The organism is Dictyoglomus sp. (assembly GCA_025060475.1).
Classification (GTDB): domain Bacteria; phylum Dictyoglomota; class Dictyoglomia; order Dictyoglomales; family Dictyoglomaceae; genus NZ13-RE01.
In genome coordinates this window covers 173014-214365 of record JANXBZ010000001.1, presented here as the reverse complement: position 1 = coordinate 214365, position 41352 = coordinate 173014, and the positions used below count along the sequence as shown (strand labels likewise).

The following is a 41352-nucleotide window of genomic DNA, read 5'->3' as shown; positions in this document are numbered from 1 at the left end:
TAAATGATTCTTTAGAAGCCTTTGTTAAAAGAGATGTGGATTTCATATTAAAAGTTGTAGAAGAAGACGAAGAAATAGATCATACTTATAGAAGAATATATGATGAAATTGTTGAAGAACTTGAGAATGCTCCTCAAACTGCGCCTCAAAATATTAAGTTATTAATGATAGCAAGATATTTAGAAAGAATTGCTGACCACGTAACTAATGTTGCAGAAAGAATTTATTATATGGAAACAGGAGAATTAAAAGAACTTCATCCCTAATTATCCAAATCTTCCGGTAATATAATCTTCTGTAAGTTTTTTCTTCGGATTTGTAAATATTTCCGATGTTTTTCCATGTTCAATAATTTCTCCTAGGTACATGAAAATAGTCTCATCAGAAATTCTTGCCGCTTGTTGCATATTGTGGGTTACGATAATAATAGTAACATGTTCTTTTAAAGATTTTATAGTATCCTCAATCTTATAGGTGGATATAGGATCTAATGCAGATGTAGGTTCATCCATTAACAAAACTTCAGGTTCTACTGCTAGAGCTCTTGCAATACAGACTCTTTGTTGTTGTCCACCAGAAAGTTCTGAGGGATGGTCTTTTAATCTATGCTTTATTTCGTCCCATATTCCTGCAAGTCTTAAACTTTTTTCTACGATATTATCTAACTCTTCTTTAGAAACGCGCCTTCGATTTAGGATATATCCTGAGATTACATTTTCATATATATTCATGCTATAAAAAAGATTAGGTCTTTGAAATACCATTCCAATTTTTCTTCTAATTAAAACAGGATCTACATGGTTGTCGTAAATATTTAAATTATCTAGAAATATTTTTCCTTCAATTTTAGTTCCCGGAGTTAATTCATGAAGACGATTAAAACATCTAAGTAAAGTTGTTTTTCCACAACCAGAAGGTCCAATAATTGCTGTTAAAGTATTTTTCTTTATTGATATATTTATATTTTTTAAAACATGAATAGGACCAAACCAGGCATTAAAATTTTCTGTTCTAATTTTTTCCAATGTTTTTTCCTCTTCTTTAAGAATAAGTTTTCCTTCTTGCATAATATTTAGCAAAAATATTTAAAATTAAAACAATCATAGCCAATACAAATGAAGACGCCCAAGCTATACTTTTCCATTCTTTATAGGGAGATGTAGCATAATTATATATGGTTACCGTCAAACTGGCAATAGGTTGATCTAATCTTAAACTCCAAAAGGAATTATTAAGAGAAGTGAATAAAAGGGGAGCAGTTTCTCCCATAGCTCTTGCTAGTGCGGCCATGATTCCTGTTATTATACCACTACTTCCTGAGGGTATAACTACCTTTATTATTGTTCTCCATTTTGGAGCTCCTAAAGCATAGGCTGCTTCTCTTACCGAATTTGGGACCATTTTTAAGGACTCCTCTGTAGCTTTTGTAATAATTGGTATCATAATAATACTTAAAGCTACTCCTCCTGCTAATGCAGAGAATCTTTTCATGGGAACTACTATTAATATGTATATAAAAACACCAATAATTATAGTAGGAATTCCACTCAATACTTCGGATATAAATCTTGTCCACCATGCTAACTTATTATTTCCATATTCCACTATATATACTCCTGCCAAAACTCCAATGGGAATTCCAATTATTCCTGCTATTATTGCTAAAATTAAAGATCCAACAATTGCATTGGCAACTCCACCTCCAGGAACACCAGGAGGTTTTGGTAATTCGATAAATAAACTTAAATTTATAGAGGAAAGTCCTTTAATAAATAAATCTCCTAAAATCCAAAAAAGAAAGAAAGCTCCTACGAGAAAGGAAAAAAAACATATACTAATCATTATTTTATTTATAAGCTTTCTTATCTTATAATTCATCTTCTCTCTATCCTTTTAATTATAAAATATCGAGTAAAGGCAATGGTAAAGAAAGTTATAAAGAAAAGTATTAATGCTAATTCTATTAAAGTAGACAAATGAAGTTTTCCCACCGCTTCTGTAAATTCATTGGCAATGGTGCTTGAGATAGTATATCCAGGGCTAAAAAGAGATAAAGAAATTTGAGGAGAATTTCCAATAACCATTGTTACCGCCATGGTTTCTCCTAAGGCCCTTCCTAATCCTAAGATTCCTGCAGCTAAAATTCCTGATTTTGCATTTCCTAATACTATTTTCCATATCATTTCCCATTGAGTCATTCCAAGAGCTAAAGCTCCTTCTCTTTGTTCTCTTGGGACTGCAAGGAGAATTTCTCTTGATATAGAAGATATAGTAGGAATAATCATAATAGCAAGAACTATTCCAGCTGTTAAAAAGCCTACTCCCATAGGATAGCCTTGAAAGAGAGGAGTAAAGCCTAAATACTTATTTAAAAAGGGACCTACTTTTAATTGTAATATAGGAGCGAGAGTAAATAGTCCCCACATGCCATATATAATACTCGGTATTGCTCCTAAAAGTTCAATTATAAAGGATAAAGGTCGTTTTAAATAATAGGGACAAATTTCCGCAAGAAATATTGCAATTCCTACGCTTATGGGAAAACCTAAAATAAGAGCGATGAGAGATGTAATTAAAGTTCCATAAATGGATGGCAGAGCACCAAAGTGCTCTGCCACAGGATCCCATATGGTCTCTATCAAAAATTTCCATCCAAACTTATTAATGCTGGGAATACTTGCTATTATTAGTTCATAGAATATTGCTCCTACTGTTATAATTATCAGTAAACTGCAAATAAGACTTAAATTTTTAAATATAATTTCTCCTATATTTTTTCTCCTCATTCAATAGGTTTCCCCATATATGTTAAATATTTAAGTCTCTTTAAGGCTTCTTTTTTAACTCTTTCTGGTAATGGTACATATAATAATTCTTCTGCAGATTTATCTCCTTTTTCATAGGCCCATTTAATAAACTTTATTAAAGCTTTTGCTTTTTCTAGATCCTTTTGCTCCTTTCTTATAAGTAAGAAAGTATATCCTGCTATAGGATAACTATTTCTTCCTGGTGCGTCAACTATGTAAACATAAAAATCCTCTGGAATTTTGTAAAAACTTGCAGCAGATTTTACAGTTTCTATTGTAGGATAAACATAATTATTTAGTTTATTTCTAATCTGAGCATAAGGTATATTATTTTGCTCTGCATAAGCTAATTCCACGTATCCTATAGCTCCTACCGTATTTTGAACATATCCTGCAACTCCTGCGTTTCCTCTTCCTCCTATTCCCACAGGCCAATTAACAGAGGTTCCTGAACCAACTTTTTCTTTCCATTCTTGACTTACTTTAGATAGAAATTCTGTAAATATTGCAGTGGTTCCACTGGCATCCGCTCTTCTTACAACTACTATAGGAAGATCAGGAATTTTTAAATCTTTATTTATCACTGTAATTTTAGGATCACTCCATTTTTTTACCTTTCCTAGATAGATATCCGCTATTAATTCTCTTGTTAATTTTAATCCCTTTCCTATTCCTGGAAGATTATAAATTATTGCTACTGCTCCTGCTACAGTTGGTATCATAATTAGTCCTGACTCTTCCTGTTCCTTTCCAGTAAGAAGAGCATCGGTTGCTCCAAAGTCTACAGTGCCTGCTTTTATTTGTTGAATTCCTGCACCACTTCCTACCGCTTGATAGTTTATTTTTATTCCTGTTTCTTTTTCAAAATCATAAAACCAACGGGAATATAGAGGATATGGAAAGGTGGCACCTGCACCTGTAAGAGTAACCTGAGCAAAAACTGGAATCAAAATCAAACTTAGAATTAAAAATATTTTCTTAAGCATTTTATACCCTCCCTGAAGAAATATTTTTATTATGAAGATTGTAAAATTTTTTCTTTTGTCACCTCCTTTCCTTATTTTTCATTTTATATTTTAGAATTTAAATGTTAAATAACAATTAAAAAAAGATTAAATTTTTTTAAAATTCATCCTTTGATATAATCTTTATTGAGAATTTATAAGGAGGAGCGAGATAAATAATGGAGGATAGAATAAAAGCAAGATTGAGAGAACATAAAAGGGTCATAGAGCTTGTAGAAGAAACCCTTATAGAAGAAATCGAAAAATCTGCAAAAACTATAGTTTCCGCTTATGAGAATAAAAGAAAGGTTATTCTCTTTGGAAATGGAGGAAGTGCTGGAGATGCACAGCATATTGCAGGAGAATTAGTGGGTAGATTTTTAAAAGAAAGAAAATCTCTTCCTGCTATCTCTTTAACCACTAATTCATCAATCATTACCGCAATATCCAATGATTATGGCTATGATATGGTCTTTGAAAGACAAGTGGAATCAATGGTTCAGGAAAAAGATGTGGTTATAGGAATAAGCACTTCTGGAAGTTCTCCAAGTGTAGTTAGAGCTCTGAAAAAAGCAAAGGAATTAGGTGCCATAGTAATTTCTCTTTCAGGAAGAGATGGAGGGGAGATGGCGAGAATTTCTGATATAAATATAACGGTTCCCTTTCATATGACACCTCATATTCAAGAAGCTCATATTACTATCGGTCATATACTATGTGATTTAGTTGAGGAATATTTATTTAGTTCTAAAAAGAAAGCAGTTTTTTTAGATAGAGATGGAACTTTAAATGAAGATAAAGGATATACGTATAAAATAGAAGATCTGGTTATATTACCAAAAGTTGTAGATGGTTTAAAACTTTTACAAGGTAAATTTTTACTTATTGTAGTAACAAATCAGTCCGGAGTAGAAAGGGGATATTATACAGAAAAAGATGTAGAAAAATTTAATAATTATCTTTATTTAGCTTTAGCAAGGGAAGGAATATACATTGATGATTTCTATTATTGTCCTTATATCGAAGGAGATTGCAGAAAACCTAACACTGGCATGCTTTTACAAGCTCAAAAAGACTGGAACATTGATTTAAGTAAATCTTATATCATAGGTGATAAAGAATCAGACGTTTTAGCAGGTAAAAGGGTAGGATGCAAAACTATTTTAATTGGAAAAACCTTTTCTAATGTTATTCCTGATTTTTATGCTAAAGATCTCTTAGAAAGTGCGGAATGGATTCTTTCAAAGGAGAAAGAGAATGAATAGAGAATATCTTTTAAAAATTATTGACAATTGGAAAGGAAAAAGGGTAGGAATTTTAGGAGATATAATGTTAGATGAGTATATTATAGGAAGAGTATCAAGAATATCTCCTGAAGCTCCTGTTCCTATTGTGGAAGTGGAAGAAGAATATTCTCTTTTAGGGGGAGCAAGTAATGTAGCAAATAATATAAAAAGTCTTTTAGGGGAACCAATTCTTTTCGGAGTAATTGGAAAAGACAGTGGAGGGGAAAAGATAATAAGCCTTCTTAGAGAAAAGGGAATTTTTAGCAAACTTTATTTAGATAGAAATAGACCTACAACTCAAAAAACAAGGATTATAGCCTTAAATCAACAAGTGGTAAGAGTGGATAGAGAGGTAAAGGATTTTATATCTGAAGAGATAGAAGAGATTATTTTTCAAAATATAGAAGATTGTATTAACGAGATAGATATATTTGTGCTTTCAGATTACGCTAAGGGTGTTTTAACTCCCAAATTAACCTCTGAAGTTATAACTTTAATAAAAAGTAAAGGAAAAAAAGTAATAATAGATCCTAAAGGAAGGGATTATAAAAAATATAAAGGAGCAAATCTTATTACACCTAATGAAAAAGAGGCCCAGATTGCGGTTAATATGGAAGATAGTTTTGACATATTTTCTTGTGCCAAGAAATTATGGGATATTACTGAGGGGGAAGGGATTTTAATTACCCGAGGAGAGAAAGGAATGTTTCTTTTCGAACCTAAATCTCAAATATTTATACCTGCTCTCTCTTCTCAGGTGAGAGATGTTACTGGTGCAGGAGACACTGTTGTGGCAACTCTTTCCTTGGCTCTAGCAGGAGGAGGAAGTTTATTAGAGTCTGCGCTTTTATCCAACTTTTCTGCTAGTATAACAGTTAGAAAGTTAGGGACTGCTACTGTAACCCCTAAGGAACTTATTTCTATAATTCCTGAAAGTATAGAACTTAGAGATGGATGGATATTCTTTAAGAAAGATAAAGAATAAAATAGAGCTTAAGAAAATAATAGAAAACTTAAAAAAGCAGGGGAAAATAATAGTTTTTACTAATGGATGCTTTGAACTTCTCCATCCTGGTCATATTGAGATTTTGGAAAAAGCAAAGAGCTTAGGTGACATTCTTATTGTAGGAATAAATAGTGATAATTCAGTAAAAGAAATTAAGGGAGAAAAGAAGTTAATTCTTGACGAGAAATCTCGTTTAAGAATAATTTCTTCTTTAGAAGTTGTAGACTATGTAGTTCTCTTTGATGAGAAGACTCCAGAAAATTTAATTTCTGAACTAAAGCCAGATATCCATGTAAAAGGCGGAGATTACAAAATAGAGGATCTTCCTGAAGCAAAAATTGTTGAAGATTATGGAGGGAAAGTTTTTATTTTTCCTCTTCTCGAAGGATTTTCAACAACAAAAATTATTGAAAAAATATTAAAATTATATAAGTAATTTAACTTTTTTCCATACATCATCTACTGTAAGATGTTTCATACAGTCCAAAGTATCACAAACTTTTTTTCTTTTTTCCCAAAGGCAAGGTTGACAAGAAAGATTTGTCTTTACTACTTGAAAAAGATCATTTTCAGGAACTATTTCTTTAGGATTTGTAGGACCAAAGAGGGCAATTAAGGGTTTATTCAAGATAACTCCTAAATGTAATGGTGCAGAATCTAGGCAAATCATAATTTTACAAAAGTATATTAAAGAAAGAAATTCTTGAAGAGATTTTGGAGTTATAAATATTCCATCAAAAATTAAATTCTTTAAAGAATTTTCTATCTCTTTCTCATCGGGCCCAATAGTTATTATAAAGGGAATATTCTCTTCTTTAAGCCTTTCACAAAGTTCCTTCCATTTTTTATTTTCCCACCTTCTATCAATTCCTCTCTTTATGCTCATTTCACTGATTCCCGGATGTATTAGAACATAATTAAAGGGACTTAATCCCAATTTATTTAGTTTTTTTTCTACAAGCTTTTTATTTTCCTCAGTTGGAGAGATCTTGGGAAGAGAAAAATCTTCGTCTATACCCAGAGCTTTTATTAGTCTATAATGAACCTTTCCCATATATTCATTTCTTTTTGAAGATGCCTTGTGGGTATATAAAAAACTTAAAGGATTTTCTTTATATCCTACTCTTTCTTCTGCGCCCGTCAGATACATAAATATCGGTATAAAAGGGGATTTTCCTGAAGAAACAGTAATACTATATTTTTCTTTTCTTAATTTAGTCAAAAGCTTAAAAGTTTCCCAAAGGTTTAACTTATTTTTAGGATTAAATTCTTCAACTTCGTATCCTGCTATTTCTAAAATATCTTTACCCCTTGATTCAGTTATGATTTTTACTCTTTTAAACTTCTCCTTTAATCTTTTGAGAACAGGTAAAAACAATACTTGATCTCCTAATCCTCCTAAATTAAAAGCAAGAACCTTTTTATCCTTGTCTGGATTGTTTAAATTTAGAAGAAAAGCACAAGCAAGCCAAAAAATTATTTGGGGGTAAGGTCTATACCATATAGTATCTACAAGCCCATGAAATAAAGGTGCAATTATAGAGGATAAAGAAGAAATTCCTATTATCTTTCTTGTAAAATCCCAATTGGAAAAAGAAGTAATAAAGATTCTAATTAAAGTGTATATCATTATTAAAAATACTATCAAAGAAAAAATGCTTCCTTCTATAGCTAATTCTAAAAATAAGTTATAAGAAGCTAAGGCTGTATATTTTGGCTCCATATAGAAGGCATAAACTTGACGAAAAACATCGTTTCCTAAGCCAATTCCTGTTAAGAAAAAGTCTTTAAATATTTTAAAAGAACTCTTCCAAATCATAACTCTTGTGGCATTAGAGGTATGTCCCCAAAGGGTGAACATTGAAAAAACTCTTGCTCTAAAATAATCCGATGAAAAGAATAGTCCGATTGCCATAGAAATAATGATTAAATATATAAAGACAAGCTTTTTTCTTATATTTTTGTTTTTTTGCCAGAAGTATAAGAAGATTCCACTAAATAGAATTCCAAGAGATCCTAAAAATCCCAAATATGCACCACGAGAATATGTCCATATTATTGAAAGAGCAGAAATAATTATTGTTAAGGATATAAAGGATTTAAAGTTATAAAATATTAACGCAGAAAAAAGGAAGGGAAAAACTGAAATTAAATATCCACCTAAAAGATTCGGATTTTGGAGAGTTCCATATACTCTTGTTACTCCTTCTGCTATTAACTCTGGATCTTCCCATCCTGCTAACTGGGGAACTTTAATAATCCATTGATATAAGCAATATATGGAAAGTATAAAGGTAGATAAAAGTAAAAAGATAATTGCTTTTTTTTGTCTTGAAACATCAAAGACATCTTTAAATATAAAGAAGATTGCAAAATAAACTAATAATTTTGTTAATCCCTTTATAGCAGAGTAAAGATATGGAGAAAAAGCAGTTGCATAAATATTTATTCCTAAAAAGATAAAAAATAAAAGGGAAAATCTATCTAAATTTTTAAAAAATCTTTTTTCAGGAGATAAAAAAGTAATTATAAACCATAAGATAAAGGCAATAAAACTCAAAAGAGCAATTTTCTCGGTTGATAAAAAGGGAAGCAAAAACAGAAAAATATATAAAAAATGTTCCAAAACAAAATCTAGCCAAGGAAATATAAAGGACGAAGATATAATGGGTTCAAAAAATCTTTTTATTTTAGTTTCAATATTATCTAAGATTTTGAATATTAGACTTTCTTGCCAAAGAGATTCAATGTTTTTCATTTCATTTCACCCTTATTGCAGATATGACTCCTGTAACATCCGCTTTATAACTCTCAATAGTAATAGACATACCAACTTTTACCTTTGTCCCCAAAACTATAGAATCTGAGGTTACATATCCTTTTGCAGTAAAGGTAATAAGACAATCCACATTAAAGGGATTGTTTATATCATCAATGGTTTTATATCCTCCTTTGAAGTCGGGAAGTATTTGTTTTTTTTGGTATATTTTTATATCTTTCACTGTTACCCACGCAAAGGGCTGATTTTTAATCCTGATAAATGCTTTTTCTCCTGGGATAATAAAGTTTTGATCCACTAAGGGTAGATTTCTCACTATAAAGTCTACTTCAATCTCTTTTTCTTCTCCTCTAACTTTCGTAATAGGACTCTTTCCAGTCCTTACTAAGATAATTCCTAATATTGCTAAAATTATCACTGTTACTACAAATAGATCAAAGATATTAATCTTCTTAAACATGGTCCATTCTCCTTTCTTTTTAACATATAAATTTTATTATTAAGTCTATCACCTCTGCTAAATTTTGATAAGATATCTTTTCATAGGTATCTGTACTTTGATGAAGATCAGGAATATTTAAATCCTCGTTTGCTCTTGATATAAATATTGCAGGTATTCCTAAATTTACAAAACTAAATTGATCTGATTGAGTTAATAGATGATGTTCTCCTATGGGTATTATTTTTTTATTAAATTCTCTTAATCTATCTACATACTCTTCAGCAGTGTGGTTGTAAGCTAAGTAAATATATTTTCCTCTTCCTACACAATCAAGGTTTATATTCAATAGAGTTTTATTCAAAGGGAATATAGGGTTTTTAACATAATGATTTGAACCTTTTAAACCATATTCTTCTCCATTAAAAAAAGAAAATATTAAATTGTATTTTGGTAATATATTTCTTTCTTTTATAATTCTAATAATTTCCATTAATACTCCTACTCCTGATGCATTATCATTGGCTCCCGGAAAGAAACTCCCATCAGGATCTCCTCCTACATGGTCTATATGAGCACTTATAATGATATATTTATCTTCTCTACCAGGAATGAATAGGTATAGATTTGTTGAACTTCCTTTTTCTGATCTATATTTTATCTTATACTTTATCTCAATATTTGAATTTTTATAATAATATTTTTTAATGTTATTCCATGAATTTGTTGTTAAAAAAACAACAGGGAAAGAAAAATCGTTTAAAAATAAAGATTTTTGTGAGACGATATATTCTTTCGTTTTATCAGTTATTAAAAAAAGTGCTAAGGAGGAATTATTTTGAGCTAAGTTAATTCTATATTCTATTCTATCTAAATATCTATCCTTAGGATTCTCATAGCCCAATTGAGCTATACTTATTTTGCCATTACTATCTTTATAATCATTAAGGTTTAGTCCGTAATTGACAAAATTGATCTTTCCTTGAATCTCCCAAGATCCTGTGAATAAATCTCTAAAATTTTTTCTATAAATTCCTTCCCATAGGATTCTTTTGTTGAAGTAAACTTGAAGTTTTGGTTTTTCTTCCAAGAAATAAATATCTAAAGGGAATTTCTGAATAAAAATCTGAGAGTAAGATAATCCTATATTTAGGAGCTCTTCTTTTATAAAATTTATTGTTTTCTCATTTTCAGAGGTTCCTGCTTGTCTACCTAGGAATCTTTCACTACAAAGATTTTTTATAACATACAAAGCATATTCTCCCGTATTTTGGGATTTTACTTTCGATAAAAATGAAAATAAAAGGAGTGTAATTATCAGTAACTTTTTAATCATTTTTTATCTCCTTTATATTTTTAAGAAGAATCAAACTTGCCTTTAATATATCTAAAGTTTCATCAGAAGGAGCAAATAAAAGTTTATTTTTAATTAAATTTATTTGATTTTCTAATTCCTCTATGATTTCTTGCCATTCATGTTTTACAATTTCTTTCACAGGATAGATTTCTCTTCTTGTTAAATCAATACTTTGCCCCATAAGAGGTATTAAACTTTCATATCCTTTAGTTTTAAGTAAAAGAGATAAAGTCCTTGCAGATTCAGGTTCTCCGTGGGTTATAATAAACATAGGATTTGTCTGAAAGGAGTCTGCCCAAGCTAATAAATCTTTTTGATCTCCATGAGCAGAAAATCCATTTATGGTATGAATTTTTGCATTTACTGTTAACTCTTCTCCCATCACATGTATTTTCTTAACACCATCAATAAGCCTTCTTCCAAGAGTTCCCTGAGCTTGATAGCCTACAAAAATTACATGAGTATTTTCCTTCCAAATATTATGTTTTATATGATGAAGAATTCTTCCACCTGTACACATTCCACTTCCTGCAATAATTATTCCAGATTCTATAGCATTAATACTTTTTGACTCTTCTACTGAAGATACATAACTAAGATTTTGTAGAGAGAAGGGATCTTCCGATTCTAAGAAATATTTTTGGAGGTCTGGAGATAAAAGATTAGTATATTTTTTATAAATTTCCGTTATTTTCTTTCCCATGGGACTATCAAAAAATATTGGAAAATCTTTAGGAATAATACCTTCTCTTTCCAACAGCATCAGTTCATAAATAATTCTTTGTGCTCTATCTACTACAAAGGATGGAATAAGAATCTTACCTTTTTCCTTTATGACTTTTTCAACTACTTCTTTAAACTCTTTTCTTGTTTCCTCTAAGGATTTATGTAATCTATTTCCATATGTGGATTCAATGATCACATAATCCCCCTGCTCAATTAAGGCAGGGGTTCCTTCCATTACATTTTCCCATTGACCTAAATCTCCTGAAAATACTATTTTTATGTTATCTCCCCAAATTTCTAAGGAACTTGAGCCCAAAATATGAGCAGAGTCTCTAAATCTTACCTTTATATCCTTTAGATCGATTATTTCATCATAAGGTACCGGTTCAAAGAGTTTCATGGCAATTTCAATTTCTTTTTCTGTATATAATGGTTCTATTAACGGTTTACCAGATCTTTGATTTTTTCTATTTATTCTTTCTACTTCTTCTTTCATTATTTTTACTGTATCCAACCACAATACCTCACAAAGTTCAATAGTAGGAAGAACTGCATATATTTTACCTTTAAAGCCATCCTTAACTAATTTGGGTATTCTTCCCGAATGATCTAAATGTGCATGGGTTAGTAATACTGCAGATATTTCCGAGGGATCAAAAGGAAAGGGATTAGAATTTTCATTTTCAGATTTCCCTTGAAAGATACCGCAATCAATAAGGTACTTTCTTTCATTTTCTAGTAAATAATTAGATCCTGTAACCTCTCCTACTGCACCAAAAAAGGTAAGTCTCACAGTTTCACCCCTTTAAAGAGAAAATTTTTCGTTGATCTTTCCACAACTTGCACACTCTAAACATCTTATGCAATTTAGGGAATTTGGATCCTTATAAATTTCAATATTTACTGGACACTTTTGCCTACACATTCCACATTGGGGACAGGAAGAGTCAACCTCTAAATGATAAAAAGATAGCTTATTAAAAATAGAAAGAAAAGTCCCTAAAGGGCATATAAATCTGCAAAAGAATCTTGAGATAAAAATACTGATTATTAAGAATAATATTAAAATGATTATTTTTATAATAAAAAGAAATCCAACCAGATTCCTTAATTGAGGTTTAATTAATATTTGAGGGATTCCAGCTTCTAAGGTTCCTGCAGGACATAGTTTGCAAAACCAAGGCTCTAAGCTTATATATGGGATAATAATTACTAAAACAATAAAGACTGTCCATCTAACGAGAGTGCTAAATCTGTTGTCCACAATTTTTTTTAAAGTTTTTATTTTATACAGCCAATCCTGTAAGGTACCGAAGGGACAAGACCATCCACAAAAATATCTTCCTAAAATAATACCCGAAAAAATTAGAATTCCTAAGAGTAAAAAAGGAAATTGCTTTATTATCAAAAAATACTGAAGAGTTCCTATGGGACAGGCGAAACTTGCTAAAGGGCAAGCATAACAATTAAAAACAGGTAAAGGAATATTTTTGCCAAAAAAGGCTAAATAATACGAATTTACAAAAATTGCAGTTATGATTTGAGTAATAATTCTTCTTTTTCCCATTTTATATTCATTAGTAGTTTTTTAAGACTTTCATAGTACAAAAGATCTTTTTTATCGATATCTTTATATTTATAAATATTACTTGCTTTAATAATTTTGTATTTATATTTTCCTTTTTCTCTCCATCTATGAATGAATATCGGGATAACCTCTATTTTATAAGATAATCTTTCCTTAATTTTAAAAAGATTAATTCTTAATATCAATCCAAATTTTGTTTTGGAAATATTTAACCCATACTGATCTGCAAAAAAATTTCCTAGTGAATAAAAACAATATTTATCATTGATTTTCTCGATGCTTCCTATACAGTGAGGATGACTGCCTATGATCATATCTACACCTAAATTTATCAGCTTTTTTGCTATGATTCTTTGATATTCTTTTGGTTTTTCTATATATTCTTCTCCCCAATGGAGATATATAATAATAAAATTTGTCTTTTGATTTTTTAAGAAATTTATATCCTCAGAAATTTTTTCTAAGTTTATATAATTCACCATATATTCCTTATGTTTAGGAAGGTAATTCCCATTTGTCCCATAAGTATACGCTAAAATTCCGACTTTTATCCCATTTTTTTCGAAAATCATAACTCTTTCATGAGGGTCAGGAGAGAGATTTGTTCCAAGATAAAGTAAATTTCTTTTTTTAATATTCTTAATAGATTCAAATAATCCTCTTTCTCCCTTATCGAGACAGTGGTTGTTAGCAGTAATTATTAAATTAAAACCCATCTTTTTTAAAGTATCTAAAATTTCTGCAGGTGAATTATATAAAGGATAGCTAGATGGAGTAAAAATATTTCCTGCAATGACAGTATCTAATACTACACAGGATAAATCTCCTTTTATCTCCTCTTTTATATTCTCAAATATATCTTCAGAAAAAACATAAGTTTTACTTTTTGTATGATAATAGGAATTTAAGATTTGTCTTTGGAGAAAAATATCTCCAGAAAAGGTTAAAAAAATTCCCTCTCTCATCTCAGAAGAGATGATAAAATTGAGAGAAATAGTAAATAGTAAAATTACAATTACAAAAATTCTTATAATAGCTTAATTATATCATATCAGAATTAATAATAATTTCCCCAGACTTTGAGGTTACTTCTGAAATTGCTTTGAAGCTAGAGTCAAAGGACTTGTTAAAAAAAAGAAGTTTTTATTCGGTAATCATTGGAAATAAGAAACTTATTCCTGAAATTTTTTAATTATGCCAAATATTCTTTTTGTAGAGTAAATAGAACTGAAATATGAGCCTTCCATCTCGATTCTTCATGTTATTATATATTTTTGATTTTCTTTCTAGAAATAATTATCTTGGAAGTCTTGTTCTATAAGAATATACTAAAATTGCTTCCTTTTTAGGGCTAACATCTAATATAAATTTTATATTATTGGCATCGATTTTTTCAAAGGGTAAAGAAGATGAGATAACTTGCCAGTCGCCTTCTAGATATTCTTTTACTTCTACTTTAACTTTTTCCTCCTTAGAATTTCTTATTATCACTTGTATTTTTCTTTCTCTGATAATGTTTTTAGCTTCGGTATATTCCTTGCTTTCCAATATCTTCCTTTCTCCTTTTATATCAAAGGCTTTACCTTGTAATACAGTAAATTTTTCACCTTCTGCTATATCCTTTAAAATTGATTCACCTAAAAATACAATTCTATCTTTATCCTTCAAAAATATTCTTATTTTACCTGAGGGTATAGGAACTCCTAGTCCTTTATCTCTAGAATTTTCAAATCTCCATTCAATAAATACCCCATTTATATCTCTTTGATAATCATAAAAATAAATTTTTTCTGCAATCACATTCTTATTATCAAGCCAAGGTAATAATTTATGTTGCTTAGCAAGAATACTTACAGGTTCTTTATAGGAAAAGATTTTGTATTCTCCCTTACTTTCAATAATTTCTTCTGGGGAAACTCCTTCAGCAATTTCTGCTTTGAGAAAAGTTCTTGTGGGTACAGACTCTATTACTTGTGGCTCTCCTGCAAGAAGAGATAGCTTTATGTTCTTAAAATTATTATTTGAATTGTTTTGAACAATTATTCTGCTATTAAAATTAAGGATTGATTTTTCATCTACCAATATAAAATGTTCACAACTCCAAGAGATATTAGGAAGAAAATAAAATATATTGAGAGTTTCATTTATGCTTTTTTCTGAGATAATCCATAAAGCCCAGTTGGGATAGATAATCTCCTTAATAATACTTCCCTTCTGGGATGTAATATAAACCGAAGAAAGAGAAATATCTCCAGGTATTTCATCTAAAGGAACATAGTTTATACCTTGTTTTAATTCTACTATTTTTTCCAAGGAAATAAGAGCAAAATTTTTAGAATAGATGACTAAATTTGTATTTGCCAAGGAGATACTTAAAAGGAAAAGGATAACTAATAATTTTTTCATATTTAATCACCTCCATTAAAATATAACATAGTATAAATCCTTAAGCTTTTTTTTGACAATAAAATTAAATCATGCTAAAATTTCCTTAAAGTTTAAGATGGTCGGAAGTTTCTATTTTTTTAAGGTAAAATTTTTGTGCAAAAAACCTAAGATTTCTGAAAATTTAGGAATCTTAGGTTTTTTATTTTTCAAAGAAAGAGAGGTGAAGTTTACCGAGGTACCATTTTAGTTTTTCCAAGAGATTTACTTTTAAGGTTTCTGGGAGTTTTTCCTTAAAAGCTCTCAAATTTTAAAAAATTTTCCTGAGGTGAAAGATGAGTAAGACTTTATATGTAGGTAATCTTCCTTGGTCAACAACTGAAGAAGAGTTAAAAAATGTTTTTTCTAACTATGGAAATGTAATTTCTGCAAGAATTATCTCCGATAAAAATACTGGAAGGTCTCGGGGTTTCGGCTTTGTAGAGGTTGAGGATAGTTCTGCAGAGAAAATGATTAGTGCTTTAAATGGTACAGATTTTAAGGGAAGAAAAATAATAGTTAATGAAGCAAAACCCAGAGAAGAAAGGCCAAGAGAAAGAAGAGCTCGTTCATAATAATGCTTGAAACTTTGGCTACTTTCCTATTTTATTTGGGAAAGTAGCTTTTTAATATTATAATTATATAAGGACCCCTCGTTGTAGGGGTCCTTCTTTTAAATGTATTAAGGGAGGTAATAAAGGTTGAGGAAATTGAAAGTTTTACTATTTGGTATAATAGTTTTTCTATTGCTTGTAATTATAACAGGCATAGGTGGATATTTTTATCTTCAGAATAGCTATAATTATATCCCTAGTAAAAATTTTCCTTCTCTTGATCCCATTGAACTCACTGAAATGGTTTTAGGAAAAATGGAGAGGATAAATTTTTTATTTTTTGGTGTTGATGAAAGAAAGGAAGATATAGGAAGAAGTGATACTATTATTTTTATTTCTTTTAATTTGAAAGACAAAAAAGTAGATCTTCTTTCTATTCCGAGAGACACGAGGGTTTTAATTCCAGGATTCGGTTATGATAAGATAAATCATGCCTACCATTACGGTGGTGTAGATCTTGCAGTAAGAACAGTGGAAGAATTTTTGGGTGTTTCTATAAATTATTATGCTAAAATGAATTTTCAACAGTTTGAAAAATTGATTGATGCAATTGGGGGGGTAGACATCGAAATTGAGAAGCCAATGTATTATGTTGATAGAACTGACAAACTCTATATAAGACTAAAACCTGGAAAGCATCATCTTAATGGAAAAGAAGCTCTTGGTTATGTGAGGTTTAGGCATGATCCTCTAGGAGATTTGGGAAGAATAGAAAGACAACAGAAATTTTTAAAAGCTTTATATAGTCAAATGAAGGATAAGGTTTCTTTAATAAATCTTCCTCAATATATAAATCTAGTTGGTTCTACCATAGAAACAAATATTTCTTTTTATGAGGCTTTATTTTTAGCCTCTAAATTTATAAATATTGAAAATCAGAATATTAGGATGACTATGATGCCTGGAAATCCTGATAATATAAATGGAATTAGTTATGTTTTACCTGATTTTAATAAACTTAAAGAATGGAAAAAATCTGTTTTTGCTAATGAAGAGAACAAACTATAACTTTGGGGGTGAAATTTTTTGGACAGTAAAGAAAAAGCATTTCATGTTGCTCGATTAATACTAGATAAAAAAGGAAATGATGTCATAGTTTTAGATTTATCTAATATTTCTGGAGTAACAGATTTTTTCATAATATGTACAGGGATGACCCCAACACAAAGAAAAGCAATACAAAGAGCGATCGAAGAAGAAATGGATAAACTAGGATACAGACCTCGAGGTATAGAAGGAAAAGAAGGAAGTGGTTGGCTTTTGCTTGATTATAATGATTTTATTGTTCATATATTTTCCCAGAAGGCTCGAGAATTTTACAAAATTGAAGAGCTTTATAAAAATGCTCCTCAATATACAGAATTTTGATGTTAGATATTCCTGCTTCTTGGCAAAAAGTTAAAGACAGAATAATTGAGAAGAAAGGATTAGTAGTTGTTTTAGGACTTCCTAATGTTGGAAAAAGCTCATTTGTATATTACCTTTCTAAAGAGGCTATAAAAAATAGTCTAAAAGTTGGTATAGTAAATAGTGACTTAGGTCAGAGTGAGATAGGGGTCCCCACAACAGTAAGTTTGAGTATTCCAGAAGGGGATTTTCAATCTTTTGAAGAACTTTCAGTCTTTGACTGGTATTTTGTAGGATCTACATCTCCTGTAGGACATCTATTACCTCTACTAGTCGGTGTAAAAAACCTAGTAGATAAGGCAAAATCTTCTGGCTGTGAATTAATTATTTTAAATACTTGCGGGCTTATCTTAGGAAAATTGGGAAAAGTATTGAAGTATTACAAGCTTTCTTTATTGAGACCCGAACATATCGTATTTATAAGAAAAGAAAATGAGTTGGAAAGTTTCTTAAAAATTATGCAAAGATTTTCCTTAGAGTTTTATATTATTCCTATGAGTATGATGGCACGGGAAAGATCTTGGGAGGAGAGGAGAGCTTTTAGAGAGAAGAAATTCTGCCGATATTTTCTTGGAGGAATTTCAATAGATCTTCCCTCTTTTTTAATTTATTCGATAAATAAATATATTGATAAAGATAAAGTAGAAATTTTAAAAAATAGATTGGTAGGACTTTTTGGAGAAAGAGAGGAATTTTTAGCTCTTGGAATTTTAGAGATGGTCGATTTTAATAATAATATTTTAAAAATTTTTACTCCTTTTAAGGAAAAGGAAAAAATAAAAAGAATTGAATTAGGTGATTTATACCTTTCAATAAAAGGTGAGGAGCTTAAAAAGATAGCTCCTCACCTTTGAAATTTATATTTTGGGTAAGTCTTTTAATGCTTCTTCAACCTTTTCTCTGGGATATGCAAAATTTTCCAATTTTCCTGAGAAGTATTGATCATAGGCAGAAAGATCAAAGAAGCCATGTCCACTTAGGTTAAATAATATTACTCTTTTCTCTCCCTTTTCTTTGGCATCCTTTGCCTCGTCAATTACAGCTTTAATAGCATGAGCGGACTCGGGTGCAGGGACTATTCCTTCAGTTCTTGCAAAAATTACTGCAGATTCAAAAATATCTAATTGATGATAGGCTACAGCAGATATATATCCATGATGATAGAGAGCACTTACAATAGGAGCCATTCCATGATATCTTAAACCACCCGCATGAATTCCTGGTGGTATAAAATTATGTCCTAAAGTATACATTTTGAGGAGAGGAGTTGTTTTTGCAGTATCTCCAAAATCGTAAGTATAGATTCCTCTTGTTAGGCTCGGACATGATTCTGGTTCTACTGCAAGGATTTTTATTTTTTTACCTTTAAATTTCTCTCTTAAAAATGGAAAAGAAATTCCAGCGAAATTACTTCCTCCTCCTACACATCCAATTACTACATCAGGGAATTCCCCTGCCATTTCCATTTGTAATAAAGCTTCTTCTCCAATTATTGTTTGATGTAAAAGAACATGATTTAATACGCTTCCTAAAGAGTATTTTGTGTCCTCTCTTTTCACTGCATCTTCTACCGCTTCACTTATAGCAATTCCTAGAGATCCCAAAGACTCTGGATCTTTCTCTAAAATCTTTCTGCCTGATTCAGTATCAGGACTTGGGCTAGGAACAACCTTTGCTCCCCAAGTTTCCATAAGAGATCTTCTATAAGGCTTTTGGAAATAGCTTACCTTTACCATATAGACTTTACATTCTAATCCAAAAAGATTACAAGCAAAAGCTAGAGCAGATCCCCATTGTCCTGCTCCTGTTTCTGTGGTTAATCTTTTTACTCCTTCTATTTTGTTAAAATATGCTTGAGCTACAGCAGTATTTGGTTTATGGCTTCCTGGAGGACTTACTCCTTCATACTTATAGTATATATGGGCAGGAGTATCCAAATACTTTTCTAGGCTTAGCGCTCTATAAAGAGGAGTAGGTCTCCACATCTTATAAATTTTTAAAACCTCATCGGGAATAGGAATATACCTTTCAGTACTTACCTCCTGCTGAATAAGGGAAATGGGAAATATGGGAGCTAAATCTTCAGGACCTACAGGCTTTCCTGTGGCAGGATGTAATACTGGTGGTAAAGGAAAGGGAAGATCCGCTAAAATGTTGTACCATTCCTTCGGAATTTTTTCTTCGTCTAATAAAATTTTTCTTTTAACTTCCATAAGATATACCTCCTTTTAAAATTTTATCTAAATAAAAAACCTTCTCGCCCTTTAAAGGACGAGAAGGTTTTTTATTCTCGTGGTGCCACCTTACTTAGGCAACATTGCCTCTCTCTTTTCGGGTACGGGAGATCCTCTTTGCTCCGATACCCTTTGCCCTGATAACGGTGGCAACATCCGTTGGAGCCTACTCAGGGGTTATACCCCTTTTCGGTCCAAAGCTCCCGGGCCCATTCACCATCTGCAGGATAGCTGGCTCACACCTTTTCCCAGCCTCTCTGAATCCTGCCTACGATGGCTACTACTCCCGATCTTAGCCTTTGTTTTTTGTAAAATTATACAGTATAAATACTTAGATTACAACCTTCTAAGTGTATAAGATTGATTATTTTTTTTCTAATAGTTAGAATAAAGTTAAAATTTTTACTACTGGAGGTAATGAATGTTCTATCAAAAATATTCTTTACATGAAAATTTTTTTAGCGAGTTTAAAAAAGGAAATTTTATAATAAGAAAGCTTAGTATTAATTCTCCTTTTGAAGGAGAAACAGAGGTTCATAAATATATTAATGATGTATACGTGGTTTATTCTGGAAGGGCAAGGGTAATTCTAAGTAAAGAATATTGGGGAGGAAAAGAAATAGATATAGGAGAAATAAGAGGCTGTGAAATCAAAGATTATAAAGAAGAAGTTATTTCTGAGGGGGATTTACTTTTTATTTCTGCAGGTACAGCTCATAAACTTTTAGTGGAAGATGGAAGTTTTATTCTATTGATTATTAAAATTCCTGAATAAAAGAGGAGGTAAATATGGGAATTAGAAAGGCTGTTTTTCCAGCAGCAGGTCTTGGAACTCGATTTCTTCCTGCCACTAAAGCTCAACCTAAAGAAATGCTTCCTGTTGTGGATAAGCCTATAATTCAATATGGTGTAGAGGAAGCAGTAAATTCAGGATTAGAAGAAATCGTTATAGTTACTGGAAGAAATAAAAGAGCAATAGAAGATCATTTTGACATTTCTTTTGAACTTGAGTATTTTCTTCAAAAAAAAGGAGAGTTGGAGTTATTAAAACAAGTAAGGAGAATTTCGGAATTAGCAACGGTCTATTACATTCGTCAAAAAGAACCTCTAGGATTAGGTCATGCAATTTTAGTTACAAAAGAAATTGTCAAAGATGAACCTTTTGCGGTAGTTCTGAGTGATGATTTAATTGTTAGTGATGTCCCTTGTTTAAAGCAGATGATAAGTATCTATGAAAGATATAAGTGTTCCGTGATTGCAGTAGAGAGGGTTGCTGAGGAAGAGGTTAAAAATTATGGTATAATTGCAGGAAAGGAATTAGAAAATGGATTATATCAGATTACGGATCTCATAGAAAAACCATCTTTAGAAGAAGCTCCCTCTAATCTCGCTATTGTGGGGAGGTATATATTAACTCCAGAAATCTTTAATATGTTAGAAAAAGTAAAACCTGGTAGAGGAGGAGAAATTCAATTAACTGATGGTTTAAAACTTCTTTTGGAAAGAGAAGCAATATATGCTTATGAGTTTAAGGGAAAAAGATATGATACAGGAAATAAATTAGGATTTCTAATAGCATCGGTAGAATTGGCATTGAAAAGAGAGGATATAGGGAAAATATTTAAAGAATATCTTAAAAATCTAAATTTAGAAGAATTTAGTTAAATTTTAAAGATCTTTGTAAATTATTCTCCCTTCTTCAACATGTATACAATAGTCAAAATATTCTTCTTTGAGAAGTACATGAGTTATTACAAATATTTGGTCAAAATGTTCTGCAATTTCTCCATGGGTGAGGAGCTCTATAAGAGCATGAGCTCTTTCATCATCGAAAGAGCCCAAGGGTTCGTCTAAAAAGATGAACCCTGGGTTTGTCCCTCTATCTTGGGGTAAGTTTGCTATTGCAAAAGCTAATCTTAAGGCTAAGGAGAATTGGTCTTGGGTTCCTCCACTTAATATATCCTTATCATAATATCTGTTTGATATATTATCAAAGACTTTTAATTTAAAAGTTTCAGAATCAAGATGAACTATGTGATATCGATCCATGGTAAGAATGGGAAGAATCTTTTGCATATACGCTAAGGTTCTTGGGGATACAGTGTCTAATATTTTTTTCGTAGTTCCTTCTAAGATCTGCTGGGCATAGCTCATTTTTACTTTTTCTCTTTCCATTTTATTGAGATTTTCTTCTTCTTTATCAGGATCTAGTTCTTCAATCTTTTTTCCAGTATTTTTTTCATAGCTCTCCATAATAAATTTCAATTTTGCCAGTTCTTCATTAATTTCTTTTTCTCTTCTTTCTAAATTTTCTTTTAAGTTATAGTCTACATCTCTTTGGGAAAGAGACTCCCAATCCTTTTCAGGATAGTTTATTTGAAATTCTTTGATTAACCTTTCTAAATTTTCTATTTTGGCTTTTCTTTCTCCAGTTTTCTGCTCAAGAATTTTTCTATAATATTCAAATTTGTCTTCGATTTTTTCTTCTTTGAATTTTTTTATTGTTTCTTCTATTTTTTCTTTATACTCTTTGGTTGGCTCTTCCAAAACTTCCTTTGATAAGTTTTTTATTTCCTCTTTTATTCTTTTTATTTCCTCTTCAATTTTTAGAACTTCTTTCTTATTTTTTTCTACTTCGAAAGTAAGACTTTTAAGAATTTCGACTCTCTCTTCAAGCCTACTTTCTTCCCTAGTTAAATATTCTAAATTTTCATGGGTATATGAATCTAGAAGTGATACTCTATTAAAAATTTCTTCCCATTTTTTCATTTTCTCATTCTTAAATTGAATTAATTCCTGAATACTCCTAAAACCTAAACTTGTTAAGTTTTTGTCAAATTCTTCCTTTTCTTTTATAAGAGTTTCCTCTAATTCTTTTAGTTTTTCTAATTCACTTTCTCTTTTTGCTTTTAAAGATATTAACTCGTTTAATTCTTTTGCTTTTAAATGACTATTAACAATTTTACTAATCTCTTTTTTTATCTCTTCGAATCTTTTTTGTATATCCTCTTCTTTAATATTTTTTAATTCTTTTTCTAAATCTTCCTTTCTTATGTTTAGTTTTATTTCTTGTTCTTTAGCTTTGTTTCTTTTTAAAACAAGGAAAATTAAGATTATTAGAAAAAGAAAGAAGATAGGCAAATATAATATGTTAAGCAGAAAGGACGAGATTAAAAATATTAGAGAAGATAAAGAGCAAATAGTAATTTTAATAAAATATTGTTCTAAAGTTTTATTGATTTTTTCCAATTCTTTTTTGTATCTATTAATTTCTTCGAAATTTTCGATAATTTTTCTGAGATTTTCTTTGTCTTCCTCTAATTTTTTAACTTGGAGAGCTTTTTCAATGTCTCTTAATTCCTCAATAAGACTATCAATCTTTTTGATTTCTTTTTCTTTCTCTGATATATTATTTGAGAGTTTTGAAAACCTCTCAATTTCTTCTTCTAATTTTTCTAATTTATCTCTTATTTTTCCTAATTTCTCTATTCTTCTTTTTATCTTTATATGATACTTTAAATTTTCTATCTCTTTTAATAACCTAGGAATTTCTTTTATTTTATTGCTATCTTCATTTATTTTGTTTTCTATATTTTTTTTGATTTCTATTTTTTCTAATAATATTTTATTAAGGTCAAAGATTTTCTCTAATTTATTTAGCTCTTCGAGGTTTTTTTTGAGAATTTCTATTTTCTCTTTATATTCCTCTACTATTTTAGAGATTTTTTCAATTTCCTTTTCTATCTTTTCTATATTCCCTTTTTCTTCTTTTATTTTCTTTGCTTTCTCTACTGCCTCAATCTCAGTCTTTTCTTGCTTAATCTTTGAAAGTTCTTTACTAAGGAAAGGGTATTGTTTTTTGGCCTTACAGGCTTCTCTTATTATCTCTCCAGACAATAATTTTTCTTCTAAGATTTCTTTTTCCTCTTTAACTCTTTTTGAAAGATCAGTTAAAAATTCTAAATTGAACAAAGAGATAATAATTTTTTGTCTCGTCGCCTTGTCACTATTTTCTAATCTTCCAATATTCTTTTGTTCTACGAAGCAGGTATTTAAAAGGGTTATATAATCTAATCCTAATTCTTTTTCTATCCTTTCGTCGACGTCATTAACTTTTCTAAGAATTATGGGTACTTTCTCTGGATTTTTTTTGTCGTAGATTTTTAAAAAACATTCTTGAGAAGAATTTCTCTTAAGAGTTCTTTCTATGTATAGTTCTTTTTCATCTAAATCTAAGTTTAGAATCACTCTTGCCTTATCCTGGGAGAAATTAATAAGATTTTCTTTTCCACTTCTTATATAAACAGGTTTTCCAAAAAGCGCAAAAACTATAGCTTCAAAAATACTACTTTTTCCTGCCTCATTTTTTCCTTTTATTAAAAATCTTCCTTGAAGAGGAAAATCTAATTTTTCGTGTTCATATCTTTTAAAGTTGAAAATTTCTAAACTTTTTAATCTAATCATAATATTCTACTAAGATTCTCCTTTATCCAATCTAAGGCTTCTTTTATTATTTCTTTATCCCTTTCTTCTTTCATGCACAATTCCTCTGTAAATTTTTCCAATACTTTTCCCACACTCCAATTTTCAGAAAAAGAAATATAAGGAAGTTCCTCGGTGGAAATATATAGATTCTGAGTATCAAGATCAAAGAAGAAATTCCAGTCATTTCCCATTTTATTTATCCTATTAAAGCTTATTTTTTGATATAAACTTAAAGAAAGAGGTCCCACAATTCTACATCTTAATAATTGTTCTTTAAAAGACTCTTTCTCTATTCTTTCTAATATACTTTCTGTGGGATTTTCGTTTGGAATTTCTCCTGTTCTTATTTCTATAGATTTCATAGGTTGAGAGTTAACTTTTATATATTCTGGAAAGATTTTTTTGCCTTCTATTCTAATAAAATAGAAACCTGTTTCGTTTTTCTCTTCTCCAAAATTTATTTTCTCTGTAGCTCCGGGAATAATTAACATCTTTCTGCCAAAGACAAAATCTCTATGTTCGTGCAGATGTCCAATAATATAAAGGTCAAAAGGTAAAGAGTATAATGTTCCCTCTGAAACTTGAGGCTCCTGAGCTTTCGGATGAGCGAACTTTTCTACAGAATAATGAAGCAAAAAAATTTTAAATATATCATTGTCTTCAAAGTTTATTTTAATATTTGAGAGAGGATTTACTCTACCTCTTATTCTTAAGTCAGTAGATAATCCTGAAATTAATAATTTTTCTTTATTATTTCCTTCCCAAATATACCATTCTACCTCTCTTGTTTTTGTAAAAGCCTTCAAAACTCCTGCTTTTTCAAAAATCTTAATAGGATAAGAATCTTCATCGGGTGCAGTTATAGAATCATGAGTTCCTGCTATTGCAAATATATTTATTCCTTCTCTTTTTAGATTTAAGAATTCTTCCATTATAAAAGCAAGTTCAGTATTTCTAGGATCTGGCATGTCAAAAAGATCTCCAACTTGTACGAAAAGATCTACCTTTTCTTTAATTGAGAAATCTACAACTTCTTTAAAGGCTTTTCTTAATTTCTCTCTTCTTTTTCTTAATTGTTCAGGAAACATTTTTTTATAAAATCTATTTAAATGATTATCTGCAGTAGCAACAATTTTTATCATTTTAAATCTCGCTCTCCATTTCTTGTAAGGGAATAAAAGGTTCTTCGGATATTAAAGAATCTTTTCTTGCTTTTTCAAATTCTTTTTCTAAATCTATATCATACCCTCCCTCTGCAGTTTCTCTATCCCCAATTTTAACAATTACAGGAACTCTTGTAAGATTTCCTACAATAACTGCTTCTCCTATATTTAATCCTGGAAGGTCTCTAAATAGGCTTTCGGATAAAGCTTCAGATGCTTCCTTTACTGCATTTTGATCGTTAGGATTTGTAAGTTTCATAATTATTTGACTCCCACATTGAGAGAGAGTATTACTGCTAATTTTATATGGTCGCTGAGTAATAACTATAAGAAAAACTTTAAATTTTCTTCCTTCTGAGGCTATTGTATTTATCAATCTAGCACTCTTTCCTCTATTTTCTTTATCATTAGGAACAAAGTTATGGGCTTCTTCTAAAACAATAAATAAGGGATATCTTAATCCTTCAGATTTTGCTTTCATCCAGATTTCATTTAATAAATGGCTTACAATTAAATCCATTAGATTTTTTTCTAAGCCTGCCAAATCTACTACAGTAATATGTGATGGTTTCAAAATCTTCTCTAATTTTATATCTTCAAATCCCCAAATGGGATAATCCTTTATCCATCTGACATATTTTAAGGCTTTTCTCGCACCATTTACTAAGTCTTCATTGAGTTTTGTTTTTTTTTGGTGTTTTTTTGCTATCTCAATGTCATAATTTTCAAAGGAAAGAGTTTTTTCTTCATCTATATCTCCTGTATATTGAGATAATTTATTATACAAGTCTTCTGGAGTAAAATCTCTTCTTTCACTTTTTAACTCTTGAAGAGCATGCTCTATAGAATTTCTAATGTTTGTCATTTTTTCATCAATTCCTAAGATTTCAAGAATCTGTTCATCTTCTAATTCATTAAACTTTATGGAAAATTTTTCAATTCCTCCCATTTCTACTTCTGAAAATCGGGTGGGTATTTCTGGAATTCTATAAATTGTAACATTTTCCGAAATAGAGGAAAATTCTTTTAAATTCCTTTTCCTTCTTAAAAGTACATAATCACTGTTTGGATCAAAAACTAATATTGTTGCGCCTAATTTTACTAATTTTTCAATTAGAAGTCCTGTTAAATAAGACTTTCCTGCTCCTGTTTGAGCGATTATTGCAAGATGTCTTCTTAATCCATTAGGATCTAAGGTAACCTTCACATTAGGTCGATAGAGAAGAGTACCTATTTCTATAGAATTGCTTTTACCATGACTAAAAAATCTTTGTAGAAGAGAATCAGGAGCTAAAAAAACAGGAGAACCAGGAAGAGCTACAGATCTTGGAAACTGTATATTATTATTTTTATCTAAATATCCTAAAACCCTTGCTTCTGCAATAAGTTGGGTAGGAATAACATAATTTAACCCTAAAATTTTATTTGTTGTTTCATATTCTTGATGCTCATCCAGAACCTCAGAGAAGGCTCTTAAAGACTCTACCTGGGCTAAAACTTCTACTTCTTCTTCAGGAGTTGCTATTCCTTTTATTGTTACATATTCTAATCTTTTTGGTGCTTTTTCTCGTGTAGTTACAAATTGAAATCTATCACAGAAGCTTTCTCCAACTAAATATCCAACACATTTTTCTTCTTCCATTAAAAGAACCTCCTCTGACTTCTATCTAAAGGTAATATTTTTCCTAATTCCTTTTCTAAAATAAATCTATATCTTTCTAAGTCAGGTTCTCGTCTTATTCTTACTAATCTATCTACAAGATAAAGATGAGTCTGATATATATTAGCTCCAGCACAATTATTTCTTATTAATGATATTATACCTCTAAGATCCGTTTGGGGTAAAATCTGATAATCTAAAGATAGAAATAAATCTTCTCTTTTTATAAGGTAACAAGGAAAATCAACTCTCAAAGGAGAATCATTAGGAATGAGCCTTATATAAAAATTCACGAAAGCTGAAACATTTTCAAGTAAATTTTTAATACTAGATTTACTTTCTATAATTTCCATTTGCTTTTTTCCAAGACTCCTCTTTCCCCCTAAAAGAATAGGTGTTGAAAAGCCTGTTTTATTAGGAATAATAATAGATATTAATTCTGTATCTGTAGGATAATATTTCGATTTTATAATTTTTCCCTCAGACTCTAAAATTATTTGAGATAAAAAGGTATCTCTACTTATCTTTGAAATCGATATGAGATAAATTTCTTTCTCCTTTGATAATTTAACTAGTCTTAGAGTCTTTTCAAGAACTTTAAAGGTAAGCTCATTATATTCCCCAAGGTCTAAAGATAACAGATAAATTATGTGGGATATTCTTGCGGAAAGAGAGCCATCTATGAAAAGAACATAAGGAGGTTTTTCTTTTTCTAAAACCTTTAATGCGAGTTCTATTTCAATATCTTGAAGAATAATATCAGATATATGCTCTAATTGATTTTGAGAGATAGATCCTGGAAGAGCTTCTATATTTACTTTTGCTTCTTCATAATTGTCTCTTCCTAAAATCAAACCTTGAGAGATAATAAGATAAGGGCCAAAAGCAAGAGAAAGAATTCTTTGTGAAGCATCCACAGCAAAGCTTGGTAGATTAAATTCTTCTTCAGAAAAAGAGTGCCAATGATTTTCAAAATATCTTTTAAAAGCCTCCTCTTTTATATTGTCCCAATTAAGTATAGTTAATAATTTGTTTTTCTTTTTTCTTACTTCTTCTAAAAATAGGGAAACAAAATCAGGCATATTTTCTTTCTTTTTTGAAATCTAATACTGTTCTTTCATAGATTTCTAACAACCTTTTGTTTAATTTCTCAGAACTTATATTTTCTGCGCTTATTTTTGCATTTTGAGATAAAGTGTAATAAATCTCTTTATTTTCTGTTAAAAGGATAATTTTTTTTCCAAATTCTTCAATACTATTCTTATTACAAGGAACTAGAAATCCATTTTCTCCATTTTTAATGAAATCACCTATAGCAAGATCCTCTAGAGCAATCACGGGAAGTCCTGAAAACAAGGCTTCTCCAACTACCATACCTTGGGTTTCTGTTAAAGAAGCAAATACAAATATATCTGCAGAATAGTAGGATTCAATGACCTGAGGATATTCTAAATATCCTGTAAATATAACTCTATCTCTAATTTTATATTTTTCTGCTTCCTTTATTAATTCCTCTTTTACCCTCTTATCAGGATTGTCTCCAACTATTACAAGATAATAGGGATAATTTGAATTATTTATAAGCCATTTCATTACTTTTAAAAGGAAAGTTATATTTTTCTCCCTTCCTAATCTTCCAACGAATAATAGGATTATTCCATCTATAGGAAACTTTCTTTTTTCACGGGCAATTTTTTTATCGATGGGTTTAAAGTCCTTCAAATCTAAACCATTAGGCAAGATTATAATAGGTTTTTTAACCCCATAATTTTCCAATAATTTTTTGACCTTTGTAGATGGAGCTATTATTAAATCACAAAGTTCACAATAACTCTTACTTAACCAAATTGCTATTTCTCTTGCTTCTTTTTCTTTAATTATTTTCTTTTTAATTATTTTTGGGAAATGATCCCATATGTAGTATGCATATTCTTCAAATATTGTGTGGAAGGTATGTATTAAGGGAAGATTTCTTTTTTTAGCCTGACCCCATCCAAAAATTCCTAAAGAGAAAGGTGTATGAGTATGAACTAAATTAACTTTCAATTTCCCAAACAAAAGATCATATTTTAAAGAATAAGGATTTGCCACTCTATGTTCCCTTTGGAAAGGAAAAACGAAAGATGGTAATTTATATATATTTTCATCCGATGGAGAATTGGGAATGTATGGAATAAAAAGATAAACATTATGTCCCTCTTTTTCTAAAAAGTTCTTCTGCATTTTAATTGCTGTAACTACACCATTCTTTTGAGGTTCATAAGTGTCACTAAAAAAGGCTATATTCATTTGCACATCATTCCTATATAGTAAATTAATGAAATTATAAATCCCAATATTCCTCCTGTTATTGCTTCAAAAGGTGTATGCCCAATTGACTCTTTTAAAATTATATCATACTTTTCATTTAGAGGATATTTTTGAAGAATTTTATTTATTACTTTTGCCTGTTCTTCTGTTGCTAATCTAACTCCTATAGCGTCTGCAATTACAATTCCTGCAAAAAAGAAGGAGAGGATGAATAGAGGAGAAGAAAATCCTTCTTTTAAGCCTAGAATAGTAGAAAGAGAGACTACTAACGCAGAATGAGAACTAGGCATACCTCCCCATTCAAAAAATGCTTTCCAAATTATTTTCTTTTCTTGAATACTTCTTATTATTCCTTTTATTCCTTGAGTAATTATTGCAGAAATTATTGGTATTAAGAAAATAGGATTTTTAAGAAGTTGTAAAATCTCAAACATACTATTTAGTTATTGTAATTTTTTTCAAAAATCTTGGTTGATCTGGATCGAGATTCTTTAAAGTTGTTAAGAAATAAGAGAAGAATTGGGCAGGTAATATAAATAATAAAGGAGATATTTCTTCTGGAATATTGGACTTTATAAAGAATCCTTTATATATATTGAAAAGAGATTCCTCATTTGAAAAAATAAACAAGTCAACATTTTTTTCTTCTAAGATTTTAATTACCTCTTTAGAATGGGAGATACTTTCTCCTTTAGGTGCAAAAAGAAATACTGGAAATCCATGAGATACGAGAGCTAATGGTCCATGTAAGAAATCAGCAGAAGAGTAAGGTTCTGCAAGAATGTAGGACGTTTCTTTAAGTTTTAATGCCATCTCCAGAGCAGTGGCTAAATTATAACCTCTTCCTAAGATAGCACAATGTTCCATAAACTTATAAGGAATAGTTTTTTCTCTAATTTCCTCTTCTCTTTTCAAGATCTCTTTTAAAGATGAAATAAGATCTTTAAACTCTTTTAGATAATCTCTATTAATCCATAAATTTACTAAAAGATATAATACTCCTAATTCCGCTAAATAGGTTTTTGTTGCTGCTACACTTTTTTCTTCTCCAGCATTTAAAAGGATGAGTCTTTTAGAAATTTTTGCCAATTTACTCTCGGAATTGTTTGTTATTCCCAAGGTAAAAGCCTTTTGTTTATTTGCTTCTTTTATTACTTCGCATATGTCTTCACTTTCTCCTGATTGGGAAATAGCAATAACTAAAGAATTTTTAAGAATCGGAGGAGTATGGTATATAGTATACAAAGAGGGAGCACAAAGAGAGACAGGGATTTTAATATAAGATTCAATATAATATCTTCCCCAGATACTTGCATTATCTGATGTGCCTCGAGCAACTAATATTATATTTTGAGGATTATATTCTCTTATTTCTTCAACAATATTCTTAATTTTGTCTTTTCTTTCTTCAATTTTTTCTAAAACTTCAACTCCTTCTTTTATTTCTTTATACATGTATTTCTCCATTTATTGTTCCTCCATGAAATCTTTAAAATTGTGTAAGAAAGTTTATCATCTAATAAATAATAGTGTCAAGGAATTGACTTTATAAAGGCTTTATAATGTATAATAAATCCACCATGGATAAATTTCAAAAATATTTACTGTTAATAGAAAGAAAATTACAGGAAAATTGGGAGAAGTTTTCAAATTTTCTTCCCTTATATCTTTTTTCTGCTTATCATATGGGGTGGGTTGATGAGAAAGGTAATCCTCTTACTGAATATAAAGGAGGAAAAAGATTAAGACCTCTTTTATGTGTCTTAATAAATCAAGCCTTTAATGGACCTTTAGATGATGCTTTGAATCTAGCATCCTCTCTTGAGTTTTTGCATAATTTTTCCCTAGTTCATGATGACATTCAAGATGGAGATGAAAAAAGGCATAATAGATGGACTGTTTGGAAACTTTGGGGGATTCCACAAGCTATTAATGTGGGAGATTCTTTATTTAATCTTTGTTTTCAAGTTTTAACTCAAATCTCCTCTCCAATTTTACAGAGAACAAGCCTTAGAGAAATTACTAATGCTATCCAAGAACTTATTGAGGGGCAATATTTGGATTTAAGTTTTGAGAGAAGGAGTGATGTATATTTAAAAGAATATATGATCATGATTGAAAAGAAGACTGCAAGACTTTTTGCTACTGCTTTCTTTTTGGGTTCTTTTTCTGCAAATTACAAAGAAGATCTATCAAGAAAGTTTTTTGAAATTGGCAAAGATTTTGGATTATTTTTCCAAATTGCAGATGATGTTCTTGGAATATGGGGAGATCCAAAAAAAACAGGTAAACCATCCTTGGGAGATTTATGGAAAAAGAAAAAAACTTTTCCAATAATTTATCTTCTCCAAGAAGTATCGGAAAAAGAAAAACAGAAGCTTTTTGAAATTTGGAATAGAGAGAGGTTATTAGAACAAGATATTTTATATATTTTAGAAATGTTAGACAGAAAGAGAGTGAAAGAAGCCTCTATCAATACTGCAGAAAGATTTTTTGAGAAAAGTTATAAAGCTCTTGAGGAATATGACGAGTTAATTGATTTAAGTCTAATAAAGGAACTACTTAAAAATTATTACAATTTGATATTTTCTCTCCAAAGTTGAATTATCCTTAAATCTGCATCCTTTAAATAATTCTTAATCTCTTTAGAAAAATTACTTTTTTCCAGAGTCCATCCCCATTTTTGGGGTTCATATCTTGCTAACATACTCAAAAGAAAAAGAATCAAATAATGAATTGCTAGGGGGTTAAGAGAAGTATTCATGTTTAAATACTTAAAAAGTTCTTCTAGAGTAAATTTTTCTCCTTCGGGAACTTGAAAAGGAGAGATGCATCTGAAAAATGTAGGAAATAAGCCTTTTTCTTTTATTAAAATAGTTTCCTTGCCTGGATCATATTTTTCGCTCCAATCTATAGATTTTTCTCCTGCAACTCTAACAGTTAAGCCATGTAAAACTTCTCTTGGTATCTCGTAAGTTTTCAGAAAAATTATGATTTTTGCTAAGGCAACAATGCCGTAAAATAAAAGAAGAGGAGAGAGATATAAATCTACCTTTTTATTCGCTTTAAAGGATAATTGAGCTTGTTTTAAAGTATAATGGATAAAGATTTTTTCTCCTTCTTTAAAGAATGAATTTAATAAGTTTTCTTCTAATTTATTAAAGATTTTATAAGGAGAATTTCCAAATATTTCTTTAAAGGTTTTCATTTATGTATCTGATAAATTTTTCTAATCTTCTTAATGTTTTTTCTTTTCCTAATATTTCTACTAATTCATATAAACTTGGACCTACAGTTTTGTTGGTTAAGGCGACCCTTATAGGATGTATTAACATCCCTGTAGATATATTTAAATTTTCTGCTATTTCTTTTAATGTTTTTTCTAAATTATAAGAATAAAAATTCTCTAGTTTTTCCCATGCTTCTTTTAGAATTCCTAAAAATTTAGGAGTATCAGGATGTTTAATTACTTTTTTGACAGTCTCATTATCATATTCTAATTCTTCTAAGAAGAAATAATCCCCATAATCTTTTATTTGAGAGAGGGTTTTTAATCTTTCTTGTAAGAGAGAAAGAACTTTAAGATAATAATCCCAATTTATAGAATCTTCTTTTATCAATTGAGCTTCCCGCAAATATGGTAAAGTTAGCTCTGCTAATTTTTCTTTTGATAGTCCCCTTATATGTTGAGTATTTATCCACTCTAATTTTGTTATATCAAAAATTCCAGGATTCTTTGTAACTTTTCTTAAATCAAAAAGCTCTATTAATTCTTCTCTAGTATATATTTCTTTTCCTTCTTGGGGGGTCCATCCTAAAAGTGCAAGATAGTTTATTAGAGCATCAGGAAGATATCCCATTTTTCTATACTCTGAAATTGATGTTACACCATGTCTTTTACTTAATTTTGATCTATCAGGACCAAGTAATAAGGGTAAGTGAGCAAATTCTGGTGGTGTCCAGGAAAGAGCATTATAGATAAAGATTTGTTTTGGAGTATTTGAGATATGATCTTCTCCTCTAATAACATGAGAAATTCCCATAGTATAATCATCAATTACTACAGCAAAATTATACGTAGGAATTCCATCGGATTTCATTATTACAAAATCTCCAATATCCTCATTATTAAACTCAATCTCTCCCCTAATTATATCCTTAAAGACTGTTTTTCCATGAGGAACTAATAACCTTATTGCAGGTTTTCTTCCTTCTCTTTCATATTTCGCTCTTTCCTCTGAGGATAGATATAAACACTTTCTATCGTATTTTGGAGCTCTTTTCTCTTGAAGAGCAATTTTCCTTCTTTCTTCTAATTCTTCAGGGGTACAATAGCAATAATAAGCAAAACCTAAATCTAAAAGTTTTTGAGCATATTTTTGATATAATTCCAATCTCTGGGTTTGATAATATGGTCCCTCATCCCAGTTCAAGCCAAGCCAATTTAAACCTTCTAATATGTTTTCTTCATACTCTTTTGTGGATCTCTCTCTATCAGTATCTTCAATTCTTAGAATAAATTTACCTTTATTATGTCTCGCAAATAGCCAATTAAAAAGAGCTGTATGAGCAGTTCCTACATGAAGATAACCTGTAGGACTAGGAGCAATTCTTACCCGAAGATCTTTCATTTTCTTCTACCTCTCTTATAAGATTTTCCAAGAATAAGTAACTTCTGCCGTTCCTCTTAAAATTGCAGAGACAGAACAGTATTTTGTTTGAGAAAGTTCAATTGCTTTTTTTATGTTTTCCTCTTTTAGATTTTCTCCCTTAAAAATATATTCTAAATGTACCTTTCTATATACTTTGGGATGTTCTTCTGCTCTCTCTGCAGAGATTTTTATTTCAAAAGTTTCTACTTTTTCTTTCATCTTTTGAAGAATAGAAATAACATCCATTCCTGTGCATCCCCCAAGAGCAACTAAAATTAACTCCATAGGTCTTGGTCCTTGATTCTCTCCACCATGATCTGGAGAGGCATCCATGATTATAGAAAAGTTTGAAGGCGTTGTTCCTGTGAATTTCATATTTCCATTCCAAACTATCTTTGTTTCCATTTTTTGACCTCCATTTATAATTCTTATTCAGTATACAAAGACTTATTGTGTTGTCAATAATTAAGGTATAAGTTAAAATAAGCAAAAATTGTAAGTATAGGAGGATTGAATATGAAGAAATTAGATCAGATAGATGAGCTTAAAAGACTTGATCCTCAGGATATGCTAGGTTCTGTTTATAAACTTCCTGAGCAGATAGAAGAAGCAAGTAATATTTCTTACAATGTTCAGTTAAAATTTGAAGAAAAAAGTATAAATAAAGTTTTAGTTTTAGGTATGGGGGGTTCTGCTATTGGGGGAGATATTTTAAAAGCTATTGCCTTTGATTGTGCGAAGATTCCTATATTGGTTAATAGAGATTATTCCCTTCCTAGCTATATAGATGAAAATACTTTAGTTATCGCGGTTAGTTACTCTGGAAATACCGTAGAAACTGTAAACTCCGCAATAGAATCTTATAAAAGAGGAGCAAGAATTGTCTCTATAACTACTGGGGGAAAATTAGGAGAATTTGCAGAAGAAAAAAATCTTCCATTAATTAAAATTCCAAAAGGTTTAGCTCCAAGAGCTGCAATAGGTTATGTAACTATTCCAGCTTTAGTTGTATTAGATAGGTTAGGAATAATTCCCTCGCAAAAAGAAGCAATAAATGAGACCATAGATTATCTTAAGAGAAAAAGAGAGGAATTTAAAGTAGAAACTCCTATCACTAAAAACACTGCAAAAGATTTGGCAGAAAGAATCAATAAGAAAATTCCTATAATATATTCGGTAGAAGAAAGATGGGCAGTTGCAGGGTACAGATGGAAGTGCCAGTTTAATGAGAATTCTAAGTATCCAGCCTTTACCCATTTCTTTCCTGAACTAAATCATAATGAAATTATGGCTTGGGAGGCAGATTCCCAGATAATAAATAATTTCTTTCTCATTTTCCTTTACATATCCTTAGATGGAGAAATGAAAATAAGAGTTGATTTTATGAAAGAGAAACTAGAAGATCGAGGAATACAGGTTTTTTTATGGCAAGGAGAAGGAAAGTATTCTCTAACTAAGTTTTTTTCTCTTACATACTTGGGTGATTTCACTTCTGTTTATCTTGCATATCTTGCAGAAAAAGATCCTTTTGCTATAGGATTTATTAATGAACTTAAATTGAGAATAGGACAAAGTTTGAATTGAGAATATTAGCTTTATCAGACTTCGAATCGCCAATTCTTTATGAAAAATTTGATGTGACTCCCTATAAAGGAGTAGAAGCCGTAATATCTTGTGGAGATGTTTTACCAGAATTGTTAGTGTATCTTACTACAATCCTGAATGTTCCTGTGTTTTATGTATTAGGGAATCATGATGAAAGATATCTTAGAGAACCTCCAGAAGGATGTGATAATATTGATGGAAGGATTATAAAGTTTAAGGATAAAAGAATACTAGGTTTAGGGGGCTCTATTAAATATAGTAGTGGCCCCCTTCAGTATACTGAAAGAGAGATGAACTGGAGGATTAAAAAATTATACTTTCAGTTAAGGAAGGGAATCGATATTGTAGTTGCCCATTCACCTCCTTTTGGGATTCATGAAGGTGATGATTTTTCTCATAAAGGTTTTAAAAGTTTTATTTGGTTAATTGAGAAATATAAACCATCTTATTTTCTTCACGGACATACTCATATGAACTATAAGTTTAGAAGTTCAAGAGTTACAGAATATGGAAATACAAAGATTATCAATTGTTCTGGAATTATAATTTTAGATTTATGAAAAATCTTTTAAAGAAAATTTTTAAAAGAAGAAGATATCTTAAAAATTTCAAGGAAAAAATCCACGAAGAAAGACTAATTGCATGGAGGGATCTTGGATTTCAGACTATTGAGATAGATAAGATAGTAGGTAGCGTTGGAAGATATAGAGATTTTGATGAGGAATTTAGACCTTTAAAAGAAAGTTCATTACGAAGATTGAAAGAATTAGAAGATGCTATATTAAGAGGCAAAATTCTTCCTCCAATAGAAGTTTATAAAATTAAAGACGAATATTACGTAATAGATGGAAATCATAGAGTTTCCATAGCAAGAAAGTTAGGACAGAAAGAAATAGATGCCCATGTTATAGAATACTTACCTCCAGAAGATTCTGTGGAGAATATTCTTTACAGAGAAAGATCAGATTTTGAATTTCTTACAGGATTAAAAGATATTATTCTCACGGAAATAGGTCAATATAAAAAACTTTTGAATCAAATTTTGGAACATAAATATTATATGAGTGAGAAGAGAGGAAAAGAAGTGAATATAAAAGAGGCAGCAAAAGATTGGTATAAAAATATTTATCTTCCTATATTGAAAATTATAGAAAAAGAAAGAATTTTAGAGGCTTTTCCAGGAAGAACTCTTGCAGATTTGTATGTTTATATTTCTGATCATAAATGGCTTGAAAGTCAAAAAAAGGGATACGATATTGGATTTCATAAAGCAATTGAGGATTTTAAAAACCTTCTTCCTGGTACATCTCTAAAGGACAAAATTTTTGATCTATTTAAACTACCTTTTTAGAATAAAGAGAGTTGTCCTTTATCTTCATAAGAGAAAATTTTTATCTTTCCATATAACCCATCATATCCAGGCTCTACTTTGACTTTCCCTTCTCTCATAAGTTTTATTCCTTCTGCGATTTTTTCTCCGGAAACTTTTTTTATATCATCTAAAGGAATATCCATTAAAACACTTAATTCATTACCTAAGGTAGAGACTATTTTAAAATACTCATTTTGAACAAAAGGAGAGGAAACATCCTTGTTTATGGCTTGTGCTATTATTTCTTCTAAGGGTACAAGATTTTTATAGGGTATTTTATTTTCAGGTATATATCCCTCCTCTCTATCTGCTAATACTTCTACTCTATGGGCAACTCCAATAGTTAAAGGTTTTCCACAAGAGGGACATAGATTATTTAATTTAATACTTTCTTTGGGAGATAATACTATATTACAATTTCTATGCCCATCAAAATGATATTTTCCTTCCTCTGGAAAGAATTCTATAGTAAATAAGAACCTATTTTTATCTTGATTTTTTATAGCTTTAAAAATTTCTCTATATTCCATATTGCAATTGAAAACATTAGCTTCTCTTCCTAATCTATTTGGAGAATGAGCATCGGAATTAGAGATGAGACAGATATTATCAAGTTTACTTAATCTCCAATTCATAGGAGGATCACTAGAAAGACCTGTTTCTATAGCAAAAATTTTATTTGAATATTCTCCAAAAGCTTCTTCTAAGGAATCAAAACCGGAGTTAGATCCGAAAATAGAGAACCATGGTGTCCATGCATGAGCAGGAATAACATAAATCTCCTCGGAGATTTCCCAAAGTAGAGGAAGAAGCTCTTTTAGGTTTTTTCCAAAGGTGGGCCTTCCATCAGAACTTAAAACTCCTATTTTCCCTAAAAGGGCATTAATCTTATGACAAATTTCAAGAGAAGGAGAAAAAATGATTGAGTGAATTCTTCTTACTTTTCCTTCTTGGTTATAAATATTACTAATCTCTGTTGTTAAAATGAAATTTACTTCATTATATTTATAAATTCCGTAATTATCCTCTTTCAGATTATCTCTTAGTTCTGCAAACCAAAGAGGATGAGTAAAATCACCAGTTCCTAATAAATCTATTCCCTTTAATTTTGCCCATTTACTCAAATTTTCTAGATTCATATCAGAACTTGTTGCTCTACTATATTTCGAATGAATATGAAAATCTGCAATAAATCTCATATATCACCTCTAATTTAATTTTTTTTAGATTAATTTTAGTTTAAGATTGTAAAATTGTTAATAGTAGTATAAGAATTTGGTATAATTAAACAAAAATGAGAGCAATGTTGTTGAAAAAAACGTGCGATCTTTCATTATGTAAAGAACCTCTTATTATGGAGGAGGTAAGTGTTCCTACTCCAAAGGAAAATGAAATATTAGTAAAAGTTTCTGCTTGTGGGGTTTGTAGGACGGATCTTGATATTATAGAAGGAAGAACTCCTCCCTCAAAATTTCCTTTAATTTTGGGACATCAAATTGTAGGAAGAGTCATAGAAAAAGGTAGTAAGGTAAAAAAATTTGAGATCGGGGAAAGAGTGGGAATTGGATGGATAAATTCTTCTTGTGGAAAGTGTAAATTTTGTCTTTTGGGAAAAGAAAACCTTTGTGATAGTTTTAAAGCTACAGGAAGAGATGTAGATGGGGGTTATGCTGAATATACTTTAATTTCTGAGGATTATGCTTTTAGAATTCCTGATAATTATACTGATGAAGAGTCTACACTTCTTCTTTGTGCAGGTGCAGTAGGTTATAGATCCTTAAAACTTACTAATTTAAAGGATGGAGAAAATATAGGCCTTTCTGGCTTTGGTGCTTCTGGACATTTACTTCTTAAAATTATTCAATTTTTATATCCTAATTCTAAGATTTTCGTTTTTGCAAGAAGCGAGAGAGAAAGAAATTTTGCAAAAGAGCTTTCTGCTTATTGGGTAGGAGATTTTGAGGAAGAAACTCCTGAAAAACTCTCTGCTATTATTGATACCACTCCCGCATGGAGGCCTATAATTTTAGTGCTCAAAAATCTTGAGAAAGGCGGAAGATTAGTTATTAATGCCATAAGAAAAGAAGAATCAGATAAAAATTATCTTTTAGGATTAAGTTATGAAAGGGATCTTTGGCTTGAAAAAGAAATAAAAACTACAGCTAATGTTTCCAGAAAAGACTTAGAAGAATTTTTAGAACTTGCAGGGAAGTTAAATCTTAAGCCAGAAGTGCAAATTTATAATTTGGAAGATGCTAATAAGGCTCTTATTGATCTAAAAGAGGGAAAGATAAGAGGAGGAAAAGTGCTTAAGATATAAGGAGGGTTTTGATATGGAAAAAGTTAATGAAAAAGATAAAGAATTTAGATTTGGAGAATGGGGTCCTAAATATCTTATGAGGGGACCAAAGCTTGAATGGGGTATTGTGAAAATAATCCCAGGAAAAGAGTTAGGAATACACTATCATAAGGAAGTTGAAGAAATATTTTACGTTCTTTCGGGAAAGGCAGAGATGATTGTAGATGAAAAGAAATTTGAAATCAATATTGGGGATGCAATAAGAGTAGAACCTAATGAAGAACATAATATTATAAATCCCTCAGAAGATTTTCTAGCAGTATTTATCAAAGTACCTTATTTACCTGAAGACAAATATAGTAAAACATAATTTTTTTTGCTGTATAATTGAAATATGAAAGAAAATATTTTAAAAGAAAAAATTTTTGATAAGGTAAAAGAGTTAAAAGAAAATATTAAGAAAGTAATTATTGGAAAAGATAAAGTTATTGACTATGTAATTTGTGCACTTTTAAGTCAAGGAAATATTCTAATCGAAGATGTTCCAGGAGTTGGAAAAACAATCCTTGCTAGGGCTTTAGCAGAGAGTATAAATCTATCCTTTAAAAGAATTCAGTTTACACCTGACATGATGCCATCAGATATTTTAGGAACAAATGTTTTTAATCCCAAAACCTTAGAATTCGAATTTAAAAAGGGACCTATTTTTACTAATATTCTTCTTGCAGATGAGATAAATAGAACCTCTCCAAGAACCCAAGCAGGACTTTTAGAAGCCATGGATGAAGGTGGCGTTACCATCGATGGGGTTTATTATCCTTTACCTAAGCCCTTTTTAGTTATAGCAACTCAAAATCCAAGAGAGCATTTTGGTACCTATCCTCTTCCTGAATCTCAAATGGATAGATTTTTCATATCCTTAACTATGGGGTATCTTTCCCAAGAAGAAGAAATTTCCATGCTAGAGAAACAAAAAATTTTCCATCCTTTAGAGAAGTTGGAGCCTGTTTTAGATAAAGAAGATGTGTTGACTATGCAAGATTTTATTAAACATGTATATATTCATAGAGATATTTTGGAATATATAACTCAGATTGTGCGAAATACAAGAGAGAATCCTCAAATAGCCCTTGGAGCAGGTCCCAGAGGTTCTATCTCTTTAATGAGAGCAGGTCAATCTATGGCAGTAATAAGAGGAAGGGATTATGTTATTCCAGATGATATTTTAGAATGTGCTATTCCAGTTTTGGTCCATAGAATAGTTCTTAAAGAGCAGGTAGAAAGTTCTCGACAAAGAAGGGAAGAAGTTATTAGAACTATATTAGAGAAAATAAAAATTCCGAGGGTAAAACTTCCTTGAGAATAAGTATAAATTTTACTCTTCTCGGTTTTTTTCTTTTTACAGGAAATCTTCTAATAACTTTTATTGGAATTAATGTAAGTTCTGTACCATTAATTCTTTTATCCTCCTTTATTTATGGATTATTTATCTTTTCTTTTTTAGAACTAATTTATCAGCCTCTATTTTTAAGTTTAGAACTTAAAACCCCTTCTCTTATAGAAGAAAAGGAAGAAGATATAATTCTAATAAAGATAAAGAACAATGGTTTTCTTCCGAAGGGTAGATTTTTTATTATTTTGAAAGATAAGTATGTTTCTTGCAGTATAAAGGGCAAAGAAGAGATATATCTAAATTTTCCATTCTTTTTCGAAAAAAGAGGTATTGAAAATTTCAGGGATTTATGGATAAAGTTTACAGGAACTTTTGGCCTTTTTTATATTAAAAAATATTTTTCGGTAAATGCTAAAACATTAATTTATCCATCTTATTATCAAATTTATAAAGAAATTGTTATTCCGGGAGATTCAGGATTTAAAACGTCTATATCTAGTTTTGCTCGTTCTGGAGAAGAAGTTCATTCTCTAAGAAAATATGTTCAGGGAGATCCTTTAAAGATTATTGCTTGGAAGATTTCTGCAAAGAAGGGAGAGCTTATATCTAAACAATTTGAGAGATTATCTATCCTTGAACCTATTTTTTTATTGGATAATTGTGTAAAAGAAGTTGATGATACTACTCTTGAGGAGTTTGATCAACTTCTTAGATTTCTTCATTCTATTGCTCTTTCTTCTTT

General features: G+C 30.3%; 41 protein-coding genes and 1 other annotated feature (1 of these 42 only partly in view). Of the genes, 18 read left to right on the top strand and 23 right to left on the bottom strand.

The genetic code is table 11. The features are described from left to right. A partial coding sequence (locus NZ841_01090; GenBank protein ID MCS7201363.1) for a phosphate transport system regulatory protein PhoU occupies positions 1–266 on the top strand: 266 nt, incomplete at its 5' end. Here the strand turns inward: NZ841_01090 and pstB are convergent. The 4 genes from pstB to pstS are packed head-to-tail and all read right to left on the bottom strand — an operon-like array spanning position 267 to position 3793. Continuing rightward, positions 267–1025, bottom strand: coding sequence for a phosphate ABC transporter ATP-binding protein PstB (gene pstB / locus NZ841_01085; GenBank protein MCS7201362.1), 759 nt, complete (start codon positions 1023–1025; stop codon positions 267–269). A 16-nt stretch (positions 1026–1041) separates the two neighbouring features. Then, positions 1042–1878 (bottom strand): phosphate ABC transporter permease PstA, encoded by an 837-nt coding sequence (pstA, locus tag NZ841_01080; GenBank protein ID MCS7201361.1) that lies wholly within the window; start codon positions 1876–1878, stop codon positions 1042–1044. Next, positions 1875–2786 carry a phosphate ABC transporter permease subunit PstC gene (pstC, locus tag NZ841_01075; GenBank protein ID MCS7201360.1) on the bottom strand — a complete coding sequence of 304 codons (912 nt, stop codon included), beginning with the start codon at positions 2784–2786 and terminating at the stop codon, positions 1875–1877. The genes pstA and pstC overlap by 4 nt, the downstream gene beginning before the upstream one ends. Continuing rightward, positions 2783–3793: a phosphate ABC transporter substrate-binding protein PstS gene (pstS, locus tag NZ841_01070; GenBank protein MCS7201359.1), complete on the bottom strand. Its 1011-nt coding sequence runs from the start codon at positions 3791–3793 to the stop codon at positions 2783–2785. Before pstS ends, pstC begins: the two co-directional genes overlap by 4 nt. A 197-nt stretch (positions 3794–3990) precedes the next feature. On the opposite strand from pstS, the gene NZ841_01065 reads away from it, so the two are divergent. The 3 genes from NZ841_01065 to rfaE2 are packed head-to-tail and all read left to right on the top strand — an operon-like array spanning position 3991 to position 6539. Further along, the gene (locus NZ841_01065; GenBank protein ID MCS7201358.1) at positions 3991–5076 is read left to right on the top strand and encodes an HAD-IIIA family hydrolase; all 1086 of its coding nucleotides are present in this window, start codon (positions 3991–3993) and stop codon (positions 5074–5076) included. Then, positions 5069–6082, top strand: coding sequence for a D-glycero-beta-D-manno-heptose-7-phosphate kinase (gene rfaE1, locus NZ841_01060; GenBank protein MCS7201357.1), 1014 nt, complete (start codon positions 5069–5071; stop codon positions 6080–6082). Before NZ841_01065 ends, rfaE1 begins: the two co-directional genes overlap by 8 nt. Further along, a complete protein-coding gene (gene rfaE2 / locus NZ841_01055) occupies positions 6048–6539 on the top strand; it encodes a D-glycero-beta-D-manno-heptose 1-phosphate adenylyltransferase (protein MCS7201356.1) in 492 nt (163 codons plus the stop codon). The genes rfaE1 and rfaE2 overlap by 35 nt, the downstream gene beginning before the upstream one ends. Here rfaE2 and NZ841_01050 read toward each other — a convergent pair. The 7 genes from NZ841_01050 to NZ841_01020 form a co-directional block, all read right to left on the bottom strand. After that, positions 6528–8861: an O-antigen ligase family protein gene (locus NZ841_01050; protein MCS7201355.1), complete on the bottom strand. Its 2334-nt coding sequence runs from the start codon at positions 8859–8861 to the stop codon at positions 6528–6530. The two genes, rfaE2 and NZ841_01050, sit on opposite strands and share 12 nt — an antisense overlap. A gap of 1 nt (position 8862) precedes the next feature. After that, positions 8863–9342: a DUF4330 domain-containing protein gene (locus NZ841_01045; protein ID MCS7201354.1), complete on the bottom strand. Its 480-nt coding sequence runs from the start codon at positions 9340–9342 to the stop codon at positions 8863–8865. Between the two features lie 19 nt (positions 9343–9361). Next, entirely contained in the window at positions 9362–10657 is a 1296-nt protein-coding gene (locus NZ841_01040; GenBank protein ID MCS7201353.1) for a M28 family peptidase, read from the bottom strand. Next, complete coding sequence (locus NZ841_01035) at positions 10650–12197, bottom strand: MBL fold metallo-hydrolase (GenBank protein ID MCS7201352.1); 1548 nt, start codon at positions 12195–12197, stop codon at positions 10650–10652. The genes NZ841_01040 and NZ841_01035 overlap by 8 nt, the downstream gene beginning before the upstream one ends. Positions 12198–12209: 12 nt before the next feature. After that, complete coding sequence (locus tag NZ841_01030) at positions 12210–12971, bottom strand: 4Fe-4S binding protein (protein ID MCS7201351.1); 762 nt, start codon at positions 12969–12971, stop codon at positions 12210–12212. Continuing rightward, a complete protein-coding gene (locus NZ841_01025) occupies positions 12938–13957 on the bottom strand; it encodes a CapA family protein (GenBank protein MCS7201350.1) in 1020 nt (339 codons plus the stop codon). The genes NZ841_01030 and NZ841_01025 overlap by 34 nt, the downstream gene beginning before the upstream one ends. A 331-nt stretch (positions 13958–14288) precedes the next feature. Further along, complete coding sequence (locus NZ841_01020; GenBank protein ID MCS7201349.1) at positions 14289–15398, bottom strand: hypothetical protein; 1110 nt, start codon at positions 15396–15398, stop codon at positions 14289–14291. Positions 15399–15712: 314 nt separating this feature from the next. On the opposite strand from NZ841_01020, the gene NZ841_01015 reads away from it, so the two are divergent. The 4 genes from NZ841_01015 (at position 15713) to NZ841_01000 (ending at position 18291) form a co-directional block, all read left to right on the top strand. After that, positions 15713–15991 (top strand): RNA-binding protein, encoded by a 279-nt coding sequence (locus tag NZ841_01015; GenBank protein MCS7201348.1) that lies wholly within the window; start codon positions 15713–15715, stop codon positions 15989–15991. A 126-nt stretch (positions 15992–16117) separates the two neighbouring features. After that, positions 16118–17038 (top strand): LCP family protein, encoded by a 921-nt coding sequence (locus tag NZ841_01010; GenBank protein MCS7201347.1) that lies wholly within the window; start codon positions 16118–16120, stop codon positions 17036–17038. 18 nt (positions 17039–17056) lie between these two features. Beyond that, positions 17057–17398: a ribosome silencing factor gene (gene rsfS / locus NZ841_01005; GenBank protein MCS7201346.1), complete on the top strand. Its 342-nt coding sequence runs from the start codon at positions 17057–17059 to the stop codon at positions 17396–17398. Then, entirely contained in the window at positions 17398–18291 is an 894-nt protein-coding gene (locus NZ841_01000) for a Clp1/GlmU family protein (protein MCS7201345.1), read from the top strand. Before rsfS ends, NZ841_01000 begins: the two co-directional genes overlap by 1 nt. Positions 18292–18294: 3 nt before the next feature. Here the strand turns inward: NZ841_01000 and NZ841_00995 are convergent, their stop codons facing one another. After that, positions 18295–19650, bottom strand: a complete 1356-nt coding sequence (locus tag NZ841_00995) for a TrpB-like pyridoxal phosphate-dependent enzyme (GenBank protein ID MCS7201344.1) — start codon at positions 19648–19650, stop codon at positions 18295–18297. A gap of 51 nt (positions 19651–19701) precedes the next feature. Beyond that, positions 19702–19974, bottom strand: a binding site (T-box leader). Between the two features lie 118 nt (positions 19975–20092). Between NZ841_00995 and NZ841_00990 the strand changes: the two genes are divergently transcribed. Together NZ841_00990 and galU are read left to right on the top strand one after the other, a co-directional pair. Then, positions 20093–20446 carry a hypothetical protein gene (locus tag NZ841_00990; GenBank protein ID MCS7201343.1) on the top strand — a complete coding sequence of 118 codons (354 nt, stop codon included), beginning with the start codon at positions 20093–20095 and terminating at the stop codon, positions 20444–20446. 14 nt (positions 20447–20460) lie between these two features. Then, positions 20461–21336, top strand: a complete 876-nt coding sequence (galU, locus tag NZ841_00985) for a UTP--glucose-1-phosphate uridylyltransferase GalU (protein MCS7201342.1) — start codon at positions 20461–20463, stop codon at positions 21334–21336. 3 nt (positions 21337–21339) lie between these two features. Here the strand turns inward: galU and NZ841_00980 are convergent, their stop codons facing one another. Genes NZ841_00980 through NZ841_00950 form a run of 7 tightly spaced genes read right to left on the bottom strand, consistent with a single transcriptional unit; the run spans position 21340 to position 30756 of the window. Further along, positions 21340–24135 carry an SMC family ATPase gene (locus NZ841_00980; protein ID MCS7201341.1) on the bottom strand — a complete coding sequence of 932 codons (2796 nt, stop codon included), beginning with the start codon at positions 24133–24135 and terminating at the stop codon, positions 21340–21342. Beyond that, on the bottom strand, positions 24132–25298 hold the full coding sequence (locus NZ841_00975; protein MCS7201340.1) for a DNA repair exonuclease: 1167 nt from the start codon (positions 25296–25298) through the stop codon (positions 24132–24134). Before NZ841_00975 ends, NZ841_00980 begins: the two co-directional genes overlap by 4 nt. A gap of 1 nt (position 25299) precedes the next feature. Beyond that, entirely contained in the window at positions 25300–26961 is a 1662-nt protein-coding gene (locus NZ841_00970) for an ATP-binding protein (protein MCS7201339.1), read from the bottom strand. Beyond that, positions 26961–28061, bottom strand: a complete 1101-nt coding sequence (locus NZ841_00965) for a DNA double-strand break repair nuclease NurA (protein MCS7201338.1) — start codon at positions 28059–28061, stop codon at positions 26961–26963. The genes NZ841_00970 and NZ841_00965 overlap by 1 nt, the downstream gene beginning before the upstream one ends. Then, positions 28054–29268: a glycosyltransferase family 4 protein gene (locus tag NZ841_00960; GenBank protein MCS7201337.1), complete on the bottom strand. Its 1215-nt coding sequence runs from the start codon at positions 29266–29268 to the stop codon at positions 28054–28056. The genes NZ841_00965 and NZ841_00960 overlap by 8 nt, the downstream gene beginning before the upstream one ends. Then, on the bottom strand, positions 29265–29723 hold the full coding sequence (locus NZ841_00955) for a divergent PAP2 family protein (GenBank protein MCS7201336.1): 459 nt from the start codon (positions 29721–29723) through the stop codon (positions 29265–29267). The genes NZ841_00960 and NZ841_00955 overlap by 4 nt, the downstream gene beginning before the upstream one ends. Position 29724: 1 nt before the next feature. Continuing rightward, positions 29725–30756 carry an SIS domain-containing protein gene (locus tag NZ841_00950; GenBank protein ID MCS7201335.1) on the bottom strand — a complete coding sequence of 344 codons (1032 nt, stop codon included), beginning with the start codon at positions 30754–30756 and terminating at the stop codon, positions 29725–29727. Between the two features lie 95 nt (positions 30757–30851). Here NZ841_00950 and NZ841_00945 point away from each other — a divergent pair, with 95 nt between their 5' ends. Next, a complete protein-coding gene (locus NZ841_00945; protein ID MCS7201334.1) occupies positions 30852–31892 on the top strand; it encodes a polyprenyl synthetase family protein in 1041 nt (346 codons plus the stop codon). Here the strand turns inward: NZ841_00945 and NZ841_00940 are convergent. Genes NZ841_00940 through NZ841_00930 form a run of 3 tightly spaced genes read right to left on the bottom strand, consistent with a single transcriptional unit; the run spans position 31862 to position 34346 of the window. Next, on the bottom strand, positions 31862–32497 hold the full coding sequence (locus NZ841_00940) for a YaaC family protein (GenBank protein ID MCS7201333.1): 636 nt from the start codon (positions 32495–32497) through the stop codon (positions 31862–31864). The two genes, NZ841_00945 and NZ841_00940, sit on opposite strands and share 31 nt — an antisense overlap. Further along, positions 32484–33920 carry a glutamate--tRNA ligase gene (gene gltX, locus NZ841_00935; GenBank protein MCS7201332.1) on the bottom strand — a complete coding sequence of 479 codons (1437 nt, stop codon included), beginning with the start codon at positions 33918–33920 and terminating at the stop codon, positions 32484–32486. The genes NZ841_00940 and gltX overlap by 14 nt, the downstream gene beginning before the upstream one ends. A gap of 15 nt (positions 33921–33935) precedes the next feature. Next, positions 33936–34346, bottom strand: coding sequence for an OsmC family protein (locus NZ841_00930; GenBank protein MCS7201331.1), 411 nt, complete (start codon positions 34344–34346; stop codon positions 33936–33938). A 111-nt stretch (positions 34347–34457) separates the two neighbouring features. Between NZ841_00930 and NZ841_00925 the strand changes: the two genes are divergently transcribed. Genes NZ841_00925 through NZ841_00915 form a run of 3 tightly spaced genes read left to right on the top strand, consistent with a single transcriptional unit; the run spans position 34458 to position 36897 of the window. Continuing rightward, entirely contained in the window at positions 34458–35525 is a 1068-nt protein-coding gene (locus NZ841_00925) for a bifunctional phosphoglucose/phosphomannose isomerase (GenBank protein ID MCS7201330.1), read from the top strand. Next, a complete protein-coding gene (locus NZ841_00920; protein MCS7201329.1) occupies positions 35522–36106 on the top strand; it encodes a metallophosphoesterase family protein in 585 nt (194 codons plus the stop codon). Before NZ841_00925 ends, NZ841_00920 begins: the two co-directional genes overlap by 4 nt. Continuing rightward, positions 36103–36897, top strand: coding sequence for a DUF4032 domain-containing protein (locus tag NZ841_00915; GenBank protein ID MCS7201328.1), 795 nt, complete (start codon positions 36103–36105; stop codon positions 36895–36897). Before NZ841_00920 ends, NZ841_00915 begins: the two co-directional genes overlap by 4 nt. Here NZ841_00915 and NZ841_00910 read toward each other — a convergent pair. After that, positions 36894–38117 (bottom strand): endonuclease Q family protein, encoded by a 1224-nt coding sequence (locus NZ841_00910; protein MCS7201327.1) that lies wholly within the window; start codon positions 38115–38117, stop codon positions 36894–36896. The genes NZ841_00915 and NZ841_00910 overlap by 4 nt on opposite strands. A 104-nt stretch (positions 38118–38221) precedes the next feature. Here NZ841_00910 and NZ841_00905 point away from each other — a divergent pair, with 104 nt between their 5' ends. The 4 genes in view from NZ841_00905 to NZ841_00890 are tightly spaced (at most 24 nt apart) and all read left to right on the top strand, a layout consistent with a single transcriptional unit that may run on beyond the window. Continuing rightward, positions 38222–39238, top strand: a complete 1017-nt coding sequence (locus tag NZ841_00905; protein MCS7201326.1) for a zinc-dependent alcohol dehydrogenase family protein — start codon at positions 38222–38224, stop codon at positions 39236–39238. Positions 39239–39251: 13 nt separating this feature from the next. After that, entirely contained in the window at positions 39252–39587 is a 336-nt protein-coding gene (locus NZ841_00900) for a cupin domain-containing protein (protein MCS7201325.1), read from the top strand. A 24-nt stretch (positions 39588–39611) separates the two neighbouring features. After that, positions 39612–40577: a MoxR family ATPase gene (locus tag NZ841_00895; protein ID MCS7201324.1), complete on the top strand. Its 966-nt coding sequence runs from the start codon at positions 39612–39614 to the stop codon at positions 40575–40577. Continuing rightward, positions 40574–41352 carry the 5' portion of a DUF58 domain-containing protein gene (locus NZ841_00890; protein MCS7201323.1) on the top strand. Its footprint extends 316 nt past the window's final position, so only the first 779 of its 1095 coding nucleotides appear in the window; the start codon lies at positions 40574–40576; the stop codon falls past the right edge of the window. Before NZ841_00895 ends, NZ841_00890 begins: the two co-directional genes overlap by 4 nt.

Coding starts and splice junctions, on each gene's coding strand:
- pstA (MCS7201361.1), bottom strand. CDS start 1,878: ATGAATTATAAGATAAGAAAGCTTATAAATAAAATAATGATTAGTATA.
- pstC (MCS7201360.1), bottom strand. CDS start 2,786: ATGAGGAGAAAAAATATAGGAGAAATTATATTTAAAAATTTAAGTCTT.
- pstS (MCS7201359.1), bottom strand. CDS start 3,793: ATGCTTAAGAAAATATTTTTAATTCTAAGTTTGATTTTGATTCCAGTT.
- NZ841_01065 (MCS7201358.1), top strand. CDS start 3,991: ATGGAGGATAGAATAAAAGCAAGATTGAGAGAACATAAAAGGGTCATA.
- rfaE1 (MCS7201357.1), top strand. CDS start 5,069: ATGAATAGAGAATATCTTTTAAAAATTATTGACAATTGGAAAGGAAAA.
- rfaE2 (MCS7201356.1), top strand. CDS start 6,048: ATGGATGGATATTCTTTAAGAAAGATAAAGAATAAAATAGAGCTTAAG.
- NZ841_01050 (MCS7201355.1), bottom strand. CDS start 8,861: ATGAAAAACATTGAATCTCTTTGGCAAGAAAGTCTAATATTCAAAATC.
- NZ841_01045 (MCS7201354.1), bottom strand. CDS start 9,342: ATGTTTAAGAAGATTAATATCTTTGATCTATTTGTAGTAACAGTGATA.
- NZ841_01040 (MCS7201353.1), bottom strand. CDS start 10,657: ATGATTAAAAAGTTACTGATAATTACACTCCTTTTATTTTCATTTTTA.
- NZ841_01030 (MCS7201351.1), bottom strand. CDS start 12,971: ATGGGAAAAAGAAGAATTATTACTCAAATCATAACTGCAATTTTTGTA.
- NZ841_01025 (MCS7201350.1), bottom strand. CDS start 13,957: ATGAGAGAGGGAATTTTTTTAACCTTTTCTGGAGATATTTTTCTCCAA.
- NZ841_01020 (MCS7201349.1), bottom strand. CDS start 15,398: ATGAAAAAATTATTAGTTATCCTTTTCCTTTTAAGTATCTCCTTGGCA.
- NZ841_01015 (MCS7201348.1), top strand. CDS start 15,713: ATGAGTAAGACTTTATATGTAGGTAATCTTCCTTGGTCAACAACTGAA.
- NZ841_01000 (MCS7201345.1), top strand. CDS start 17,398: ATGTTAGATATTCCTGCTTCTTGGCAAAAAGTTAAAGACAGAATAATT.
- NZ841_00995 (MCS7201344.1), bottom strand. CDS start 19,650: ATGGAAGTTAAAAGAAAAATTTTATTAGACGAAGAAAAAATTCCGAAG.
- NZ841_00990 (MCS7201343.1), top strand. CDS start 20,093: ATGTTCTATCAAAAATATTCTTTACATGAAAATTTTTTTAGCGAGTTT.
- galU (MCS7201342.1), top strand. CDS start 20,461: ATGGGAATTAGAAAGGCTGTTTTTCCAGCAGCAGGTCTTGGAACTCGA.
- NZ841_00980 (MCS7201341.1), bottom strand. CDS start 24,135: ATGATTAGATTAAAAAGTTTAGAAATTTTCAACTTTAAAAGATATGAA.
- NZ841_00975 (MCS7201340.1), bottom strand. CDS start 25,298: ATGATAAAAATTGTTGCTACTGCAGATAATCATTTAAATAGATTTTAT.
- NZ841_00970 (MCS7201339.1), bottom strand. CDS start 26,961: ATGGAAGAAGAAAAATGTGTTGGATATTTAGTTGGAGAAAGCTTCTGT.
- NZ841_00965 (MCS7201338.1), bottom strand. CDS start 28,061: ATGCCTGATTTTGTTTCCCTATTTTTAGAAGAAGTAAGAAAAAAGAAA.
- NZ841_00960 (MCS7201337.1), bottom strand. CDS start 29,268: ATGAATATAGCCTTTTTTAGTGACACTTATGAACCTCAAAAGAATGGT.
- NZ841_00955 (MCS7201336.1), bottom strand. CDS start 29,723: ATGTTTGAGATTTTACAACTTCTTAAAAATCCTATTTTCTTAATACCA.
- NZ841_00950 (MCS7201335.1), bottom strand. CDS start 30,756: ATGGAGAAATACATGTATAAAGAAATAAAAGAAGGAGTTGAAGTTTTA.
- NZ841_00945 (MCS7201334.1), top strand. CDS start 30,852: ATGTATAATAAATCCACCATGGATAAATTTCAAAAATATTTACTGTTA.
- NZ841_00940 (MCS7201333.1), bottom strand. CDS start 32,497: ATGAAAACCTTTAAAGAAATATTTGGAAATTCTCCTTATAAAATCTTT.
- gltX (MCS7201332.1), bottom strand. CDS start 33,920: ATGAAAGATCTTCGGGTAAGAATTGCTCCTAGTCCTACAGGTTATCTT.
- NZ841_00930 (MCS7201331.1), bottom strand. CDS start 34,346: ATGGAAACAAAGATAGTTTGGAATGGAAATATGAAATTCACAGGAACA.
- NZ841_00925 (MCS7201330.1), top strand. CDS start 34,458: ATGAAGAAATTAGATCAGATAGATGAGCTTAAAAGACTTGATCCTCAG.
- NZ841_00915 (MCS7201328.1), top strand. CDS start 36,103: ATGAAAAATCTTTTAAAGAAAATTTTTAAAAGAAGAAGATATCTTAAA.
- NZ841_00910 (MCS7201327.1), bottom strand. CDS start 38,117: ATGAGATTTATTGCAGATTTTCATATTCATTCGAAATATAGTAGAGCA.
- NZ841_00905 (MCS7201326.1), top strand. CDS start 38,222: ATGTTGTTGAAAAAAACGTGCGATCTTTCATTATGTAAAGAACCTCTT.
- NZ841_00900 (MCS7201325.1), top strand. CDS start 39,252: ATGGAAAAAGTTAATGAAAAAGATAAAGAATTTAGATTTGGAGAATGG.
- NZ841_00895 (MCS7201324.1), top strand. CDS start 39,612: ATGAAAGAAAATATTTTAAAAGAAAAAATTTTTGATAAGGTAAAAGAG.